The following is a 57,671-nucleotide window of genomic DNA, read 5'->3' on the forward strand; positions in this document are numbered from 1 at the left end:
TGCTTCTATTCGCCTTTTGGCTAAGGTGATCTGAGATTTATATCTATTAGGATTTTCTTTAGCTTCAAGAGTTTTTATTGTTTCTCTTAGTTTGTTAAGAGTTGAGTTAATTTGACGTTTTGCTTCAACCAAGTCAGATACCATAAGATCCATCTGAATACATCCCCTTTTTTTAGCTAATGATTGGTAATTATTATTTACTGACATTCTGAATAATATAGAATATCGAAATTTGAGAAACTGTCAAAGTTATACCTCATCTTTTAGATATCTTAACTTCAAGTCTTAAACAATAGGTGCATTTCTTCAAGAAGGAGAAGTGCATTTTTTTGTTGAATCATTAATTGTTAGGAAATTGGAAAAAGGGAGTAAATGAATGAAAATGAAGATAAAACATTAAGGGTTTTGAAAGTTCTTTCCTTGATCGTAATTGCCATTAGTGCTGCTTTTATAGCATTATGATTGAGCCAGATTCTGCAAATTCTTTCCGTAATAAGTGATAATTTAAATGGGATTTCAACTAGTCTATTTGATTTATCGAACAAAGAATGAGGGTTTGAACCTAATTTACTGTGGAACTATACGAGTTGAACTCTGCTCAATTACCTAAAAACCTACATATAATATCTATATTGCACAAGCGGGTACATTTCTCTAAGTAAGAGAAGTGTTATTTTTTTATAGATTGAATGAAAAACGTGCAGGGTAGAAGGGATTTAATGTCTAAGAATGAGAATCTAAAATAGAAATGCAGGAATAAATTTGTATTATGTAAGGGGAATCAGCAGATGTTTGATGAATTTAATTTTGATTTAATTTATCGTGAACAAAATGCTATAACTCCTTTAGTGGTTATGATGTGTGGAGTGGCTGGGTCTGGGAAAACTACCTTTTCACAAAGGTTAGAAAAGAAAGGTTTTGTACGTCTTTCGATTGATGAAGAAATTTGGGCCACCATTGGTCGTTGGGGGATTGACTACCCGATGAATAAGTTTGAGGAATACAGAAAAGTTGCAGAAAAAATTACGTATGCGTTTAATAAAGTTAATCCACGATAAACAACAGGTGGTAATTGATTTCAGTTTTTGGGATCGTTTAAGAAGAAACGAATATAAGAAACTTATTAAAGATTCAGGTGGTAAGTGGAAGCTGATCTATCTAAAAGTGGATTCAAATGATTTGCGAGAAAGACTTAAGTTACGTAACAACCGTTTTGATGCGAATTCCTTCCCGATTTCAGAGGAACTATTAACTTCTTACCTTAATGGTTTCGAAATTCCAAAAGGTGAAGGGGAAATTGTAGTAGAAAATTAAATCTATTTTAGAAACAATTCATTTAAAAGGGAGTGTTAGTATTTTTTCAACTCATGTTAACGTTTATAAAACCAAAAGTGGAAAAACCGTAACAGTAAGGGAAGCCGGGGTACAGGATTCAGAAGTGATGTTAATAACTGCACCAAAAGCTTTAGTAGATGCTCCCTATATGTTAAGTACCGTGGAGGATATAAAAAAGCTAAGTCTTGAAGATATGAAAGGGAATTACAATATTACTCCCAAAAACCTAATTATATAAAACTCGTGGCTGAATATGAAAATAAGCTCGTGGGTGCAATTGATTTTAGAAATGGAGATAAAGAAAAAATAGCACATCAAGGCTCTTTTGCGATGACCGTGTTACCTGAATATCGAAATCATGGTGTTGGAAGAGCACTGGTAGAATCACTGATTACCTGGGCTAGAAACAACGATACCATTGAAAAGATATGTCTTGAAGTCATGGAAGACAACCATGGAGCAATTAGATTATATAAATCTTTGAATTTTGTAGAAGAAGGAAGAAAAGCGAGAGGTGTTAAGATGGAAAATCGATATCAAGATTTAATATTGATGGCTTTGTTTGTTTAATAAAAATCAGTGAAAAAGTTTATGAGGATGTGAAATTGCAATTTCCTATCACATTTATCTTAGTCATGCTTACTGGTACCGTTTTAAAGTTCTTTATTCCTAAGCACTGGGCTATATGGCAAGGTATCTAAAAGAGGTTTAACCGAGAAAAAGATATCCATATATGTAGGCGTTTCTTCAATGGTTGCAGTTTTTCTTACTTCAATATATCTTTCGAATATCTATGATAAGCAAGCGTGATTATTTCTTGAAGATACATCTATAAGGTCTGTCATATTAAGTTGAATTGACATTTTGCAGGGGGCAAACTTGGAAAAATTCATAATAAAAAACATAATTAATCTTTTACACTATGATACAAGCAGTTTAATTATACAAAGTAAAAAAGAAGGTTTTCGTTTTGTAGAAAGATTAGTAAATGATTATAAAAATGGTACGAATACTTTCGACGATTTAGGTGAAACCCTATTTGGTGCTTTTACTGAAAAAGGTGAACTAATTGCCATTTGTGGACTAAACAAAGATCCTTTTTCAGACAAACAAAACATTTGTAGGTTGAGAAGGTTTTATGTTAGTAAAGCATACAGGGAGAAAGGTGTTGGCAGCTTATTATTAAATAATATTATTATTGAAGCCAAAATGTATTTTAGTGTTATGGTACTTCATACAGATACCGAACAAGCTGATCATTTTTATACTTCTTTTGGATTTTCTAAGAGTAATTGTTACCCAAATTCAACTCATTTTTTAAAGTTATAAAAGTAACTTTTCTTTGTAACTGTAATAATGCATTTCTATAAAAAAAGCTTTGCTGGGAGGTAGGCAAAGTTTTTAAAAACAGCTCCACAAGAGTGTGGAAATCCAGGTGAATTAGTTTATCATTTTAGGAGCACTGGGGGTATCCCAAAGATACTCTAATCAAAGTAAGTCTGCTTTACCAGTCACTATAGAATGCCTTACACATCATGCAGTATATGTAATGCAAGATGCTAACCAGCTAATTACTTTTTATGGGTTCACATACATTTATGTGATTCTTCCGTCACATTTGTAAGACCTTAATTATTAATATCAACTTCAAAAGTCGTTATTCCTGAGGTGGAAAATGAACGAAACTAAGAAAATCTGGAAGCCACTTTCTGTTATCGAAATCCAAGAGATATTTAACCAGATTCCTGTGCAATGGTGGATTGCTGGTGGATGGGCATTGGATTTATATATGGATAGAATTACCCGAGAACATGAAGACATCGATATTATCATCCTTAGATCCGAACACCTACCATTACAAGAGTATTTGTCCGCTGACTGGGAAGGATACAAAGCATTCAAAGGAAATTTAATACCTTGGCACATGAAAGAAAAGCTAGATTCTCAATTTGATAATATATGGTTTAAGAAAAAGGGAGAAACTACGTGGGCCTTCCAGATTATGATCATAGATTCAGAAGATGATTATTGGATTTACAAACGAAATGGTACAATAAGAATGAAACTAACTGATATCGGATTAAAAAATTCTGCAGGTATTTCTTGCTTAAGACCAGAAATTCAGCTTTTATATAAGGGTGGCAGTTCGTTGATTAGGGAAAAAGACATTCTGGATTTAGAGAACGTCTTGCCTATGTTAGATGATACAAGTCGAGAATGGTTAAGAGATTCATTAACCATCCAGTACCCTAACGGACATCCATGGATTGAACAAATAAATGTCTATTCCAATTAAACATATATAACTAGTCAAATAGAAAAATGAAGTAAGGGTGGTTTATCGCCTCCCTTACTTTCTTTTTCTTGTAGAAGAAAATTCAAGTGAAAAGGTGAAACTCCAATGAGCAAAATAGTTATTCTAGCAGAAAAACCATCGCAAGCTAAAGCTTATTCAGATGCCTTTTCGATAAAGAAAAAGATAAAACGTTTATTGAATTAAACCCATGCAGCATCTTTCCAAGTGGCGCGATACTTACATGGGGAATCGGTCACTTAGTCGAGCTGAAGCAACCTAAAGAATATAAGTCTGAATGGGGAACGTGGCGATTATCTTCTTTACCGATCTTGCCTGAACGTTATGAATTTAAGGTGGCGTCTGGAAAGTATGAACAGTTTAATGCGGTAAAACGGTTATTTAAAGAAGCAGACATAATCATTAACGGTTGCGACGTGGATCGTGAAGGTTCAAACATCTTTTATTCGATTTATCATATGACAGGTGTGAGAGGCAAAACCATTAAAAGACTATGGATAAATTCTTTAGAAGTCGATGAGGTTCGTAAAGGATTTTCTAATCTTCATGATAACGAGAAAGATCTATTGTTGTATGCCGAAGCCAAAACACGTCAGATCTCTGATTGGCTCGTTGGAATGAACGGAAGTCGCCTTTATACGTTACTTTTACAGCAAAAGGGCCTTTCGGATAGCTTGAGCATTGGTAGAGTGCAGTCGCCAACAACATACTTGATTTACCAAAGGCACCTCGAGATTGAGAATTTCGTGGCTAAACCGTTTTATGAGATTGAAGGAAACTTTATAGCTGCAAACGGAGTATACAAAGGAAAAGCAAAAATAAAAAGTGAAAAACTAGAAGAGGTTCAACAGCTGTTAACTCAGCACAACATAACAGGAAACGATATCGGCATCATTAAATCTGTTTCAAAAAAGAAATGCGTATCAAATCACCTAAGTTGCACGCTCTCTCTACTCTGCAAGCAACAGCAAATAAACGATGGAAATACAGTCCGAAGAAGGTTTTGGATACGGTTCAGAAATTGTACGATAAGAAAATCCTATCGTATCCAAGAACAGATACACAATACATAACAGAGAATGAGTTTGCCTATCTATCTGCTAATCTTGAATCCTATCAAGAACTAATAGAGAACCGCTTTACTGCAGCTTCTAAAAGACCTAGTAAAAGATATGTAGACGGATCAAAGGTTCAAGAACACTATGCGATTATTCCTACCAAAAAGGTTCCAACGCGTGCGAAAATTCAAGGGTTATCGATAGAAGAAAGAAATATATACTTTGAAGTGTTGAACACGACGCTTGCTATGTTTCATCATGATTATGTGTACGAAGAAACAAAAGTTACAACGAATGTGAACGGTTTAGACTTCGAGTCCGTAGGAAAAACAGAGATGAGCAAAGGTTGGAGAGAACTGTTTAACTATAGTTCAAAAGACAGCTCAGCCAAGAAAGATGAAAACGCAACACAAACTCTTCCTAAACTTGAAAAAGGCGAGGAAGTGAAGAGTATTGTCAAAATGAAAGAAGGGATGACAACTCCTCCGAAACCTTATACAGAAGGTCAACTCATCTCGATGATGAAAACGTGTGGTAAGTCGGTCGAGAATGAAGAAGAAAGTGAAATATTGAAAGAAGTGGAAGGCTTAGGTACGGAAGCGACACGAAGTGGAATCATTGAAACCATTAAAAAGCATCAATACATTGAAGTAAAAAAGAACATTGTTCATATAACCGAAAAAGGGAAGATTTTATGTCAGTCAATAGAAGGGAACCTGCTATCGAGTCCTTCCATGACGGCCAAATGGGAAACCTATCTTAAGAAAATCGGAAGCGGAAATGGTACACCTCAGGCCTTTTTGGGAAGTATCGCAAAATTTCTAAATAAATTGATCGAAGAAGTACCTGGACAATTGAATGCAGATTCTATTCAGCAGAGTATTGATGTAGTTAAGAAAGTGAATCAGAAACCGATCGTTGTATGCCCTCGTTGCAAAAAAGGAAGCATCATTCCCAATCGATCATACTATAGCTGTTCAGAATATGCGAATGGTTGCAAACAGACCTTTCCAGGGAAATTACTAAGTAAAAATATTACTGAGAAACAAGTGAAGGATCTGTGTACGAAAGGCAAAACAAGTGTCATTAAGGGATTTAAACCAAAAGCCAAAGAAAAGAGAAAGTTCGATGCAATGCTCATATTAAAAGATGATTTAACGATAGGATTTGAGTTTCTTAAAAAGCAATTTGTGAAGAAATGAAAAAAGTAGTTCTAGGTAAAATTAAAGTTGGTATGAAGCGGACGATGGATTGTAATCGGCCTTACATTTTTTCTTACTTGGGGGATTGCAGGTGTTGAACTTTTGGTTGCCTTCAATAAATGCTTTAGACTTCGCCAAAAATAATGCATGTTAATCCTGATCAGAAGGCTCGTCATAGACGAGTCTTTAACGTTTTTATAACAAGCAAATTTTTTATTTGGAAAACAGTTGACATTTTAGCTACTCGGTCATACAATGTAGAGGTAATGAGTAATACTTAATAGCATAATTGCACTTAAGTAAAATTTTTTATTTCAGTACTAAGTCATACTTATTATAAGTCAGATAAAATAAAGGAGGCTTTTGACATCGAAAATTTAACAGAGATGCTGAAGGGTTCACTTGAAGGCTGCGTGTTGGAAATCATCAGCCGTCATGAAACCTACGGCTATGAGATTACACGCCGCTTAAACGATCTAGGGTTTACAGAAGTTGTGGAGGGTACGGTATACACCATCCTCGTGAGATTGGAAAAGAAGAAATTAGTAGACATTGTTAAGAAGCCGTCAGATATGGGACCACCTCGAAAATTTTATTCTCTTAATGAAGCTGGCAAACAGGAACTTGAATCATTTTGGAAAAAATGGGATTTTGTATCATCCAAGATTAACGTCTTGAAATCACAATAGTCTCATATGATATTTCATCCAAAATTTTAATTGAAGTGATTATTAAGGAGGAAAATAACATGTTGGAATGGATTAAAAAAATGATAGGTGATAAAAAAGAGTACAAAATGATGATGTCACGAGTTGAAGCCCTTCCGGAGGATTATCAATTAGTATTTAAAAAGATTCAAAACTATATGTGGAACTTTTCAGCGGGCAACGGTATGGATATGCTGCACATGCAGTATGAGTTAATTGATTTGTTTGAAGCTGGTGCGGCTGAAGGGAGACAAGTGCTAGAAATCACTGGCGAAGACGTGGCGTCCTTTGCTGACGAACTCGTGGCTAATGCTAAAACCTATTTTGCTAAATATCGTGAAGATTTGAACCAGAGCATTATGAAGGAATTAGGAAAAAATAAGATAAAAGGCTGAATAGCTTGAAAAGAGAACTATTCAGTTAAATTTTTTGCACGGTACTAAGTAATACTTATTATCAGTAAGACTTAATAGTGGAATTGAATATTTAAGCTTTATTAAGAATTTTATAGGAGGAAAAACATGAATCAAACAGCGATTTCATTAAATGGATTAAAGAAGTCTTTCAAAGATAAGGAAGTTTTAAAGGGAGTAAATCTTGAGGTACAGCGGGGAGAGATATTCGCGTTGTTAGGATCAAATGGAGCGGGCAAAACGACGACTGTTAACATTCTCTCGACTTTAATAAAAGCGGATGATGGGAAAGCCTTTATTTGTGGGTTTGATGTCAATCGTCAACCAGATCAAGTACGTCAGAGTATCAGTTTGACCGGGCAGTTTGCAGCTTTAGACGGAATGCTCACCGGGCGGGAAAATCTGACGTTGATTGCCAAGTTAAGGGGTGTCTCTAATCCGGCACAAGTCGCTGATCAATTACTTGCAAGATTCAGCCTGACAGAAGCAGCGAACAAACGCGCAGATCAATATTCTGGTGGAATGAAACGAAGGCTTGATATTGCGATGAGCCTAATCGGGACACCAGAAGTGATTTTTCTCGACGAACCAACAACAGGGCTAGATCCTGAAGCGCGTATTGAGGTTTGGGATACCATCAAGGAGCTTGCTATTGGTGGCACGACTATTTTGCTAACCACTCAATACTTGGAAGAAGCAGAACAACTCGCGGACCGTATTGCCATTCTGCATGGCGGAAAAATCATCAAGACAGGTACACTTACCGAGCTTAAAGAAATGTTCCCGCCAGCGAAAGTGGAGTACGTTGAGAAGCAGCCATCACTGGAAGAAATTTTCCTCGCGATCATCGGTAAAAGGGAGGCTATTTAAATGAAAAGCATCACAGGAATTTTACTAGGACGTTTAATGCGTAACATCATGCGAAGCCCTGATACGATTATCACGGTGGCGATTACGCCAATTATGATGATGCTATTGTTTGTCTATGTATTTGGCGGTGCGATAGAGGCAGGTACAGATAACTATGTAAATTATTTATTACCCGGCATATTGCTTATGGCCATTGCATCCGGTGTCGCTTATACGTCTGTTCGACTGTTTACGGATGTAAAAAGTGGGTTAATGGCGCGTTTTATAACAATGCCAATCAAGCGGTCGTCGGTATTGTGGGCTCACGTATTAACCTCTCTTGCTTCCAATGCCCTTACGATTTTAATCGTTATCCTGGTAGCGCTGTTGATGGGTTTCCGTTCTAACGCTGATATTCTGGATTGGCTTTCTGTAGCCGGCATACTTGGGATGTTTACTTTGGCACTAACGTGGCTCGCGGTCATCCCTGGGTTAACTGCGGGGTCTATGGAAGGAGCAACAGCATACTCGTATCCACTTGTATTCTTACCATTTATCAGTTCAGCCTTTGTTCCTACAGAAACGATGCCAAAAATGGTCCGTGTTTTTGCTGAAAACCAACCTGTGACTTCCATTGTAAATGCGATTCGTGCTTTATTGTATAACGGGTCTGTTGGAAACGATATCTGGATTGCGCTTGCCTGGTGCATAGGAATCATGGTGATTGCTTATTTCTTCGCTAGTAAACAATTTAAACGCCAGTTAGGTTAAAACTTAGAATTAAGAAGCTACGGAGAATTTTAAAAAAGACAAAGTCAAAATGGACTTTGTTTTTTTATATCCTTTTTTTTCGTGTTTCAACTTCTGTGCTAATCAGAAACTTCTTTGGATACTAAAGAAATCATTTGAAGGGAATGGATGGGGAGTAATCAATCCTTTTAAATCTTTCATTGATCCGGGTCATGGTGGTACTGACCCAGGAGGAGTCGCTAATAATCTAACAGAGAAAACCTTACTCTTCAAATAGGGATTCGAATTCGAGATATTTTAATAGCTGAAAAACAACAATTTTTCAATTCTAATTAGCAGGACTTCTGATGTAACGAAGTCAATAATGGAACGAACAGATGCTGCAAACGCATGGGGTGCTGATTTTCTACTGTCTGTTCATATTAATGCCGGCGGGGGAACAGAGTACGAAGATTATATCTATCCGGTTCCAGCGCACCTATTTTGTACATGCAGAAGTTTTGAAAGTCGTGAATTTCAGTGACAGAGGGCAGAAGAGTGCAAACTTTCATGTGCTGCGTAAATCGAATATACCTGCTCTATTAACTGAGAATGGGTTTATCGATAATATAAATGACGCAAATAAATTAAAAACATCTGCACCGTCATGGAAGAGTGCTTTAATATTGGGAAAAAATTATAGGTTTTTCGACTTATTTGTAGAAAAGAAAATAGATATAATTTCTTTTTGATCCGAAATATAGTTCTATCTCCTCATTAAATTAACCCAACCTAAATCCCCTTCCTATTTGAAAATGTTTTTGAGATGATAATTCCTGAAGTTAAAACATTTTTTACCAAGTACATGGGTTAAAGGTTTCATGGAATTCTGAGCATCTAACATTGTATTTACTTTGAAATGGAAAATGGGAAGGGAAACAATATGAAAAGCACAGGTGTTGTTAGAAAAGTGGATGAGCTGGGAAGAATCGTCATTCCCATTGAATTGCGTCGTATGATGGATATGGATATAAAAGATGGGATAGAGATTTTTGTTGAGAACGATAAAATCATCTTAAAGAAGTACATACCAAATAACTCATGCATCATTACAGGGGAAGTGACTGACCAGAATGCAAGGTACGCTGGTGGGAAATTCGTACTCAGTCCGAACGGAGCAAAAGCTCTCCTAGAAGAACTTGAATTAAAGTTCTAGACACATGATTCGTCACTATTAATGTTTTGAAATTGTGAAGAAAATAGTATGGAGGATACCCTTATCAGATCGAAACCATAAGTAATATTAAAATAATAGGGAGATTAAAATTAATTCTATTAACATAAATTTAAGTTCCTTCAATTCATTGCAACTAGAAATAATGTAACTCAAGATTATTAACCAGGACTCCAAAAAACTTTAAGATATGAGTTGAGTACACAACTACAAAAAGCATGCGGCAAAATGCTGCATGCTTTTTTAGTGGAAGTCGTGCGGAAGATCCTTATTTTTTAAATAACTGTACCCAAGCTCCTTGGTAATGAGCAACCCCAATAGAGTCATAATTAGAGCTTAAGATGTTTTGGCGATGACCAGGACTGTTCATCCAGTCTGTCATAACAGCTTGTGGAGAAGTTTGTCCTTTTGCAATGTTCTCACCAGCAGCTGTGTAATCGATTCCAAAGCTGCGCATCATGTCAAACGGAGAACCGTAAGTGGGTGAGTTGTGATCGAAATAGTTGTTTACGATCATGTCTTTTGCTTTTGCCATAGCAACATTGCTTAGTTCAGCATCAAGTGTTAATGGGGCAAGGCCAGCTTTTTGACGCTCTGTATTCACAAGTTGTGAAACTTGAGTTGCGTAAGAACCTACAGATGTATTAGGTGTTGAAGTTGTAGATGGTGCAGGTTCAGATGCTGTATTTGCTGGCAGATCTAGAACTTGACCAGGATAAACCCAGTTGATTTGTTTGATCTGAGGATTTACCTGTTGAATTGCCCATAAACTAACATTTGACGCCGAAGCGATCTTATATAGAGTGTCTCCTCTTTTTACCGTATAGATCTTTGAAGAAGACGGAATGTATAACGTTTGACCAGGATAAATCGAATAACTAGTAAGTCGGTTCATCCCTAGTATATGAGAAAGGCTTACATTTTTCTTTTGTGAGATCTTCCACAGTGTGTCATTTTGCTGAACCGTATAAGGTGTTGAAGCATACGCAGCCGTACCCATCATAAGAAAGGCTGCTAGTGATAAAGATAGTATTTTTAAACGCATAATATCCCCCAAATATCCAGTTCCCCCAACGACTTTCACTATTTAAATGTTCACATAATTTAGACCGGTAAACAACTGGGAATGGCAGAAAAATTTTGTAAATAAATGTATCTTGAAGGAATTTCATGTCGTTAAGAAGAAGTAGTCATGAACAAACAATCAGAAAGGGTGGATGTTATGAGTCTGCACCAAGCAGCGATGGATGGGAAGTTAACTGAAATTGAGGACTTATTAAAAAATGAAAACGTACAAATAGATGAATTGAATGATGGGTGGTCACCGCTGCATTTAGCTGCACATTTTGGACATATCAATATCGTAAGACTGCTTCTTGAACAAGGGGCGGATGTTCATGTAAAGTCAGGGAACAACATGGCAAACACACCTCTTCATGCTGCCGCGGCAAATATGAAGAATCGTCAAGAAATGATCGGTCTATTATTATCGCATGGAGCGGATATTAACGAACAGCAGAGCGGCGGTTGGACGGTCCTTCATCAAGCGGCACAGCACAACGACCCTGAAATGATTTCTTATTTTATAGAAAAGGGAGCGGATCCCTTCCTCGCAAAAGGGGATGGAAAGACCGCACTAGAATTAGCGGAAGATGAAGAGTCGCTCGAGGCTGCTTCTTTATTACGAAACTACTCTTTGAATAAAATCTAAAATACAGGACGAGTCCTGTATTTTTCTTTTTCTCATAATTTGTTATTATAGGAAAGGTAGTTTTTTAAGAAGCAGAAGTAGGTGAAATATATGGACTTTCAAGTATTGTTATATTATAAATACGTTTCTATTGAAGATCCTGAAGCGTTTAAAGAAGAACATCTTGCTCTTTGTAAAGAAATCGGATTAAAGGGCAGAATTCTTGTTGCCCATGAAGGAATTAATGGTACGGTTTCAGGAACAGTGGAGCAGACAGAAGCTTATATGCATGCTATGAAAAACGATCCCCGCTTTTATGATACGGTTTTTAAAATAGAGCAATCAAACGAACATGCTTTTAAGAAGATGAAGGTTCGAGTGAGGCCAGAGCTTGTCCATCTAAGTCTTGAAGATGATGTAAACCCGAATGAACTTACAGGAAAGCATCTTTCTCCAAAAGAATGGCTTGAAGCGATGCAGCAAGAAGATGTTGTCATACTAGATGCGCGAAATACGTATGAGTATGATCTTGGACACTTCAAAAATGCGATCAGACCAGACGTTGAAACATTTAGAGAGCTGCCTCAATGGGTACGTGAAAACTTTAGCCAGTTTAAAGATAAGAAGGTTTTGACCTATTGCACAGGTGGAATTCGTTGTGAAAAGTTCTCAGGGTTTCTTGTAAAAGAAGGATTTAAAGACGTATCACAGCTAGAAGGCGGAATTATCTCCTACGGGTATGATGAAGAAGCAAAAGGCAAGCTTTGGGACGGGAAATGTTATGTCTTTGATGAACGGATCTCTGTGCCGGTTAACAGAAGTGGTGAAGAAACCGTCGTCGGAAAGTGTTATCATTGCGGAAATCCCGAAGAACGCTATGTGAAATGCGGAAATCCAGATTGCAACGCGCATCTATTGATGTGTGAAGAATGTGAGCATGAGCATAAACGCTCGTGCAGCACAGCATGTAAGGAACACCCTTGGAATCGTTATGTAAAAGAATGTGAAGCAGAAAGTGAAAGTTCTCCTTTATAAGGAGAGCTTTTTTTGTGCGAGAGAAGTGTGATATGCCAAATTGTATGCATCACGTGAATAAAAGCAGAAAATGTTTCTGTCAGAAGCGCAAAGAAAAAGAATAAATTCACGGTAAATCTAAAATAATTTCACGGATAAATACAATATTTTATCCATTAATTCCTATTTTTGAATCGTATAAAGTAAAATACAAAAAGGGGAGTGAACATGAAAAAAGGTTACATATTGTTGAGTTTGTGTGTTTTGTTATTTGGAAGTTTCGCGTTTTACGATTCCAGTTTGGTAAGATCATTCGATATCGCCTTTAGAGAATTTATTTTAAGTTTACGAACGGAATGGTTAAATAAAGTTGTGCTATCCTTCACTCATGTTGGGGATGCAAAAGTGCTAGGAGGACTATGCCTATTAGGAGTCATAACACTCTTTCTTGTAAAACAAGTGAGAAATGGTGTTTTGCTACTCGGGAGTATCGTTGTATCTTATGGATTGAACCTCTTAGTTAAGAGCATGTTTGAGCGGGAACGTCCGATGGATTTTCGCTTAATGGAGGAAGACGGATACAGTTTTCCGAGTGGGAACGCCATGGTAGGGACAACATTTTATTTGTTCGCCGCAGTTCTTATCTATCAACGATACCAAAAGCGTTGGATCCTTTGGGCTGGAGTGATCCTTCCATTCTTGTTAGGGGTAAGTCGAGTCTATGTAGGCGTACACTATCCATCTGATATATTGGCAGGAATGGCATTTGGTGTCTTACTTGTACTCTTCTTCAGCAAACTTACAATAAAATCGGTCCAGAACAGAGAAAGCGTTAACAGAAACAACACAAATACCGCTTTATAACTTACCAATCTTTGTCCTCTTTTGGTATAATAAAATGTAATGTTTACCGAAAGGGTGCAAAGAGATGCTGCCAATTGTGTTTCCTGAAAACAAACTTGAGTACATTCCGGCTTTTATAACGCTTGCGATTTTTACGATTTTTGCATGGAGAACGGTAGTCTTTTTTAAGAAACATTCTGCAAAAGAGTTAAAAAGAGCACAATTAATAGAAGAAGATTTGTTAAGCAAAGAGCTGAAAAACAAGGACTTATGAAGAGTTCTTGTTTTTTTTGAAAAAAAATTTATATTTCTATGAATAGGTTTTCAGAATTTACCCATACTACCTTTAACGGAAAACAAAAAAGTTTTTCGTACATATTATCTCCCAAAGGAGGAAATCGCATGGCACGTAACAACAGCAACCAAATCGTGGTTCCTGGAGCACAAGGAGCTCTTGACGCAATGAAGCAAGAGATCGCTGCTGAGTTCGGAGTACATCTTGGACCAGACACAACTTCTCGTGCAAACGGATCTGTAGGTGGCGAAATCACTAAGCGTCTTGTAGCACAAGCGCTAGGCGGACTTCGTTAATCAGTAACCTCCTTGTAAGAAAAAACCCGGAATTCGTTCCGGGTTTTATTTTTTTGTTCAATTATAGATAAATACATCATGAATAATCATGTATAATGAAAGCGATAACAAACAAGTTACTCGTCCAGGGGAGTGGATTAGAATGACAGAACAGAAAAAATTAGACAGCAAAGAAACAGAAAAAGGAATTCACACTGATTTTATTAATCAAATGACCTACGGGGAATATCTGAACCTTGATAAGATTCTATCGGGTCAGAACAGACTTTCCGGTCATCATGATGAAATGTTGTTTATTATTATCCACCAAGTATCTGAATTATGGATGAAACTCATTCTGCACGAAACAAGGTCAGCGATTTCTTCGATTGAAAGTGGCAATCTTCATTCTGCTTTCAAGATGCTCGCACGTGTTTCAAAGATTCAATCTCAGATCATTGAATCGTGGGATGTGCTTTCAACGTTAACGCCAGCAGAATACATGGAGTTTCGTGATAAGCTTGGACAAGCATCAGGCTTTCAATCGTATCAGTATCGCATGATTGAATTTGCGCTCGGCTATAAGACTCCGCATATCTTGGAGATCTATAAAAAAGATGCAGACCTTCACGAACAACTTACATCCGCTCTTCATACGCCAAGTTTGTACGATGTATCAATCCAGGCGTTAGCGAAAGCGGGTCTTCACATCGATGAAGAAGTGCTTAACCGTGATGTTACAAAGCGATACGAATACAACAGCTCGGTAGAAGCAGCGTGGCTTGAAGTCTATCGAAATGTGGAAAAGTATTGGGATCTGTATGAGTTGGCTGAAAAGCTTGTAGATATTGAAGACTGGCTGCAGCAATGGCGATTCCGTCATATGAAGACCGTTGAACGCATTATAGGATTTAAAGTAGGAACAGGTGGTTCATCAGGCGTGAACTATCTAAAAAAGTATTAGATCAACGTTTTTTCCCAGAGCTTTGGGATCTGCGTACAAGTATATAGATTTAAAAAGGATGGCTCTTGGTAGCTGTCCTTTTTGTTTACATAAAATAGGAAACCGGCTTCATACTAATGATAGGAAATTAGAAGGAGTCGAAAGTATGCCTGAATTGCCTGAGATGGAGACGTATCGTGATTTTTTGAGTCACAATATCTTACATAAGCCAATAACAAACGTTGAGATTAATAGAGAAAAATCAATCAATAAACCGGTTCAAGCCTTTATTAAGGCTGTTCAGGGAAAAAATATCACCTCCATAAAAAGAAGAGCGAAACACTTAATCTTCGAATTAAGCTCAGGAAATTACCTGCTGCTTCATCTCATGCTTGGTGGCTTGATGTTTCTTGGGAACGCAAACAACAGCCCTGATCGGACAAAACAAGTTATACTGTCGTTTGGAGAACTTCAGCTCAATTTTATCGGATTAAGACTGGGGTATCTTCATTTATTACGTAAAGAGGAATTGGATGAGAAACTTCAAGACATAGGTCCAGAACCTTTACAGATGACACATGATGAGTTTCAGAAACGTATACAACCGAAAAAAGGTGCCTTAAAACCTTTGCTAGTAGATCAAAAGTTCATTGCTGGAATTGGAAACTGTTATTCGGACGAGATCTGTTTTGAGGCAAGACTAAATCCGTTTCGAAAAGCGAGTGAACTGTCAGATACGGAAATTAATCTTCTATTTGAGTCCATCAAACCCGTTCTTACAAAAGCTATTCAATACGGAGGTTATATGGATTTTCCAATGTTTGAAGGAGATACAAAAACAGGAGAGTATAACAAGAACACACTCGTGTATGAGAGGGAAGGAGAAAGTTGTAATCGGTGTGGTGCTGAGATCAAGAGAGCAGAAAGTACAACGCACAAATCCTTTCATTGCCCAAATTGCCAAAAATAAAGAAATTATGGACAGCATTTCTCAGATGCTGTTTTTATTTTTGGGCTAGAACCAATTTTTAGTTAAATATAGGCGGATAAAGCAAAGATCATCGTTTTATATCATTAGTAAATGAAAACGTTAAAACAAAAAATCATGTTTAATCCTATTTACGGCTTATTTTTTTTCGCTCTACCCATAGTGTTTTGGATCGAGTCATACACATTTCCCATCAAAAAATGCTTTTGAATGAGTGTGTTCCAAATATTTCACTTCATACATAACCTGATTGAAGAAAAGTAATCAATGAGGTGATTAGTTTGAAACATGATGATGAGTCAACAAGTTGTATATATAATCTGCCCAATTGCTATAAACCGTTTATCAGTCCCAATCCAATTACGTCTTTTAATCCCGTTCAAGTTTCTCCTACCATTCACAAAAGCTCATTTATTAGTCCTTTTACTAGCGTCATTGGTGATGTAGCCATAAGAAAAAATGTTTACGTAGCCCCACTTGTTAGTATACGTGCTGATGAAGGTACACCTTTTTATATTGGATCTGATACAAATCTTCAGGATGGAGTTATATTGCATGGGTTATTAAATAAATTCGTAAGTGTAGATGAAGAGGAGTATTCCATCTACATTAGCAAGAGAGTTTCCATTGCACATGGAGCTCTTATTCATGGCCCTTGCTATATTGGCAAAAAGGTATTTGTTGGGTTTAAATCTATCGTATATGATGCCTTTGTAGAGAGTGGCGTATTTATTGCTAATAATGCAGTTGTTACAAATGGTGTTCATATTGCCAAGAATCGGTTCGTTCCCCTGGAGCTTATATTGATACACAGAAAAAAGCTGATGCACTTTCAAGAGTACCTCTAGACAATAAAGAATTCGCAAGAGAAGTACAGCGAGTCAATCAGGAGTTTCCAGCTTCATACAATATGCTATTTGGAGATATCCGTTGTTCTTGTGGAATCGCATACGAAAGCCGCAAATAATTGGCAGACTAAAATCAATTCCAATGTAAAGAGTTATTAAACACTTGTCTCATTCTGTCGAGAGTTTTAAAGGATCTACTATTTCATTACGAACAAATATTCGTTAAAATAGGTAATGAGGTGGTAACCATGTTTCGAAAAAATCCATCAAGCAAGTAATGGATGTTTTACGTGAACCTGATCTATCAAAACAAATTGTGCACTGGAAGACGATCGAACCACGAGAAGCGGTTTCTGTTCCACTTCCAGACTCTTTGCATACAAACATACGATCTGCTCTTCAAAAAAGAGGGATATCTTCACTATATATTCATCAGTTATCGGCGTTTGAAGCAGCCTTACGTAAAGAAAGCTTTGTAGCTGTAACACCAACGGCTTCAGGGAAAACACTTTGCTACAACTTGCCTGTGCTGCAAGAGGTAGCAAACAATCCTGAAGCTAGAGCTCTTTATCTTTTTCCTACAAAAGCTCTCGCTCAAGATCAAAAGTCTGAGATCAATGAACTGATTGATGAGATGGGACTCGATATTAAAAGTTATACGTATGATGGCGATACACCGGCAAATATCCGCCAAGTGGTGAGAAAAGCAGGGAACATCGTCATGACGAACCCTGATATGCTCCATGCCGCTGTTCTTCCGCATCATACGAAATGGGTCTCTTTATTTGAGAACTTAAAATATGTCGTTGTGGATGAGCTGCATACATACCGAGGTGTGTTTGGAAGCCATGTGGCGAATGTTATCCGCCGATTAAAACGCATCTGCAACTTTTACGGAAGCGATCCGATCTTTATTTGCACTTCAGCAACGATCGCGAATCCAAAAGAGTTAGCAGAACAGCTTACAGGCAACCCGATGACACTCATCAATAACAACGGTGCGCCAGCTGGCCGAAAGCATTTTTGTTTTATAATCCGCCAGTCGTAAACAAACCGCTTAACGTGAGGCGAAGTGCGACACTGGAAGCCAGAAATCTCGCCAAACTATTTTTAGAAAATCACATACAAACGATTGTATTCGCGCGAAGCCGTGTAAGAGTTGAGATTCTGCTCACTTATTTACAAGAGCTCGTGAAAAAGGAGTTCGGCACGAAGTCGATTCAAGGATACAGAGGCGGTTATCTGCCAAAACAGCGGCGTGCTATTGAAAAAGGACTTCGAAACGGAGAGATCATGGGGGTCGTTTCGACAAACGCACTAGAACTTGGTGTCGATATTGGGCAGCTTCATGCGTGTATTTTGACGGGCTATCCAGGATCGATTGCGAGTGCATGGCAACAGGCTGGACGAGCAGGACGCCGTCAGGATGAAAGTGTGGTCATAATGGTAGCATCGTCATCACCACTTGACCAGTATGTCATACAAAACCCGGATTATTTCTTTGAACGATCGCCAGAATCGGCTCGTATGAATCCTGATAACTTAATTATTTTAGTAGATCACCTGAAATGTGCAGCTTATGAACTGCCATTTAAAGAAAACGATAAATTCGGCAATCAAGAGATTCAGGATGTTTTAGAATTTTTAGTCGATGAACAAGTGCTTCATAAGCGTGGACAACATTTTTATTGGATGAATGATTCGTTCCCGGCTCATAATATCTCACTTCGATCAGCATCTCAGGAAAACGTCGTCATCATAGATCAGACAAATGTCGCAGATGTAAAAGTGATTGGTGAAATGGACCGCTTTAGTTCCATGACCCTTCTTCATGAAGAAGCCATTTATCTGCATCAAGGGACACAATATCAAGTCGAAAAACTCGATTATGAAGAAAAGAAAGCATTCGTTCGTGAAGTGGACGTGGACTATTTTACAGATGCGAATCTTGCTGTTTCATTAAACGTGTTGGAAGTGGACAAAGAAACAAGAAACGAACAAAACGCAAAAGCCTACGGTGATGTTATGGTCGTTGCAAAAGCTACGATCTTTAAGAAGATCAAATTCGAAACTCACGATAACATTGGATCAGGTCCTATTCATCTGCCTGAAGAAGAGCTTCACACATCCGCAACATGGCTAACGTTTCAAAATGAAGAATTGAGCGAAGAGAAGCTGGAAGCAGGTTTACTTGGAATTGCACATGTGCTGCGTCACGTTGCACCACTCTTTGTTATGTGTGATGCAAATGACTTGCACGTAGTTCCACAAGTAAAAGCGGTTCATAATCAGCTGCCAACGATCTTTATCTATGATCGTTACCCAGGCGGAATCGGTCTAAGTGAAAAAGTATATGGCTCGTGGGATACGGTACTCGATCAAGCACTTTCCATGATTAAGCGTTGTCCTTGTGAAAACGGCTGTCCGTCTTGTACAGGAACTTTAGAAGAAGGAAATAACAGCAAAGAACTTGCCGTAAAACTGATTTCTCAAATAAAAGGAGCAGCATATCATGTCGATTCAAAATAAACTGAACCGACTAAAAAAGCATATGGTGAACCCTGTTTCGACACCACCTGTTCAAACAAAGGCAACAACTGAGACTCCAAAAGATCCTGCAATTGATCATGCGGAATATTGGGAGAAGTTTGGCGCGTCACCTTACTTTTTCGAAGACGATTATTGCATCATTCGAAAAGTGCAATATCCACTGAATCAAGTTTGGGGTCGCTATCGGTTTTCTGATGTGAAGAATGCAGTAGCACACTGGCAGGATGTAAATGCCCAACATCCCCTCAACGCCAAAGGTCTCGACGTCTCTGAACTGTTGTTTTTCGATACGGAGACAACCGGTTTAAGTGGTGGCGCTGGAAATACGATCTTTATGCTCGGAATGAGCCAAATAAAAGACGATCACGTTTTAGTTCATCAGTTTTTCTTGCCAGGACCAGGGTCTGAAGTGGCACTTTATCATTACTTTTTAAATCATGTTAAAGAATTGCGGAACCTTGTAACATATAACGGAAAATCATTTGATTGGCCACAAGTAAAAACACGTCATACGTTAATTCGCGATTATGTTCCATCGTTACCGGAGTTTGGCCACTTTGACCTGTTACATGGTGCAAGAAGGCTATGGAAAGAGACCCTGCCCGCAGTGAAGCTTTCGGTTGTTGAAAAAGAGATATTAGGCGTAAACAGGATACACGATACTCCTGGATTTTTAGCTCCGATGCTTTATTTTCAATATTGCAATGAAGGAGATCCTTCGCTGCTTGAGGGTGTTTTTCAGCATAATGAGTGGGATGTATTATCGTTAATTACGCTCTTTACACACATGTCCGGCATTGTGACCGGAAATAGTTTCCGGACAGAGAAAGAAACGTTTGAGACGGCTAGATGGTTTGAATCGTTAAATGAAGTAGAAAACGCTACATCCCTTTATGATGAACTGCTTCAAACCGGAACTTCACTTCGATCTCAATCAAAAAAATCGCTTGCTGCTCTATATAAAAAGCAGAACAAAATAGAGATCGCGGTTCTTTATTGGCATGATCTGCTTCAGGAAAACGAGTTGGATGAAGAGCCTGCAGTTGAGCTTTCTAAATATTATGAGCATGTACAAAAAGATTATGAAAAAGCGCTCCATTTTGCAGTTCGTGCTTATAATGTTTGGAAGGGCAAAAAAAGGTTAACAAAGAGGAAAGAAGAGCAGGAAAAACTGGCTTTTGCAAAAAGAATCGAACGATTAGAACAACGTATCATCCAATATTCGTAAAAATTCGTCAAATTTATGAATTAATTCAAAATATCTCTTCTCAATTGCCTTGGTTTTTTGTAGAATAAGAGAGGACATGAAAATGTTTTTGAGAAAATAAATTTCCCCTCTTTTATTCCCCGGGTAAGCGCAAAATACGCCATGAAACCTCATATTTCTACGTGGTTTTCGTCAATATTCTGTGTGGTTCGATTGTTTTCGCGAAATAGCCTGAAATGTGAAGAGGGAAATGATATATTTTAAGCTATGGAGAGATGGTACGTGAAGCAGTGGATTGTCGTTCTATTTTTTGTTGTAGTCGGTTTGACGCTCATGATTGGCAATGAAATCAGTCACTCAACACAAAACTTTTAATGGAAAGCCCGGCTATGGATGAAGCCGGGTATTTTCGTTAACAGGGGGTTGTATTAAAATGCTACAAACGTTACTGATCAGCGGATACAAAGCCCATGAGCTAGGCATCTTTAGTGATAAGCATGAAGGGGTATACTACATAAAGAAAGCACTTCAGCAGAGAATTGTTACTTTACTTGATGAAGGATTAGAATGGGTCATCATCAGCGGCCAGCCTGGTGTGGAAATGTGGGCTGCTGAAGTGGTGTTTGAACTGCAGCTGGAGCACGCTGATCTGAAGCTTGCTGTTTTAACACCATTTTTAGAGCAAGAAGCCCGCTGGAAAGAAAATGTACAAGAAAAATATCATGAAATTTTAGCTCAGGCTGATTTTGTGGATTCTGTAAGCCGAAAGCCTTATGAGTCGCCTGGGCAGCTGCGTGTAAAGAATCAGTTTCTTGTGCAGAAAAGCGATGCTATTCTTCTTCTGTACGACGAAGAAAAGGATGGTTCGCCGAAGTATTATCTGGATGCGGCGAAACAAAAGCAGGAAATGGACAATTCGTACGAAATATTTTATATTACTCCTTATGACTTGGATGTTCTTGTACAAGAAGAACAATATAATCGCAATGAATAAGTAAGAGTAAAGTAGAAAGAAATTGACATTTAGGTCAGGTAGTGAAAAAATAAATCTTAGAATCTTTGTGTGAGGTGATTCACATGAGTGAACAACGTTTTCATTTAACGGCGAAAGAAATTTTGGAAAAAGACTTTAAACAAGGCTTTCGTGGCTATGATCAAGACGAAGTAGACAAATTCTTAGATCTTATCATTAAGGATTACGAAAACTTTCAAAAAGAGTACGATGCGGTTGTCCAAGAAAACAATCGATTGCGTCGAGAAGCTCAAAATTCTTCTGATCATCAGCAGACACGCAGAATGCCTGCAGTAACTTCAAGCACGACGAACTCCGATATTCTTCAGCGTTTGTCCAACTTGGAAAAACATGTTTTTGGAAGCAAATTATACGATTGATTCCAGTTATTATCCATTTGTTTTTATTAATTCAGCATGCTATAATGAATCTTGCTTTTAAAAACTAAATCAATAACGTTCGGGTAATCGCTGGACCTATTTTTTAGGTTTAGAGGAAAGTCCATGCTCGCACGGATCTGAGATGACCGTAATGATCGTGCCTGGCCAAAAAATAAGCCAGGGTATCTTGGTTTGCTCTTTTGAGCTTACTGGGTTAACGGCTGGGAACGCACCTAAGTCCATTGGATATGGTGTTAATACCTTGAAAGTGCCACAGTGACGTAGTCCCGATGGAAACAGAGGGAGTGGAACGAGGTAAACCCCACGAGCGAGAAACCCAAATTATGGTAGGGAGTTTCCCACTTCGGAATTGAACGAATGGGAGAACAAGAAGCTAAGGCTTTTTGTAGATAGATGATTACCACCGGTGTACGAGGCTGCCAGCCGCTTGTAGTACTAAGGAACAGAACATGGCTTACAGAACGTTATTGGTACCTAAATTAAAGCTGAATGAGGGCCCTGTTTACCGGGGCTTTTTCTATTTACATAAAAAAGAGTCTAGAATTAAGGGTATACTGTTAACAATACTAAATGCAAGAAAAGTAAGGAGTTTTATAAGATGGCACAATTACGACTGCTCGCAACAGCTGCTATGGGATTAGAGGCCCTAGTAGCGAATGAAGTACGTGCACTAGGTTTCGAAAACGTAAAAGTAGAAAACGGAAAAGTGTATTTTGATGGTGATGAGAAAACACTTGTAAAAGCTAATTTATGGCTTAGAACTGCGGACCGTGTAAAGTTAGTGGTTGGCGAATTTAAAGCAGAAACGTTTGATGAACTATTTGAAAAAACAAAGGCGCTTCCATGGGCGGACTTTATTCCAGAGGATGGCGAATTCCTGTAATCGGCCGTTCGGTAAAATCTAAGCTTTTCTCGGTTTCTGACTGTCAGGCGATCGTGAAAAAAGCGGTAGTCGACAATTTGAAAACCGCATATAATCGAAAAACATGGTTCCCTGAAGATGGTGCACTGTATCGTATTGAAGTAGCGATTCATAAAGACATCGCAACATTAACGCTTGATACGAGTGGGACAGGTCTTCATAAGCGTGGTTACCGTGAATTGCATAGCGGAGCGCCGATTAAAGAAACGATGGCAGCGGCACTTATCATGCTGACGAATTGGACTCCAGATAAACCATTTGCCGACCCGTTCTGTGGATCAGGAACACTTCCGATTGAAGCAGCGATGATCGGACAAAATATCGCTCCAGGCTTAAACCGAGAATTTGCTTCTGAAAAATGGAACTGGATCGATAAAAAAGTATGGTACGAAGCAGTAAGTGAAGCGCAAGATGTAGCAAAGTATGACCTTCCCTTGATATTCAAGGCTCTGATATCGACCATAAGATGATCGAACTGTCTAAGAACAATGCGAACGAAGCTGGATTTGAAGACTTTATCACGTTTAAACAGATGCAAGTGCGTGATTTCACAACAAGAAAAGATTACGGCTACCTTGTTACGAACCCGCCATACGGAGAACGTCTAGGGGAAAGAGAAGAAGTTGCACAGATGTACCGCGATCTAGGAAATGCTATGAAACCTTATGATACGTGGAGTGTGTACGTCATCACTTCAAACGAAAAGTTCGAAGAGTATTACGGCAGATCAGCAACAAAGAAACGTAAATTGTATAACGGAGATCTGAAGACCGATTATTATCAGTTCTTTGGGAAGAGACCTCCGAGACAGCAATCCTAATGATTGTGGGTTGATGCCCAAAATTTTTGGATTCAGCTTAAAAACTCTTGGATTCCATTACTAAAACTTTAAAAATGAAAGGCTGGCTCATTCAGAGCGAGCCTTTTCTTTTATAATGCCAGCGTGAACTTCAAATAATTTCACGTACCGTACGTTTTTTGTAAAAATTACATAAAAATACATGAATTTAAGGTGATTCGATTTTATCGTAATTTGCATAACTACCAGAAACTAAACGCTGACTCAAGTCACTCTTTGTAAGTATCATTAAGGCCAGTGAGTATGAGACTACATATGCTTATCGTAGTTTAAAGACATCACGAACATGTACATACTATGCCTAACAATTAAACAAAGGCAGGTTTTTAGTATGTACTCACAATTCAGCCATTTAGATAGCATCAAAAAGGCGTATCATAACATTCATCCACACTTGGAAGATCACCATAAAGAAGAAATTCAAAATGTACTTCATCAATCCATCGGACACGCAAACAATATTGATCCATCATTTGCCCCGTATGCTGAAATGTTTAAGGAAGAATTTTAAGTAAGGTTCTTATCATTTCTGGGCCAATTCGTTACTTTTCTTCATTGACAGGTTGATTGGAGTATAAGGTGCGGGACTCCTGCGGGTGAAGCGGGACAGGTGAGACACAGCAGGGTGTAAAGAACCAAAGTGGCTCACCGCACGCCCCTCGGAAAGCGAGCAACCTGTAACGGAAATCAACACTTCCAAGAGCAACTAAGATTTAACTAAAAAAATAAAATCGACCAGCAGGACTTTTTTATTGCGTCACGAATTCTTATAACGGTATGTTTTTAATGAAACCGTGAAGGGATGGAAAATTAAATGACGCAAACTAAATTAACTGTTGAAAAAGAATTTTTAGATTATGTAAAAAAATGGTGCATGTAAACGAAGCGATTGGCCTTATGTATTGGGATTTGCGCACGGGCGCTCCTAAAAAAGGTGTTGAACAACGCTCTGAAGTGATCGGAACATTATCTTCCGATGTATTTGCAATGTCGACTTCTGAGGAAATGAAAAATTACATCGAAGAACTTTCAAAGCCAGAAGTCCAGGGCTCGTTGTCTGACGTAACGAAAAAGACGTTAGAGGAAGTGAAAAAAGATTATGAGCGCAATGCGAAGATTCCTCCAGCTGAATTTAAAGAATATGTGATTTTACAATCAAAAGCTGAGACAGTTTGGGAAGAAGCGAAGAACGCATCAGACTTCTCCTTATTCCAGCCTTACTTAGAAAAGCTTGTTGAATTCAACAAGAAGTTTATTGAGTATTGGGGCTATGAAGGCAACAAATACAACACACTTTTAGATATGTACGAGCCAGGCGTTACGGTTGAGATCTTAGATGAGACATTTTCTAAGCTGCGTGACCGTATTGTACCTTTGCTTCAAAAAGTTACAGAAGCAGGTCAGCCAGATACGAAATTCTTGTTCGAACACTTCCCAAAAGATAAGCAAAAAGAATTCAGCCTGCATGTCCTAAAAGACATGGGTTATGACTTCGATTCTGGTCGTTTGGATGAAACGGTTCACCCGTTTGCGATCGGTTTGAACCCTGGAGATGTTCGTGTAACAACAAAGTATATGGAGAATGACTTCCGTACAGCTGTTTTCGGAACGATTCATGAAGGCGGACACGCACTTTATGAGCAAAATATATCAGATGAGCTCGTAGGAACACCACTTGCAACAGGTACATCGATGGGAATTCATGAGTCTCAATCTCTGTTCTGGGAAAACTTTGTTGGCCGTCACTTTGGTTTCTGGAAGAACCATTACTCGATGTTAAAGAGCGTTTCTGGTGCACAGTTTAACGGAGTAGAACTTGAAGATTTCTACCGTTCTATTAACGTGGTTGAGCCATCACTCATTCGTATTGAAGCAGATGAAATGACATATCCACTACACGTTATCGTTCGTTATGAAATTGAAAAAGGTCTGTTTAACGATGAGATTGAAGTGAAAGACCTACCGCGTATTTGGAACGAAAAAATGCAAGAATATATTGGTGTAACACCGAAAAACGATGCTGAGGGTGTGCTTCAGGACGTTCACTGGTCAGGTGGAAGCTTTGGTTACTTCCCATCTTACGCTTTAGGATACATTTACGCTGCACAGCTTAAAAATGCGATGCTAAATGACATTCCTGACTTCGATGCACTTGTTGAGTCTGGTAACCTTCTTCCGATCAAAGAATGGTTAACAAAGAATGTCCATCAGTACGGTAAGATGAAGAAGCCGATTGAAATCTTGAAAGATGTAACAGGTGAAGGGTTAAATCCAGATCATCTGATCGCATATTTTGAGAAGAAATACAGCGATATTTACCGCTTAAACGGATAATCTTCCATAAGCCGGCGGCTCTCGGAACGAACTCGAGAATGCCGGCTTTTTCATGAAAATGTTTCATTTGTACGAATTTTGTCTAAAACTATATAAAAAGATATTAGGAGGAAGAAAAGATGGGAGCTGCAACGACGCAAGATATACAGAACCTATTAAAATTAAGAAAACGTATTGCTGTAGTCGGTCTATCCGATCAGCCGTTTCGTACTTCCTATATGGTCTCAGAATACATGCAGAATGCAGGCTATGAGATTATTCCTGTGAATCCTAATGTCACTGAGGTTTTAGGGCAAAAAGCATATGCTACCCTTGAGGATGTTGAAGGACATATTGATATCGTCAACGTGTTCAGACGCAATGAATTCCTGCCGGAAGTTGCCCGATCAGCCGCAAAAATTAAAGCAGGTTTTTTCTGGGCGCAGCTTGGTTTATACAGTGCAGAAGCAGAAGAGATTTTGCAAAGTGCAACGATTCCTTATATTATGGATAAGTGCATTAAAGTGGAACATGCTATGATACGGTAGTAATGAACCACCCGCAATCATACGGGTGGTTTTCCCATGCTTAACGACATTGTCACTTTTTTATAAGCAAATATTCTTTTTAGGCTAAAGGTTTTCGGTCGATATACCGAGAAATAAGAGGAGAATATACAGACAGTAGTAGTATAGAAACAAACGTTCTGCTATTATAGTAGTACTGCAGCAACGTGAAAGGAGCAACACATTTTGGCAAGTAATAAGTCATTTATGGAATATAACGATGATGCCATACAGGTGCTCGAAGGTTTAGAAGCCGTTCGAAAGCGACCTGGTATGTATATTGGAAGTACGGATGCCAGAGGTCTACATCACCTCGTTTATGAAATTGTAGATAACGCCGTTGATGAAGCTTTAGGCGGATTCGGTGATTACATACATGTGAAAATTCACAAAGATAATAGTGTGTCAGTATCAGATGATGGCCGTGGAATGCCAACTGGTATGCATAAGCTCGGAAAACCAACACCAGAGATCATCTTTACAGTCCTTCACGCTGGAGGTAAGTTCGGACAAGGTGGATACAAGACATCTGGAGGACTTCACGGTGTTGGTGCTTCAGTTGTTAACGCCCTATCAGAATGGCTTGAAGTAACGATTCACCGTGATGGAAAGACGTATCGTCAGCGTTTTGAGAATGGCGGTAAGCCCGCTACAACGCTAGAAGTGATTGGAAACACACGCAAGTCTGGAACGACCGTCCATTTTAAACCAGATCGTACGATGTTTTCCACGATCAACTACAACTATGAAACATTAAGCGAACGTCTTAGAGAAGCTGCGTTTCTGTTAAAAGGGATTAAGATTGTTCTTGAAGATGCCCGTAACGGTGAAAAAGATGAGTTTCAGTTTGATACAGGTCTAGAAGCATTCGTTAAATATTTGAACGAAGATAAAGATACCCTTCACTCTGTTGTCAGTTTTGAAGGGACACAGAATGAAATAGAAGTTGATTTTGCATTTCAATACAACGATGGCTACGCAGAAAACGTATTGTCATTCGTAAACAACGTTCGTACAAAAGACGGCGGAACGCATGAATCTGGTGCGAAGACAGCGATTACGAGAAGCATAAACGAATATGCCCGTAAAACGAACATGTTGAAAGAGAAAGATAAGAACTTGGATGGATCTGATATACGGGAAGGGTTAACGGCGGTTGTTTCTGTACGTATCCCTGAAGAATTTCTTCAGTTTGAAGGACAAACGAAGAGTAAACTTGGTACGAGTGAAGCGCGATCTAGCGTTGATGCGGTTGTAGCTGGGAAGCTCGCATATTTTCTTGAGGAAAATCCTGCAATAAGTGAAATGCTCATCCGTAAAAGTATTAAAGCCGCACAAGCTCGTGAAGCAGCTCGTAAGGCTCGTGAAGATGCGCGTAACGGCAAAAAGAACAAGCGTAAAGATTCGATGCTGAGCGGTAAGTTAACACCAGCTACATCTAAGAATCCTGAGCGTAACGAACTGTACTTAGTTGAGGGTGACTCTGCGGGCGGTTCGGCCAAACAAGGACGAGACCGTAAATTCCAAGCGATTCTGCCGCTTCGTGGTAAAGTTATCAACACGGAAAAAGCCAAGCTTGCAGATATCTTTAAAAATGAAGAGATCAACACGATCATTCATGCAATCGGTGCTGGAGTTGGCTCTGATTTTACATTGAAAGATGTGAACTACGATAAAATTGTCATTATGACCGATGCGGATACAGATGGTGCGCACATTCAGGTCCTTCTTTTAACGTTCTTCTATCGTTACATGAAGCCGCTTATTGAAGAAGGAAAAGTGTTTATCGCGCTTCCTCCTCTATACAAAGTGAGCAAAGGAACTGGAAAGAAAGAAGTCATCGAGTATGCTTGGGATGAAGACGAGCTAAGAGAAGCACAGAAAAAGATCGGAAAAGGCTACATCATTCAACGTTACAAAGGTCTTGGCGAAATGAACGCCGACCAGCTATGGGAAACAACAATGGATCCTGACACACGTACGCTTATCCGTGTACGTATAGATGATGCTGCCCGTGCCGAAAAACGTGTATCTGTCTTAATGGGAGATAAAGTTGAACCACGTCGTAAGTGGATTGAAGAACACGTGGCATTCGGTATAAACGAAGAAACAAACATACTAGATAACGAGAACTTGTCAGCATTCTGAGGAGGTTTAAAGATTGTCACTGCTTGAGAAATTTAGAGAGCTGCCGTTAGAAGACGTAATCGGCGACCGCTTCGGAAGATACAGTAAATACATCATTCAGGAGCGTGCATTACCTGATGCAAGAGACGGCCTGAAACCGGTTCAGCGCCGTATTTTATACGCAATGTTCGCAGAAGGAAACACAAACGAGAAACCATACCGTAAATCGGCCAAGACGGTCGGTAACGTAATCGGTAATTATCACCCGCACGGTGATTCTTCCGTTTACGAAGCGATGGTCCGTATGAGTCAGGACTGGAAAGTAAGAAATGTACTGATCCAGATGCACGGAAACAACGGCAGCATCGACGGAGACCCAGCAGCAGCCATGCGTTATACAGAAGCAAGGCTTTCTGCGATTGCGTCTGAACTATTGCGTGATATTGATAAAGAAACCGTAGAATTTGCACCAAACTTTGATGATACAACGGAAGAACCGATAGTGTTGCCAAGCCGTTACCCGAACCTGCTTGTAAATGGTTCAACGGGTATCTCTGCTGGTTATGCGACAGATATTCCGCCACATCATCTAGGTGAAGTAATCGATGCGGTTACGATGCAGATCGATAACCCAGATGTTTCACTTGATGAATTAATGACGGTAATGAAAGGTCCTGATTTCCCAACAGGTGGAATCGTTCAAGGGCTTGACGGAATCAAAAAGGCGTTTGAAACAGGTAAAGGCCGCTTTGTCATCCGTGCAAAGACTGAGATTGAAAGCTTAAAAGGCGGTCGTCAGCAGATCGTTATCACAGAAGTACCTTTTGAAGTGAACAAGGCGAACCTCGTTAAACGTATGGACGAGTTACGTTTAGATAAAAAGGTAGACGGTATTGCTGAGATCCGTGATGAGACGGACCGTACTGGTTTACGAATTGTAATCGAGCTTCGAAAAGACGGGAACGCTGAAGGAATTTTAAACTTCTTCTTCAAAAATACCGATCTTCAAGTCTCGTATAACTACAACATGGTTGCGATTCATAACAAAACACCAAAGCTGATGGGTTTAAAAGCCATTCTTCATTCTTATATTCAGCATCAAAAAGAAGTAGTTACACGCCGTACTACTTACGATCTGAGAAAAGCAGAAGAACGTTCACACATCGTTGAAGGTTTGATCAAAGCGATCTCCATTCTAGACGAAGTGATTGAAACAATCCGTGCTTCTAAAGATAAGCGAAATGCTAAAGACAACATTATCGAAAAGTTTCAGTTTACAGAACCACAAGCTGAAGCCATCGTTACGTTGCAGCTTTATCGTTTAACGAATACGGATATCACGACGCTTCAATCTGAAGCAGAAGAACTGGCTAAAAAAATTACGTATCTGCGTTCACTCTTAGATAGTGAGAAGAAACTATTCAACGTGATCAAAAAAGAGTTGTCTGAGGTACAGAAGAAATATGCTGACCCTCGCCGCACGGTAATCGAAGCGGAAATTGAAGAGATTAAGATCGACATGGAAGTGATGATCCCGTCTGAAGACGTGATGGTGACCGTTACAGAAGATGGCTATGTAAAACGTTCAAGCGTTCGTTCTTTCAGCGCATCAAACGGTGAACCGCCAGGCATGAAGGATACGGATTCACTCCTTATGGCGTCACAGCTCAATACAACAGAAACACTTCTCATGTTCACGAACAAAGGAAACTATATTTATCTGCCAGTGTACGAAATGCCTGAGATCCGCTGGAAGGACATGGGGCAGCATTTAGCGAGTCTTGTTGGACTGGATAAAGATGAGAAGCTGATTAAAGCGTACCCGATCAAAGAATTTGCAGAGGATCAATACCTCATCTTCTTTACGAAACAAGGTATGGCGAAGAAAACAGAACTCAAGTCTTACAAAGCATCACGCTACAACCGTCCTCTTATGGCAGTTAAGCTAAAAGCGGAAGATGAGGTAGTAGACGTTTCGTTAACGAACGGAAAACAAGATGTCTTTATTACAACTCACTTTGGATTGGGATTATGGTTTGCGGAAGAGGAGATCTCCATCGTTGGCCAAAGAGCGTCTGGTGTAAAAGGAATTAACTTAAAAGCTGGTGACCATGTGGTAAGCGGATTTGCGCTTCCAGAAGATCCAGAGAAAGCGCAAGTGATTATCGCCACCCAGCGCGGTGCATTGAAAAAGATGAAGGTTTCTGAGTTTGATAAAACATCACGCGCTAAGCGAGGCCTTGTGATGGTCAGAGAACTAAAATCAAACCCACACCGCATCGTCGGTATGAAGCTAGTATCAGAAGATGAAACACAGTTTGTGCTAGAGACGAAATCAGGAAAAGAAGAAACCATTTCAGCTTTAAACTATAAACCAGCTGATCGATACAACAACGGTTCGTTTGTTGTGGATAGTGCTGAGACAGGTCCAATCACACGAATCAAGTTATTGGTTTCAACTGAACAAACAAAAGAGTAGCGTATGCTGCTCTTTTTCTTCTTTTTAATTGCTCTTGAAAGGTGTTGATTTCCGTTCCAGGTGCTCGCTTTCCGCGGGGCAGGCGGTGAGCCACATTTGTACGTTTCACTCTTAAATGTCTCACCTGCCCGCCTGTCCCGCAGGAGTCTCCCACTTTGCACTACAATCAACTCGCAAATGATGAGAATATAAAAAAACAAAAAGCAACAAACTTTAGATTAGGTATTATGGAAAAACAACTAGAGAAATGAGAGATACATAACATGAAAAGCAATACACATCTACTTGGGGGAGTGGCAGCAGGTGCGATTTATAAGATCGTAACGGATCTGCCGCCTGAGACACTTCAGCATGAACTGACCTTTTTTGGAGCAGCTGTTCTGGGGAGTTTGCTGCCAGATCTTTGTCATCCAGGTTCGTATTTAGGCAAGAAGACTAGCTTTCTATCAAAAACAATTTCAAAAACGTTTGGCCATCGGACCATTACGCACAGCTGGATTATGATTTTACTCCTGATGATGCTGCCACAGTGGATCGATTGGCGTTATGAAGATAGTTTAAGCATGGGTCTACTCGTAGGGGTCATCTCTCATATCATACTGGATGCCGCTACTTCAAGAGGAATTCAGCTTCTCTACCCGCTGCCTATTCGATTTCGTTTTCCACTGTATACAAAAACAGGGTCGAAAACAGAAACAAATATCGCATCAATTATTAGTTTACTAGCAGCTGTTCTCATGGTTCATCTTTATATCGTTTCGCTATTTTAAGACATGAACTTAAAAAAGGGTTTAATTTCCTCCCTCAATGGTAATACAACAATTGTATACACAAAAATGAGGAGTGGTTAAATAATGGCTAGAATTGCAACGGTATTAGCAAACATGTTTGAAGATGTAGAATACACGGAACCAGCAAAAGCGTTTCGAGAAGCTGGCCATGAGGTAACCGTAATTGGTTCAGAAAAAGGAGCAACACTCGAAGGCAAGCAAAAAGAAGCGCAAGTGACAACGAATGCTGCCATATCAGAAGTTCAACCGGATGACTTTGACGCTCTATTCATTCCTGGTGGGTTTTCACCGGATATTCTAAGAGGTGACGATAAGTTCGTTCAGTTCACGAAACATTTTGCTGATGAAGGCAAGCCGGTGTTCGCGATCTGTCATGGACCACAGTTGTTGATCTCTGCAGAAGTGTTAAACGGAAGACACATCACAGGTTACAAATCGATTCACGTTGATCTAAAAAACGCAGGGGCAACAGTAAAAGATGAAGAAGTGGTGGTTTGCGGCGGAAATCTTGTGACTAGCCGTCAACCTGAAGATATTCCAGCGTTTATTCGAGAATCATTAAAAGTGATCGAACAATAAATAGTAGAACATGGAAATCGCCTAGGGTTATTCCCTAGGCGGTTTTTTCTATGAAATGAAACTTATGGTAAATGAGTTCGTACAATGTTGTATGAAATTATAGAATGGATGGACTGACATGGAAACAAGAGATTATTTGTTGAGTGAACTAAAAGAAATTGAGAAATGGGAAAAAGATCAAAAAGGATTATGGTTTTGGGAGCGTATCACACGCTTGCCATTTAAGCTGATTGATAGAGTAACACCAAAATTTATTCAAAACAAAATTGGTACACTTCTCGATGAAATTGGCAGCTATATTCAAAATGGCGGACAATATCTATCAAACGAGAAATCTGTTTTTCAGTTTTTGAAAAGAAAACAGGGCGTACGATTAACGAGTTATCAGATCTTCAAGACGTTCCTGTAGAAGAAATGAAGAAAGTTTCATTAGAACTGGCAGACAAGAGAAAAAGTGCAGCAACACTTCAAGGAGCAAGTACAGGCATAGGTGGAATCATTACACTTGCCATAGATATTCCTGCTATACTAGCAATCTCTTTAAAAACACTTCAAGAGATAGCGATTATACATGGATACGATCCCAATGATAAACAGGAAAGAGTGTACATTTTAAAATGTCTGCAATTCTCAACCTCAGATTATGTTGGCAAAGAGGCAATCTTAAATGAACTTTCTGCAATAAGTGAAAAAGACGATCAAAAGTCGCGAGAAGTCATTTCTCAAATTCAAGGCTGAGAGAAGTTACATTAACGTTTACTGAATCATTCGGATGGAAAAAGCTGTTTCAAATGGTGCCAGTGGCTGGAATCATATTCGGTGCGTTTGCAAACCGCTCGATGATTAGTGATCTTGCTGAAACGGGGACGATGCTTTATCAGAAAAGAAGGATTGTTGAGAGGTTGGGGAGTGTTTCAAATTCTACTAATGAATTATAGTAACATTTTATTAAACTTATTAAAATCGTCTGACTCACGTTAGACGATTTTTTATTTTTGCAACTGTGTCTAATAAGTTCACATAAGTGACGAGTTTACTTTCATAAATATTTAAAGTGACCATTTTGAATATATCTATTCTTGGGCTATTTAACTTCGACCAAAGACCATGAAGGGGATGAATGTAATGGAGACGATTCATAATACAATGAGCGTATTGAATTCATTAAATAAACCCTCTAAAAACGAATTAAGAGACGTACTCTTAAACTTAAAAATCGATCTTGAAGATGTAAATCATATTTTAAAATCGTCAGAAGGAAAACCATACTATAGAAAGCTCCTTTATCAAAACGAAGAAGTGGAAGTATTGGTGATGAACTGGTCTCAATTAGAATGTGCGCCTCATGATCATGGTATTTCGCAAGGGTGGATCAAAGTTCTGAATGGGTCTTCTCTGAACACCGTCTATGAAGTGAAAGAAAACGGTCTGCCTTCAGAATTATTTACGAAGATCCATAACAAAGGAAAATTATTTTACGCACCTAAAAAAGGTGTTCATAAAATGAAAGCAGAAGAGGGCAGCGATTTAGTAACACTTCACCTCTATTCACCACCGATAAGTGGAATGATGGTCTATGATCTTGAAAAATGTTCAGTATGTGTTGTATCAGATGATTGCGGGGCATGGTGGCCAGATGAACAACGTCAAAAGTTGAAAGAAATACAATTAACTAATGATGTATTGGCTTAAATTGAATTAAGCACCTGTTACCTAAAAACAGGTGCTTTTTCTTGGCCATAAAGATCAAACAGAATAATACTTTTTATAACAGTGAGTTAGTGCCAATAACGGCCAAATGTAATCGTAACTATGGTAATAAATATAAAATGCTCCGGTAAGCCGGCTCCAGTTGGATAGCTAGATTGTTCACGATGTTTCATCAACCACTTAACTGCCTTCTCCATTTCAGAAGTGGGCTCTTTATGGATAGCCGTTAGTGCATTAAGAGCCCATGCGGTTTGGGATGGTGTACTTGCGTTTAATTTTACATATTTTCGTTGATGATCACTGGCACAGGATTCTCCCCAGCCGCCATCCTCATATTGCACATTTAATAACCAATCTTTAGCTTTTTGTATTCTCTTGTTCTGTGGATTTACGCCACAAGCGATTAGTCCTGTAATGGCGGCCCAAGTTCCATAAACATAACAGACGCCCCAGCGACCATACCAGGAGCCATCTTGTTCTTGGTTTGCTAAAAGCCAATTTACCCCTTTTTTACAGAGGTATGATCTTGATTCAGTCCATGAAACTTCCCCAAAAACTCTAACGTTCTCCCTGTTATGTCAGAAGTTGAAGGATCGATTAATGCATCTTTTGCATGTTTGATCGGTAGATTGCCGATCAAATAACGGTTTGTATTTTTCTCAAATGCGGCCCATCCGCCATCATCGTTCTGCATAGATATAAGCCATGCGAGTCCACGTTCATAAATCATTTGATAATGAGAATAGGAATGAGATAAATGTGCCATTATGCGAAGCGCAGCTTGTGTATCATCAATATCAGGATGTTGTGTGTTGCCTAAAGAGAACCCCCAGCCCCCAGGTGCAGCCTCCGAATTATGAACAGACCAATCTCCATACTTTGTTTGCTGCTGAGATAAAAGAAATTGTGATCCCTTCATAACACCTGGATCAGTAATGGGTACACCCGCTTCAAGCAGCGTATATAGAATGAGTGACGTGTCCCAAGTTGTGGAAGGAGAGTTCTGCAAGTGAAGCGTTCCTTCAGCTTCACAAAACATGTTCATCAAGCCTGTGAGTGCGTTTTGAATAATTGTTGAGTAGCGTTCATAACCAGAGGACAGCAGGCCATAAATCATAAAAATGGTCGTTAAACTATAGCTTAGTAGAGTTCCGTCAGGTTCAATATGGTTTTGAATATAAGACAAAATGTTCTCTTTCTTCGTTTGAAGGTAAGAATCTCTAATATTCAACAATGAAAATAAGTTCACCCAATCCTGCATATGAGCACCTTCGTCTCCATCTCCTGTGAGGTCCGATAAGTCAGGTGTATATTTGGAAGTAAGCTTTTTCTTCCCTTCAACCATCAACAAAACAGGTGCAAAATGAGCTCTAGCATAGCTGCTAATATCAAATCGATTTATGGGAGAGGTAAGAGGAAGAGAAAAAAGGATGGCTGGATCAATTGGAACATCGGGCCATTCGTATAACCCGTTCATCGCGAGAAAGACTTTTGTAAGAAGATCGGCCTTCTTCAAACCGCCATTTTGCTTAATAAAATGCTTAGCTGGCATGAGTTTGTCATCATTTGCGCTAAACTGCTGCGAATAAAGAAGTGCCGTATAGGCTTGTATCGTTGCAGACAAGTTGGCTGGTTCCTCATCTGGGTAGACACGCCATAAACCGTCTCTAGATTGTTGTGAGAGGATGCGTTGTGTGATCCTTTTAAGCAATTTTTCATTTCGATATTCAATCGTCCTTAACAGGATGAGTATATAAGCATCCGTAATCACTGAGTTTTCAAAGCAAAAACGCCAAGTTCCATCTGGTTTTTGAAGAGAAAGCAAATCATTACAGCGTCTATAGATTTCATTTTCAAGTTTTTTGAAGTCCATACCCATCACCGCACTTTTCCACATAGTGATTACAGTTTATGTGCATAAAAGGTTATCCTATGAACAGGGAAGTTGAATCACTGTTATTTTTAATAAAATCACGTTAAAATCTCTTTAACAATAAAGTTTTGTCATAGGAGGAATGGATTTTGAGCAATAAAGAACTTGCAACATTTGCTGGCGGTTGTTTCTGGTGCATGGTTAAACCATTTGATGAACTACCTGGGATTCATGGTATTGTATCTGGGTATACGGGTGGACAACTTGAAACCCCAACTTACGAACAAATTAAAACGGGTGAAACCGGGCACCGTGAAGCCGTCCAAATTACGTATGATCCGGAGCTTTTTACCTATCAAAAATTATTAGATCTGTATTGGCCGCAAATTGATCCGACTGATGATGAAGGTCAGTTTATTGATCGAGGAAGCCAGTACCGTACGGCGATCTTTTATCATACAGAGGAACAAAAAGAACTAGCAGAGAAATCTCGGAAGGCTTTAGAAGAAAGCGGCCAGTTCAATAAGCCGATCGTAACGGAGATTCTGCCAGCAAGTGAATTTTATGAAGCAGAAGAGTATCATCAGAATTTTTACAAAAAGAATCCTAAAGCATACAAAGAAGAGCGTGAAACGTCTGGTAGAGACACGTTTATAAACGAGAACTGGAAGTAGATTACCGTAATAATATTATGTAAACTTATTTAAAAGAGGCTTTAGTCATAAGTCTCTTTTTTGTATGCTCCTAAAATTTTTAAAACTATGATACGTTAAAGTTAATAAGAATTCTTTAGAGGTGATGAGTATAAAAACGTATATAGCTTTGTTAAGAGGAATTAACGTCGGCGGTCATAAAAAGATCAAGATGGAGGAACTGAGGAAGCTTTTTGAGGGTTTGGGATATGAAAGTGTAACGACGTACATACAAAGTGGAAATGTTATCTTTCAATCTAATAAGTTTGCTGCTGATATTGTGGAGCAACTCGAAAAAGAGATCGAAGCAGGATTTGAGTTTTCTGTAACAGTTGTAGTAAGGACGTCAGAACAATTTCAGGAAATCATTCATAAATGTCCATATGATCCTGAAACTTTTACAGAAGGGAAAGCCTTCATGTTTCCTTTTTAACCTATACCCCTTCAGCAGAAAAGGTTTCTCAACTTGAGTATTTTGATAGTGGTATAGACGAATATAAGATCATAAATAACGAGATTTATTTATACTTAAGGCAAAGTATACGACATTCAAAATTAGCCATTCAGCTTTCCAAGTTAGGTGTGCCAGCTACTGTTCGAAATTGGAATACGGTTAAAAAGTTAGGTAGTTTAGCTGATGAGAAAGAGCGAATTTGAAAAGAACTAAAAAAGCACGTCCATTAGCGTGCTTTGTTCTGTATCATCTTCTCGCTAAACCAATTTAACGCTTTTTTTGCATCTTCGGGTGACATACCTTGAGATACGTTTTTTAACGCAGACCGCCAGACGGAAGAAAGAAGAAATTCTACTCCTTCTACTAAATTCTCTCCTAAAATTTCTTTGAACAGGATGGCTACTAGGTCTCGATTAGAGCTATAATCGGGCTCACTTAGTAGTGTGCACACATTTAGTTTTACTGCAGCATTAAAACCTACTATCATTGCAGATTTAAGTGACGTTAATGAGTCGTCATGAACATCTGCAGCACCTTCCATTCTGCTCGTTATTCTTCTTTCAATTTCTTCGCGTACAACTTTATACAGTTCGATCTTATTTCCAAAATGATGATATAGAGCTCCAGTTGTTACGCCTATGGATTTAGCAAGTTGTTGGACATTTACTCCTTCATAGCCGTGCATCCCAAACTCTCTTATCGCTTGGTTTAATATTTTTTCTCTTATTGAACCTGGAATTGGAATATTTGATTTCATGATTAGAGTATATCATGTTGACACATTAACGTAAATGATTTACGATTTACATAAATTGTTTATGTGCTAAAAAATGGAATAAGGAGCGTTGTCACATGAAGTTAGTTTTTCATTCTCAACCAGTAAAAGACATGAAGAAAGCCGTAATTTTTTACCGTGATGTGCTAGGGATGGAAGAAGCGTGGAGAGAAGGCGATCATACAGTAGCTTTTAAGACAAATGCAGATACTCAAATTTTGCTCGAAGATGATAATGGGGAACATGAATTTGGGCCAGGTAGCGTTTTTTTAGTTGATAGTGTTGATAATTACTTCAAAGAAAATAATCGAGCGCTTTCTTTTGTCAAGAAGCCATGTGATATCCCTCCAGGTCGATATGCTATTTTCAGTGACGATTCAGGAAATCCAATCAGAATAATTGATATGTCAAAAAGGTCTTGAAGCCTTGTAGATCCTACAAGGTTTTTTTCTGGTCTTATTCCACATCCAAAGGCGACTTAAGCTGATCATCATGTGTATCTATATAAAGTTTATTGCTGCTGGTCAATAAGGCATAAACAACTTTTTCCGCTGAGAGGTTGCGCTTTATGAGTTCGTTTTGCAGCCACTCATAAGAGATGTTGTTTTCTTTTAAGTTGTTCTGTAAGATCTCGCCATCCATAATCAACTCAATCGGCAGTTTTACTTCAGGTTTGTACATATTTAAGTCTTTACGCGTAACGTTAAGGTGCTGCTCTTTTTCTTTACAGATAGCAGTCCGTTATTTTCAACGAGAGCATAATCCACTTCGTCAACAGAAAAGATATCTTTTTGCCTAAGCTGTTGATTTAAATAATCGAGTGTGTAGCGCATTTTCTTCATGTTGTGTTCGAGTATCTTGCCATTTTCTATTACGACAGTTGGATCACCAGCTACAAATTTTCTAGCTCTTTTGCTTTTTAATGAAAGATAAGCAGAAAGGTAGATCAGGACTACAAAAATTACTAGTCCGAGGAAGATATAGCGAGCTTTGATTTCAAGCGCAAATGAGAGGTTTGCTGTAACAGAACCAAGTGTTACAACCGCGATGAAGTCAAAGATTGTCATTCTGGAAACAGTATGTTTGCCTAGTATCCGGGCTGCAACATATAAAGCGATAAAAGCAACAATAGTACGTATCACAACATCTATATAAGTGTTCAAAGACTTCACTTCCAATAACCAGCATTATTTATCATTTATTATTCTTTTTATCCAAATAAATTGAATTTAAGACTGCACTAGAAATAGGTCATAAGGATTTATGGTGATCTGGACTTATCTGTTAACGAATAAAAAAACGCACAGAATTTATACTGTGCGCTTCAAACTTCACGATTTGGTTTTCTTGTACTGATTCAACACATGAACCATTCCTTCTTCGATAAGTTCATTTGCTGGCTTATCCAGTTTTTTTGCTAAAGTTTTAATTTCTGAGTACAGTGAATGACTTAATGTGGTATTTACATTTTTACGGTCATGATTTTTCTTTCGTATTTCACTCGTATACATCTAGCTACCTCCACTTCAAAAGGAGTTGATTTTCATTTGGCTCATGCTTTCATTCATGGCATTCTTTTAGCTTTTGGACTGATCTTGCCATTAGGCGTACAAAATGTTTTCATTTTTAACCAAGGTGCTCAACAACCATCGTTCTGGAGAAGTCTTCCTGCTGTTGTAACTGCTGGTGTTTGTGACACCATATTAATAGTGTTAGCTGTAACAGGGATATCGGCTATTATTACTGCTTTTAGCACGCTTAAATTGTTATTAATGATTGTTGGTATTTTCTTTTTATTGTATATGGGGTGGTCGATTTGGTCTAGCAAAACGAACACGGAAACCTCTCAATCTAGCATGCAGCCTAAACAGCAAATCATTTTCGCCGCAACTGTATCCCTTTTAAATCCGCACGCTATTTTAGATACCATTGGTGTGATTGGTACGAGTTCACTGGCCTATTCAGGATCTGAAAGGCTAGTGTTCACACTAACTTGTGTCGCGGTGTCATGGCTCTGGTTTATAGGATTGGCATTAGCAGGAAGAACGATTGGGAGAATAGACTCTGGGGGAACCATCTTAAATCTTATTAATAAAGTATCAGCTATCATTATTTGGTGTATTGCAATATACCTAGCAACTATTATTTTTTAAATAATCTAGTTCTTTAAGCATCCTCTGAAACGTTGAGTGCAACTATCTACTTACAAATACTAGAAAACAATAATTGTTAAATCCTTCCTTTGACTCTAGGTTAATTCGCTGAATTTTGAAATAATTTAATTCAGTAGCGAACTAAAATCACTGGGAGGTACATATGAACAGAAAATTTGTGTTAAGTCTTAGTCTTGCAACAGCCTTAAGTATTGGGAGTATTGGTTCATTTGTTTTAGCTCATGATGAATTAGGATCGGATATTATTGAAAAGGGAACAGGCCCTGGTTATGAAGCCATTGAATCAACGATTGAAGGATCTCAAAGTTTTAACTGGAAAGAGGTAGCAGCTGTACAAATCAAAGAAAAAAACGGCAAACAGAATAACACAGCTGACGTTTATGTACATAAAGGTTTCGCGTACACTGGAACACATACGAAAAGTGGTGGTGAAGGCGGAGTTCGTGTTTGGGATGTTAAGGATCCATCAAATCCTAAAGAAGTAGCATTGTTTGCAGATGATATCCCTGGGACATGGCAAGAAAAAGTAATCGTGAAACGTGTTAGTACAAAACACTTTCAAGGGGACTTAGCCGTTGTATCTGTTCAGCAACTTAATCGTAAAGCAGAAGACTCTGTTGGAGGGTTTCTTTTATATGATGTAACGAATCCTTATCAGCCAAAAAAGCTTGGATTTTGGGAGCTTGATAAGCGTGTTACTGGAACACATGAACTGTATTTAACGGAGCAGGGTGGCAAACCATATGTTTTGACTGCAAATCCATACGCTGATTATTATACACATGGAGAGCAAAAGGACTTCCAAATTGTTGATGTGAGCAACCCAGCTTCACCACAAACGATTTATCAGTTTGATCCTCGTGAATTACCAGAAGTGCCAGAGAATTTTGACGGCTATAACTGGACAGATTCGAATGGAAAGCAGCGCGCTGTATTTAACCACAGTACGATGGCTGATGTAAACGGTAAAACAGCTTATCTGTCTTTCTGGGACTTAGGTACAATCGTATTAGATTTGGAGAATCCGGAGAACCCAACCTATTTGGGAAGAACAACATTTAGTGCAACACAGCAAGGATCTGCTCACTCTGCTGCTCTTGCTAAAGGCGGAAATGTGTTGATCGAAACGCGTGAAGTGTATAATCCTACAAAAGCAGGCTATGAACAATCTTATGGCTATACACGTATTTTTGATATTAAGGACAAGAGAAATCCTAAGCTATTAAGTGAGTTTAAAACAGAGCTTGTTGACGATGTTCAGTATGGTGTCACGTTTGCAAACACTGTTCACGATCCGAAAGTACATGGCAATACACTGTACCTTTCACATTATGGCGGAGGGTCCGTTCAGTGGATATTACAGATCCTAGCAATCCTGTAGAACTCGGTAAATATATCCCTGAGAAATCAAACATCTGGGGTGTTGATGTAGCAGGTAACTATGTCTACGCTTCCGATATGGGAACAGGGTTAAAAGTTCTTAAACTCACAAACGGGGAGCAATAAACGAACGATATGAATAATAACAAAAGTCCAATTCGGTGAAATTGGGCTTTTTGTATGCAAATTTTTAGTACAAAGTGTAAGCTGTTTACAGATAAAAAGAAGAGAGTGATCTGTCATATGAATCAACAAATGAGATTACGTGACTATGGGATAGTGATTGGACGTATGGAAACAGGGACCTTTAACTCAATAACGGATGTTGAGGGGGTGACGGTTGGACAAGTTACCCTTAGCGAAGGCAACATGCAAACAGGTGTAACAGCGATCCTACCTCATCAGGGAAATACGTTTAAAGAAAAACTGATTGCTTCTAGCCATGTTATTAATGGTTTTGGGAAAACGATGGGGACCATTCAGATAGAAGAACTGGGTGTACTTGAAACACCCATTCTCCTTACAAACACGTTAAGTATCGGGACAGCTGCAGACGCACTTATTCAATATATGCTGGAGAAAAACCCTGAGATTGGAAGAACCACGGGTACTGTAAACCCAATCGTAGGAGAATGTAATGATATGCTGCTGAATGATATTAGGGGACAATCCGTTAAAAAAGAACATGTCTTTCAAGCTTTGCAACATGCCTCAACAGAGTTTTTAGAAGGCAGTGTTGGAGCTGGTACAGGTATGCTTTGTTATTCTTTAAAAGGTGGAATCGGCACGTCATCGAGGCGAATTCCATTAGATCATGGAGATTATACAATCGGTGTACTTGTTTTATCCAACTTTGGTATTCTGAGTGATCTGATGATAAAGGGACGAGCTATTGGTCTGGAGTTAAAAGAAGCACTCCTTAAGTCGTGGGAAGAAAAAGATAAAGGTTCTGTGATGATCATTATTGCAACAGATCTTCCCGTTTCTGAACGACAGCTTAACCGAATTGTAAAAAGATCAGTAGCAGGTTTGTCTAGAACGGGATCAATCATAACCCATGGAAGCGGGGAAGTGGTGATTGGTTTTTCCACAGCTACTAAAATACCTCATGACAAACCCGCCCAATGTATAACGATTCCAACGATTCATGAAGAGGATATGGATATTGCATTTCGTGCAGTCAGGGAGGCAGTTGAAGAAGCTGTGTTAAATTCATTGGTCACCGCTACCCATGTTATAGGTAGAGATGGAAATGAACGACCTGCTTTTAAAGATCTATTGAAGGAATTTAATATTCCGTTATAGTGAAGGCGAATAAATTTATAGGCTTAATAAAAGCCCTATCAGAAATATGATCTGATAGGGCTTAAATCTTTTTATACAAACAAACTCAATAATAAGATAAATCCTAATCCAGCTACTGAAATAATGGTTTCTAGCAACGTCCAAGTTGCAAACGTTTCTTTCATACTTAAACCAAAGTATTCTTTGAACATCCAGAAACCAGCATCGTTTACGTGTGAGGCAATCAAACTGCCAGCACCTGTTGCAAGTACCACTAATGCAAGGTTCACGTCAGTTTGACCCAATAAAGGAATAACGAGCCCAGCAGTTGTTAAAGCAGCAACCGTTGCAGAACCTAAAGAGATACGAAGGATGGCTGCAATCATCCATGCAAGTAGAATGGGTGAGAATGTAGTGTCTTTAAATAAATCAGCTACATAGTTACCAACACCACCGTTGATCAGAACTTGTTTGAATGCACCACCGCCACCGATAATCAATAGCATCATACCAATGTGTGTAATCGCTGTTGTACATGAATCCATAACGGTTTTAATCGGGATATTTCTTGCAAGTCCCATTGTATAGATTGCTACTAATAATGATATCAACATGGAAGTAGAAGCATCACCTACAAAACGAACGATTTCAAATGTTTTGCTATCCGCGATTCCCATTGTGTTTTGAACCAAGGTAATAATGGTTGCGATAGACATTAAGATAACGGGAAGCATTGCTGTAAATACAGAGATACCAAATGAAGGTGTGTCTTCTAATTTAAATACTTTTTGTTCACCTAATGATGCAATGTTACCTGTTTTATTAAATGAATCCGGAACAATTTTTTTAGCGATCTTCGTAAATACTGGACCTGCTAGGATAACAGTTGGAATCGCAATAATGAAACCGTAAAGTAACACTTCACCAATGTTAGCACCAAATTCTCCAGCAATAACGGTTGGTCCTGGATGTGGAGGCAGGAATCCGTGTGTTACGGATAACGCTGCTACCATTGGAATACCAAGATATAGAATAGAAACGCGTAATTGTTTTGAAATCGCAAATACGATTGGAATCAATAATACTAAACCTACTTCAAAGAATAGAGCAATACCGATAATGAATGAAGCAACAACGATCGCCCATTGAATTTTCTTCTCTCCAAATTTCTCAATTAAAGTAATGGCAATTCGTTGTGCACCGCCGGCATCAGCAATTAATTTACCTAACATGGCACCAAGTCCAAAGATTAACGCTAGATGGCCAAGTGTTCCCCCTAATCCCGCTTCAATAGATTTAACAATTTCGCCAAGCGGCATTCCAAGTGCTAACGCGACACCAAATGAAACGATGATCAATGAAATAAACGTGTTTAATTTGAAATACATGATTAATAGTAATAACGCTAAAATTCCACAAGCTACAATAAATAATGGCATGATAAGATCCTCCTGATGTTATTTTTCTCTATTGCTTAAGCTTCTTTGATAAGCTGCAATACGTGTATAATCTTCTTCAAGTTTTCTAGATAAACGAATAAAGATCGGTAATAATTCTCTATACTCTTTTACAGCTTCTTCATTAGGTGTGTGTTTAAAAGTACTGCCAATCATTTCAGAAGCGGCTTCAAATGACTGTATTTTTCCTGTAGCATATAACCCTAGAATACAAGCTCCTAAACAGGAACTCTCATAAACTTCTGGTACAGCCACTTCTGTATCAAATATATCTGACATCATTTGACGCCATATCTCCGAACGTGCAAACCCGCCAGTTGCTTGAATACGGGTTACAGGCTCATCCATGCATTCTACTAATGCTAAGAACACCGTGTATAAATTGTAGATCACACCTTCTAAGGCAGCTCTTATCATATGTTCTTTTTTATGAGACAGCGTTAGTCCGAAAAATGAACCTCGTACATCTGAATTCCATAATGGAGCACGTTCCCCAGCAAGGTAAGGGTGGAATAACAATCCATCAGCGCCAGGACTCACGCGTTCAGCAATCTTGGTTAGAATTTCGTAAGGATCGATTCCTAATCGTTTTGCTGTTTCTAATTCCGATGCTGCAAATTCATCTCTAATCCACCGTAGGACAACGCCGCCATTGTTAACAGGCCCGCCGATTACCCAATGGTTTTCGGTTAGAGCATAGCAAAAGATTCTGCCTTTTTCGTCTGTCTGCGGCTGGTCAATGATAGTTCGAATGGCACCGCTTGTACCAATCGTGACAGCAATCTCGCCTTTGCCAATCGCATTGACACCAAGGTTAGATAACACACCATCACTTGCCCCTATGACAAATGGTGTTTGTGAATCGATACCAATCTGTTTCGCTAAATCTAAATGACAATTTTTGAAAACAGCAGTTGTAGGGACTAAATTAGAGAGTTGATCACGTGTGATACCTGTGATTTTTAATGCCTCTTCATCCCAATCCAACTTTTTTAAGTTCATCAAGCCCATCGCCGAAGCTAGAGAATGATCAACAACATATTCATTAAAGAACTTTTGAAAATGTACTCTTTAATCCCAATATATTTTTTAGCATGGGCAGCAATTTCAGGATAATCATTTACAATCCATGAGATTTTGCTTAATGGACTCATCGGATGAATCGGAGTACCTGTTCGTTTGTAGATTTCATGACCATTCAGTTCTTCTTTTATCTTTCTAGCCCACGCTTCACTGCGATTGTCAGCCCATGTGATGCAAGGTGTTAATGGCTGATCGTTATGATCCATCGCAATAACACTGTGCATGGCACTGCTAAATGAGATAAACAATATCTCTTCAGGTGAACATTTTGATTGTTTTACAACATTTGTAAGGGTTTGCAAAACAGTTTGAAAAATTTGTTCAGGATCTTGAACAGCTGTTGAAATATCAGGCGTATGAAGCGGATAACCGATATTCTCTTGTGCAACCACCTCACCATTTTCACTGAATAAAACAGCTTTCGTGCTCGTGGTACCGATGTCGACTCCTACCATATAGCTTTTTCTTTGCTGTGTACCGTCGATATCTAACATTTATTTACTCCTTTTCTTGCTCCCGTGCTCTTGATAGCATTTGTTGTGACATCCATAGATCATCTACTTTTCCTTGTACGTCATCAAAGTTTTGATGCAGAGATTGAATCATGATGTCTCTGTTTTTTGTGGAAATCGCATCAATATAAAGTTCATGGTTTTTCACGATACGGGATAGATCGTCGTACTTTTCATTAAAATGCATGCGCATCGATAATAGAATGAAACTTTCCATTACTGGTTTTGTGTTACTCCAGATCATCGTAATGTAGGAGTGATCGATGGCCCTAATGATGGTTTCATGAAATAAGACATCCTGAAAGGCGAACTCATCAGCGTCTTTGTACTTGATGGCAATTTGCATCATTTCTAAGATCTTGTTGAGCTCTCTCTCTAATTCGGTTGTGTCAATCTTGACTAGACGTTCAAACACGAATGTTTCAATAAGTAGTCGAACATCGTAGATCTCTTCAACTTCTTTTTCTGTTATTCCAGTGACGACTGCACCCATGCGTTCTAATCGAATAAGATTTTCGTTTGCAAGAACTTTTAATGCTTCACGAATAGGTGAGCGGCTTACATTATATTCAGCAGCTAATTTATTTTCAGATAATATGGTACCGCTTTCAATAAGTCCCGAAATGATTCTCATTCTTAGCTCGCATGTTACACGTTCACCGGTTGAGGCTTTAGATAACCATTTTGCAGGATAAAGAGAATCCTTTGATTCGTTCAATAAAATAACCTCCTTTGAGAAGAACGAGTATACTTGTATACAAGTATTATAGTACATGCTTTCTAAAATGCAAGCGCTTTATATTAATGAATGATTCAATGAAGGATGGTAAATTATGTGAGGCTATCGGTTACGATGTTCATTGTATAGGGGGTATATGAGGTTTTAGCGGTATAAATGGTGGATGTATCGGTGGGGTTAGATTTAGTGGTGAAGTTCAAGGATTTATAAGCAAGAGAGTAATAATTATAGGCTGTTTTTGTAAACTTTGTTGTTATTGGAAGTGGTTGATTTCCAGGATTGATAAAGCACAGATACACAAAGTATGTCACGCATAGGTCGATGTATAGATAATGGACCGATGGAATCCTTCTGGGGATCGCTCAAATCCGAAAAGTATTATTTACATAAGTATGAGACATTTGAAGACCCATCTCTAGCGATTGATGAGTATATCCATTTTTATAATTATGAATAATTATGAAAGATATCAAAAACGACTAAACGGCCTCAGCCCTCTAGAATATAGAGCTGAAGCCGCTTAATAAGTTTTTATTATTTCCACTGTCTACTTGACGGGGTGCAGTTCAAATGCTCTGAGCTGTTTTAACCTTACAATCCACTCGGAGAAAGAGCGATTGCTTTCAGTGCGTGATCAAGGTCATAGATAAGGTCATCCACTGTTTCAATACCGATTGAAAGGCGGATTAGTTCAGGAGTAACACCTGATTTTCTTTGTTCTTCTTCTGATAACTGCTGGTGCGTTGTGCTAGCAGGGTGGATGATCAGCGATTTCGAATCTCCAACGTTCGCCAGGTGGGAGAAGATGCTTACGTTCTCGATTAATTTTTTACCTTCCTCAACACCGCCTTTAACACCAAACGTAAGAATGGCACCTGCTCCTTTTGGTAAGTATTTTTGAGCTAATTCATAATAAGGACTGCTAGGTAGCCCCGCATAGTTAACCCAGTCAACGGATGGATGGTTTTCTAAAAACTTCGCTACTTTAAGCGTATTTTCAACGTGTCTTTCAATTCGAAGCGCTAACGTTTCTAGTCCTTGGATGAATAAGAACGAGTTGAAAGGTGCGATGGAAGATCCTAAGTCACGCAGCAGCTGCACGCGAGCTTTTAAAATATAAGCAAGTGGACCGAATGCTTCGGTGTACACGATTCCTTTATAGCTTGGATCGGGCTCAGTCAGGCCTGGGAACTTTCCGTTGCTCCAATCAAACTTTCCAGAATCAACGATCACACCACCGACTGATGTTCCGTGACCACCAATAAATTTCGTTGCAGAGTGAACAACTATATCGGCACCGTGCTCAATTGGACGGCACAGGTAAGGAGTGGCTAGTGTATTATCTACAATAAGCGGAACACCCGCTTCATGGGCGATATCAGCAATCGCTTGAATATCTGCCACATCAATTTTTGGATTACCGATCGTCTCGATGTATACTGCTTTTGTTTTTTCCGTAATGGCATCTTTAAACGATTGAAGATTATCGATCTCCGCAAATTGTGTTTGGATGCCGAGTTTTGGAAGTGTTACAGAGAAAAGATTATACGTACCACCATAAAGGGAAGTGGAAGCGACGATCTCATCGCCAGAACCTGCGATATTGAAAATGGCATTTGTGATTGCAGCCTGACCAGAAGCAAGGGCAAGGGCACCAACACCGCCTTCTAATTTAGCGATTGTCTGCTCAAACGCGTCTTGCGTCGGATTCATTAAACGCGTGTAGATGTTCCCGAATTCTTTTAACGCAAATAAGTTAGCAGCATGTTCCGTAGAGTTGAACTGATAAGAAGTAGTTTGGTAAATCGGTACTGCTCGCGCTCCAGTTGTCGGATCTACTTTTTGTCCTTCATGCAGTGAAATTGTCTCAAATCCAAATTGTCTTTCTTCGTTTTTTGCTTGTTCGCTCATTTTCAAATCTCTCCTCAACATTTTTTAATTTTTTGGGCATCCAATTTGAATTCAGATTCAACTTATCCAACAAAAAAGACCTCTTCCAAAAGAAGAGGTCCCGATGATTTCACACGATCGAAGTCTCATCTTTCAGAACGTTAATGTTCTGCTGAAATTAGCACCATGCGTGTACGCTGGTTGCCGGGCTTCATAGGGTCAGTCCCTCCGCCTCTCTGGATAAGAAGATTTGAATATTGAATTAAGATTTATAATACATAGCTCATAATCAATAGTCAACAGAATTTTTTAAAAATTTCGTATTTTTATTTTTGGGGTTGCTTTTTACAGCATAGATTACGCCAACAGCCCAAAAGGCTGCAAGAACAAAGTAGATTGAGAACATCGTATCGGAAGACAGTCCAACAGTAAGAAGGAGTGTTCGAATATTGGTGATGATGATTAATCCTCCCACTAGAACTCCTAAGATATGTGAGGGGATCAAGCGGACAAGCCAAGCTGCGATTGGAGCAGCGATCACTCCGCCGGCCATGAGCGCACCTACCCAAAGCCATTCGACTTGTTCCCACCCGAGTGAGATAAAGAAACCGATAGAAGCTGACACAGCTACAGCAAATTCACTTGTATCGACTGATCCAATCACTTTTCTTGTTTTCATATCTTGCTTTGCCATTAAGACAGGAGTCGTGACAGGACCCCATCCGCCGCCACCCGTTGCATCTAAAAATCCAGCTAACAAACCAAGCGGCAATAGTTGTTTTTTTGTAAAAGGCTTGCTAGTAGCTGCCCGTTTTTCACCAAGCTTAAAAAGAAAACGATACAGAATATAGACACCTAGCAAAATAAGAAAGATTGAAATATAGGGCTTTACTACATCTCCAGGAAGACTGCTTAAAAAACAAGCTCCAACAAAAGCACCAATGGAACCTGGTAGTATTAAACGAAGAACAACCTGACGATCAACATTTCCAAACTTAATGTGAGATATTCCTGAGGCAGCGGTCGTTACGACTTCTGCTAAGTGGACAGAAGCTGATGCAGCCGCTGGGGCTATACCCGCTACTAAGAGCAATGAAGTGGAAGTTACTCCATATGCCATTCCAAGTGAACCGTCGATCAATTGTGCAACAAGTCCGATAAGAGCTAGAACAATTAACTTTTTCATACTTTTCCTCCTCAAAATAAAAAGGCCCTTAACAAGTGATGTTAAGAGCCTTCGGTTTTCCGATCAGCGATGCGGATGAAATTTTAGTTATTACTATATGTTCCAAAAAGACAAAATGTCAACTGTTTGTTTAAATATTTTGTAAAAAAAGAAAAATTAAAAAATAGGTCTTGATATCCGCTTCAGATGTGATATGATTTTTAAAAATTAAACTCTTATCAAGAGTGGTGAAGGGATCTGGCCCGATGAAACCCGGCAACCTGCAATCGTAAGGTGCTAACTCCAGCAGAATGTTTTTACATTTTGGAAGATAAGGTAATACGTTTACCTCCACTATCTTTCCGAAATGGGAAGGTTTTTTTGTTTTTATAAGAGATATTTGACTTAAAAAGGGAGGCAGTGGAGTGGCGAACGAAAATAGTGCAAACGATTTTCTTCCTCAGCTTGAAAAAATGCTGAGCAGTATCAAATTTGGATCAATCACATTAATCGTACAAGATGGAAAAGTAATTCAGCTCGAAAAAACGAGAAGGTAAGAATTAAATAGCTCGCTGACTAGAAAACTAGAGGCGGTTTTAACGAATGGGCAGTGTCCTAAAAACGTTAAAGCCGCTTTTTTAATGGCAAGAAGGAGGTAACAAATTGCTAACGTACGAAACATGGGACAACAAAACCCGTGAATTTAACAGTGATAACCCTACAAAAGGTGCACTGCATGTTTTGAAGTGGGCTTATGAAACATATGAAGATGATTTGGTTTACGCGTGCAGCTTCGGAATTGAAGGAAGCGTCCTTGTTGATCTTGTTCATCAAATAAAGCCTGATGCTCAAATTGTTTTTCTTGATACGCATCTGCATTTTCAAGAAACGTATGAAGTTATTGAAGCAGCGAAGAAAAGATATCCATCTCTTCAGATCAAGTTAAAGACTCCCGCTTTATCTCTTGAAGAACAGGTGAGTAAGTACGGTGAAGAGCTTTGGAAATTGAATCCGAATCAATGCTGCAACATTAGAAAAGTGATCCCTTTAGAAGAAGAACTGAACGGAGTAACAGCCTGGCTTTCTGGCCTCCGCCGTGAACAATCACCTACCCGCCAAAACACACAATTTGTTAATCGGGATGGGCGATTTAAAAGCATTAAGATTTGCCCGCTTATTCACTGGACTTGGAAAGACATTTGGCGTTACGCACACAAAAATAATTTGCCGTACAACAAACTTCACGATAATGGCTATCCCAGTATAGGTTGTGAGCCATGTACACAGGCTGCACTAAACGCAGATGACCTTCGTTCTGGACGTTGGTCTGGTTTAGGAAACTAGAATGTGGCCTTCATCAAAATGAAAGCCAATAAAGAGAAATTTAGGAGGAGAGAAACGTAATGAGTACAATTCAGCCCCACGGAGGAAAATTAATCAGCCGTTATCAGCCAGAGACACCTTATCACCACATACAAAAAGAAATCACTCTCGATGCGACAGCACTTAGCGACCTTGAATTAATAGCTATAGGAGCATATAGCCCTTTAACAGGATTTTTAAATCAAGAAGACTATCAATCTGTTGTTCATGACATCAGGCTAAGTGATGGAACAGTTTGGAGTCTTCCGATCACGTTACCGGTGAATCGTGAAACAGCTGAAGGACTAAGGGCAGGTGAAGAAGTTCGGTTAACGTACGAAGGAGAAACTTACGGAATCCTGCAGGTTGGAGATATCTATACTCCTATTAAGCAAATAGAGGCAGAGAAAGTCTACAAAACTACTGATAACGATCACCCTGGTGTAAAGAAATTGCTAGAGCGTCCTTCTGTATACGTAGGCGGAGACATCACGCTCGTTAAACGTCCTCTGAAAAAGGAATTCAAAGCCTATCATCTCGATCCTAGTGAAACGAGAAAGACGTTTAGTGATTTGGGATGGAAAACAGTAGTAGGCTTTCAAACGAGAAATCCAGTTCACCGTGCACATGAATATATCCAAAAAACAGCGCTTGAAACGGTGGATGGCCTCTTCTTAAATCCGCTCGTCGGTGAAACGAAATCAGATGATATACCAGCTGATGTTCGTATGGAAAGCTATCATGTCCTTTTACAGAATTATTATCCAAGTGACCGTGTCTTCCTAGCTGTTTTTCCAGCCGCAATGCGCTATGCAGGTCCACGTGAAGCGATTTTTCACGCTCTCGTTAGAAAAAATTATGGCTGTACACATTTTATTGTAGGCCGTGATCATGCAGGCGTCGGAAATTATTACGGGACATATGAAGCACAAGAAATCTTTTCACAGTTTACAGCAGATGAGATCGGCATAACGACACTTTTCTTTGAACATAGCTTTTTCTGTAAAAAATGTGAAGCAATGGCCTCTTCAAAAACGTGTCCTCACACAAGTGAAGATCATGTGATTCTATCTGGAACAAAGGTACGAGAGCTGCTTCGTAATGGTGATTTGCCGCCTAGCACATTTAGCCGTAAAGAAGTAGTAGAAGTCTTAATAAATGGGCTAAGAAAACATGAAGAAAATCACCGAAAAGGAGATTCAAATGAGCAAACCTCACAATATAATTTGGCACGATAGCTCGATTACGAAAGCAGACAGGCAAAGGCAAAATAACCATTCTAGTTTTGTACTTTGGTTTACCGGTCTCTCAGGTTCAGGCAAGTCAACCATTGCGAATGCACTCGCAAAAGAACTGTACGAGCGAAACATTCGTAACTATGTACTGGATGGAGACAACATCCGAAATGGATTAAACCGTGACCTATCGTTTTCAGATGAAGATAGAACGGAAAACATTCGCAGAATCTCAGAAGTTTCTAAGCTGTTTGTTGATAATGGAACGGTTGTGCTGACAGCATTTATCTCTCCATTTTTACAAGATCGCGAGAAGGCAAAGGCAATTGTTTCAGAAGAAGAGTTTATTGAAATCTTTGTGGCATGTCCAATTGAAGAATGTGAGAAAAGAGACCCAAAGGGATTGTACAGCAAAGCACGAAATGGTGAAATTCCTGATTTTACTGGAATTGATTCACCTTACGAAGAACCGGTATCACCTGCTCTTACCATTCATACAAACGAACAAAGCATTACCGAGAGTGTGGAAATCATCTTAAACTATTTGATAAACAGGAAGTTGATTTAACTAACGATAAAGGAGATCGAAAACGATGGCATATGAAAAAGCGTGGGCAGATAATCCGAAGATCAATAAAACAGAACAAAAAAGCTCGTAAAAGATGGCTTAAAAATATTTGAAGATATTCCTCATTACGCAGAAAACGGCTTTTCTTCTATTCCGAAAGAAGAATGGGATAGTTTCAAGTGGGCTGGCCTTTATCTGCAGCGTCCTAAAAAAGACGGATATTTCATGATGAGGGTTAATGTTCCATCAGGCATTTTAAGCTATGAACAAGTAAAAGCTCTTGCTTACATTTGTAAAGATTACGGAAGAGACGTGTTCGATATAACCACTCGGCAAGCGATTCAATTTCACTGGCTTACGATTGATCAGATCCCGGATATCTTTAATCGGTTAGAAGCGGTTGGGTTATCAAGCGCTGGTGCATGCGGTGACATTACGCGAAATATCATGGGGAATCCAATTGCTGGCATTGATCCACATGAACTATTCGATACGACTGAGATCGTAAAAGAAGTATATGAGTTTTTTCAGCATAATGAAGATTTCTCTAACTTGCCGAGAAAATACAAAATGTCCATTAGTTCAAATGTGAACAATAGTGCTCATGCTGAAATTAACTGTGTGGCATTTACGCCAGCTTTTAAAGAAATGGAAGATAAAGAGATTCCAGGATTTCATATAAAGATCGGCGGTGGTTTATCATCTAGACCATTCTTAGCACAGCCGCTTGATGTGTTTATTGAACCGCATCAGGTAAAAGAGGTTTCAATCGCGATTACTACCATTTTCCGTGACTACGGTTATCGGGAAAAGCGTCATCTAGCACGCCTTAAATTCTTGATGGCGGATTGGGGACCAGAAAAATTTAAAGAAAAGCTTCTAGAATATACCGGACCGCTTCACTCTAAAGGAAAAGATGCTCTTAAAACATGGAACGGCGGATACTTTTATGGTGTTCATCCTCAAAAGCAAGAGGGATTAAGTTATATCGGTTTTAACGTACCTGTTGGCCGACTTCATGCTGATGAAGTTTTAGAGCTTGCTGAAATTGCGAAGAAATACGGAAACGGTGAAATTCGAACGGTAAATTCTCAAAACTTAATTATTCCTAACGTTAAGCACGAAAACGTCGAGTTGCTTTTACAAGAAGGCATTTTTAAACGCATCACTACACAGCCTTTATCTTTCATTGGTCATTCTGTTTCTTGTACCGGCATCGAGTATTGCAACTTGGCACTCGTTGAAACGAAAGAAAGGATGCGCAGGATCGCAGACAACCTCGATCAGCAAATCACCCTGGATGTTCCCGTTAGAATTCATATGGTAGGCTGCCCTAACTCATGCGGACAGCGTCAGATCGCAGATATTGGTCTTCAAGGCGTATTGTTAAAAACGAAAGAAAAAAGATGGTTCAAGCTTTTGAGATTTATGTAGGAGGCACACTTGATGATGGTGGAAAGTTTAACGAAAAGCTTAAAGGAAAGTTCCATGCGGATTCACTAGACGAAGTACTTTTCCGCTTCCTCACTACATTTAAGGATACAAAGCTTCCATCAGAAAGCTTTTTTGACTATATAAACCGACTTGGGCTTGAACAGCTTCAGAAAGAACTGGACCGAATTGCAGAAGAATTAGAAGAAAAAGTCTCATAAGAAGGGGTCTCTCCATGTATTTATATAGATTTGAAGTAATTTCAAAATCAACGGTTATACCCGTTGTCATAGCCGCTTCAACTGATGAACAGGCTTTTCAGTTAGTTGATATAGAACTTGAGAAGTATTTTTGAAACAGCCTGATGTTGACGAGATCTCTCTTTACGAAAAGAAAAGAATTCGTACAGGCAACGGGTTCGTGCTATATGAACGTGAAACGATATTAAATCCTTAAGGAGTGATGATGATGGGAAAAGTATATCTTGTCGGAGCTGGCCCTGGTGATCCAGGGTTGATAACCGTAAAAGGTCTGCGTTGTATTCAGGAAGCGGATGTCATTTTATATGATCGTTTAGTGAATAAAGAACTGCTCTCTTATGCAAAACCGGACTGCGACTTAATTTATTGCGGTAAACTGCCAAACTACCATTTCATGAAGCAAGAAACGATCAACAGTTTCTTAGTTAAACACGCTCAAAAAGGAAAAGTAGTAACTCGTCTAAAAGGCGGTGATCCCTTCGTGTTTGGAAGAGGTGGAGAAGAAGCAGAAACACTTGCAAAAAGTCGTATTCCGTTTGAGGTGATTCCTGGAATAACATCAGGGATTGCAGCACCAGCTTATGCAGGTATTCCTGTTACACATCGAAATATCGCTTCAAGCTTTGCGGTCGTTACCGGTCATCGTAAAAAAGGGGAAGAAGATGAACTGAAATGGGAGAGTCTAGCGAACGGTATTGATACGTTAGCGATTTATATGGGAGTGGGCAACCTAGGTTATATTTGTAAACAGTTGACGAGACACGGAAAAAGCAAAGAAACACCAGTTGCCCTTGTTCAATGGGGATCATTAGAGAGTCAACGAACCGTTACAGGTACACTCGATACGATTGAGGAAATCGTGGTTAGAGAACAAATTGAGAATCCGAGCATGATCATTGTCGGTGAAGTCGTTCGTCTTCGCAGTGAACTGAAATGGTTTGAACAGCTGAATGATGAACCGAATGAGCTAGCTGCCATAAGCGAGGCTCTGTAAATGAAGGCATTGCTATTTATCTGTCACGGTACAAGACTGGAAAAAGGACTTATAGAAGCGGAAGAATTTGTGAAACTCTGTATGGCACAAGTTGATGTGCCCATTAAAGAGATTTGTTTTTAGAGCTTGCTGAACCCTCTATCGCTCAAGGATTTGAAACATGTATACAAAAAGGAGCAACGAGTATCTCTGTTATTCCTGTGTTTTTATTAAGTGCTAACCATATAAAAGTTGATATTCCAAAAGAACTTCACCACTTGCAAAATAAATATCCAGGAGTTGAAGTGATTTACGGGCGTTCCTTCGGTGTACACGAAGCCATTTCGCATTTGTTGTGGGAGAAGATCACCAAAAGTGCAGTTAGTTTAAGAGAAAATCCCCATATTCTGCTTGTGGGCAGAGGCAGCACCGATCAAGATGTAAAGCGGGACCTAGAGACTATCGCGTCTAACGTTCAAAACCATTACGGGATTCCTAGTATTCAAGCTTGTTTTCTAACTGGTTCAGAACCGAGCTTTGAAGAGGCTCTATGGAATAGTCGCGAGTTATATGACCAAGTTATTGTTGTGCCTTATCTTCTATTTTCAGGGCTATTAATAAACGGGATGAAACTTACGATAAACCGCTATCAGCAACAATCTAAACAAAAAGTAACTCTTTGTGAGACGCTAGGCTACCACTCTATTCTTAAAGATGTTTTACTCACGCGTATCAATGAAACACTTGAAACAAAGAAATATGCATTTTCTTAAAAAGCGAGGAATGCTATGTATCCCATACATGTAAACTTGTCTGGTAAAACGGTCGTTGTAGCAGGCGGTGGTTTGGTAGCTTATCGGAAAATTAAGGATTTTTTGAATGAAGAAGCAAAAATTACTGTAATCAGTCCAACTGTTGTTAACGAGATTCAGGAATGGCATGCAGAAAAAAGCTGATTTGGATTGAAAGAGAAGTGAAACGTGAAGATTTGGAAGAAGTATTTCTAATCATTGCGGCGACCAATTTTAAAGAAGTTAACACTTGGATTGCAGCTCAGGCAAGTTCAAATCAGCTTGTGAATATAGCGGATCAACCACACCTTGGCAATTTTATTGTTCCTAGTGTTGTAAAAAGAGGTAAGCTCATTCTCTCAGTTTCTACCTCTGGAGCTAGTCCCAGTCTATCTAAATCTATAAAAAAAGAACTTCAGCAAAAATACAGTGAAGACTATGAAACTTATTTAGATTTTTTATTTGAATGCAGATCCATCATTAAGAAGGAATATACAGAAAAATATCGAAAAGACTTATTAACAAAGCTAACAGATCGGTCTTTTTTATATGACGTAGAAAAACAACGCTCGTATAAACAGGAATTATTAAAGAAGATAGATCGGAAGTTAGTAAATGAACCCATAAATGAATAGACCCTTATCAAGAGAGGTAGAGGGAGCGGCCCTATGAAACCTCAGCAACCAGCAGCTATAAGCTGAAAAGGTGCTAATTCCTGCGAGTTCATCTGTTGAACTTGTAAAGATAAGAAGACCCCGACGCTTTAAAAAAGTCTTCTTTTATAGAAGGCTTTTTATTTTTATATAGGAGGCTATCATGAGTTTAATCACAGATTTAGAACAAAACAAGATACTGATCGGTGATGGTGCGATGGGAACACTTCTGTATTCGTATGGATCTGACTTTTGTTATGAAGAGTTAAATCTTTCTCAAGAAGAGCAGATCTATAACATCCACCGGGCTTATTTAAATGCAGGCGCTGATATCATTCAAACGAATACGTATGCAGCGAACTATTCGAAACTTGAACGTTACGGACTTCAAGATCACGTAAAAGAGATCAATAAAGCCGCTGTTCAAATTGCTAGAAAAGCCGCTCAAAGTGAATATGTTGTAGGTACGATCGGTGGAATACGCGGCATTAAACCAAATAGCATTTCCCTTGATGAGATCAAACGCAGTTTTCGTGAGCAGCTGTATTGTTTGTTGATGGAGAATGTAGACGGCATTCAATTAGAAACGTATTATGACCTGCAAGAACTAGAAACGGTTTTAGAGATTGCTAGAAAAGAAACATCTCTTCCGATCATTGCTCAAGTG

General features: G+C 39.1%; 50 protein-coding genes, 1 other RNA gene, 17 pseudogenes and 3 riboswitches (2 of these 71 cut by a window edge). Of the genes and pseudogenes, 56 read left to right on the forward strand and 12 right to left on the reverse strand.

Annotated elements, in window-relative coordinates; translation table 11 throughout:
* Positions 1-153, reverse strand: the 5' portion of a protein-coding gene (locus tag ACEWFH_RS11050; RefSeq protein WP_473724111.1) for a hypothetical protein. The gene continues 60 nt to the left of window position 1, outside the view; 153 of the gene's 213 nt are visible here — the first part of the coding sequence; the start codon lies at positions 151-153; its stop codon lies off the left edge, out of view.
* A gap of 635 nt (positions 154-788) precedes the next feature.
* Between ACEWFH_RS11050 and ACEWFH_RS11055 the strand changes: the two genes are divergently transcribed.
* The 13 genes and pseudogenes from ACEWFH_RS11055 to ACEWFH_RS11115 all read left to right on the forward strand — a co-directional run bounded on the left by ACEWFH_RS11055 (position 789) and on the right by ACEWFH_RS11115 (position 9,823).
* A complete protein-coding gene (locus tag ACEWFH_RS11055) occupies positions 789-1,058 on the forward strand; it encodes a P-loop nucleotide/nucleoside kinase family protein (protein WP_473724112.1) in 270 nt (89 codons plus the stop codon).
* Positions 1,030-1,314 carry a P-loop nucleotide/nucleoside kinase family protein gene (locus ACEWFH_RS11060; protein WP_473724113.1) on the forward strand — a complete coding sequence of 95 codons (285 nt, stop codon included), beginning with the start codon at positions 1,030-1,032 and terminating at the stop codon, positions 1,312-1,314. The genes ACEWFH_RS11055 and ACEWFH_RS11060 overlap by 29 nt, the downstream gene beginning before the upstream one ends.
* A 16-nt stretch (positions 1,315-1,330) precedes the next feature.
* Positions 1,331-1,905, forward strand: a pseudogene (locus ACEWFH_RS11065) (GNAT family N-acetyltransferase).
* 309 nt (positions 1,906-2,214) lie between these two features.
* Positions 2,215-2,664, forward strand: coding sequence for a GNAT family N-acetyltransferase (locus ACEWFH_RS11070; RefSeq protein WP_473724114.1), 450 nt, complete (start codon positions 2,215-2,217; stop codon positions 2,662-2,664).
* Positions 2,665-3,010: 346 nt separating this feature from the next.
* Positions 3,011-3,631 (forward strand): nucleotidyltransferase domain-containing protein, encoded by a 621-nt coding sequence (locus ACEWFH_RS11075; RefSeq protein WP_473724115.1) that lies wholly within the window; start codon positions 3,011-3,013, stop codon positions 3,629-3,631.
* Between the two features lie 266 nt (positions 3,632-3,897).
* Positions 3,898-5,450, forward strand: a pseudogene (locus ACEWFH_RS11080) (DNA topoisomerase); the annotation flags it as partial.
* Entirely contained in the window at positions 5,442-5,909 is a 468-nt protein-coding gene (locus tag ACEWFH_RS11085) for a topoisomerase C-terminal repeat-containing protein (RefSeq protein WP_473727278.1), read from the forward strand. The pseudogene ACEWFH_RS11080 and the gene ACEWFH_RS11085, both read left to right, overlap by 9 nt.
* Positions 5,910-6,277: 368 nt before the next feature.
* On the forward strand, positions 6,278-6,598 hold the full coding sequence (locus ACEWFH_RS11090) for a PadR family transcriptional regulator (RefSeq protein WP_473727279.1): 321 nt from the start codon (positions 6,278-6,280) through the stop codon (positions 6,596-6,598).
* A gap of 59 nt (positions 6,599-6,657) precedes the next feature.
* On the forward strand, positions 6,658-7,011 hold the full coding sequence (locus ACEWFH_RS11095) for a DUF1048 domain-containing protein (protein WP_473724116.1): 354 nt from the start codon (positions 6,658-6,660) through the stop codon (positions 7,009-7,011).
* Between the two features lie 126 nt (positions 7,012-7,137).
* Positions 7,138-7,899: an ABC transporter ATP-binding protein gene (locus ACEWFH_RS11100; RefSeq protein WP_473724117.1), complete on the forward strand. Its 762-nt coding sequence runs from the start codon at positions 7,138-7,140 to the stop codon at positions 7,897-7,899.
* Positions 7,900-8,649: an ABC transporter permease gene (locus tag ACEWFH_RS11105; protein WP_473724118.1), complete on the forward strand. Its 750-nt coding sequence runs from the start codon at positions 7,900-7,902 to the stop codon at positions 8,647-8,649. It begins immediately after the preceding gene.
* A 343-nt stretch (positions 8,650-8,992) separates the two neighbouring features.
* A pseudogene (locus ACEWFH_RS11110) lies at positions 8,993-9,359 on the forward strand (N-acetylmuramoyl-L-alanine amidase).
* 191 nt (positions 9,360-9,550) lie between these two features.
* Positions 9,551-9,823 (forward strand): AbrB/MazE/SpoVT family DNA-binding domain-containing protein, encoded by a 273-nt coding sequence (locus tag ACEWFH_RS11115; protein WP_473724119.1) that lies wholly within the window; start codon positions 9,551-9,553, stop codon positions 9,821-9,823.
* 286 nt (positions 9,824-10,109) lie between these two features.
* Here ACEWFH_RS11115 and ACEWFH_RS11120 read toward each other — a convergent pair whose 3' ends face one another.
* Positions 10,110-10,886, reverse strand: a complete 777-nt coding sequence (locus ACEWFH_RS11120; protein ID WP_473724120.1) for a LysM peptidoglycan-binding domain-containing protein — start codon at positions 10,884-10,886, stop codon at positions 10,110-10,112.
* Between the two features lie 147 nt (positions 10,887-11,033).
* Here ACEWFH_RS11120 and ACEWFH_RS11125 point away from each other — a divergent pair, with 147 nt between their 5' ends.
* The 19 genes and pseudogenes from ACEWFH_RS11125 to parC all read left to right on the forward strand — a co-directional run bounded on the left by ACEWFH_RS11125 (position 11,034) and on the right by parC (position 31,173).
* Positions 11,034-11,552, forward strand: coding sequence for an ankyrin repeat domain-containing protein (locus tag ACEWFH_RS11125; protein ID WP_473724121.1), 519 nt, complete (start codon positions 11,034-11,036; stop codon positions 11,550-11,552).
* Between the two features lie 90 nt (positions 11,553-11,642).
* Entirely contained in the window at positions 11,643-12,566 is a 924-nt protein-coding gene (gene trhO, locus ACEWFH_RS11130; RefSeq protein WP_473724122.1) for an oxygen-dependent tRNA uridine(34) hydroxylase TrhO, read from the forward strand.
* Between the two features lie 207 nt (positions 12,567-12,773).
* Complete coding sequence (locus tag ACEWFH_RS11135; protein ID WP_473724123.1) at positions 12,774-13,409, forward strand: phosphatase PAP2 family protein; 636 nt, start codon at positions 12,774-12,776, stop codon at positions 13,407-13,409.
* Between the two features lie 64 nt (positions 13,410-13,473).
* Entirely contained in the window at positions 13,474-13,662 is a 189-nt protein-coding gene (locus ACEWFH_RS11140; protein ID WP_289495369.1) for a hypothetical protein, read from the forward strand.
* Between the two features lie 128 nt (positions 13,663-13,790).
* The gene (locus tag ACEWFH_RS11145) at positions 13,791-13,979 is read left to right on the forward strand and encodes an alpha/beta-type small acid-soluble spore protein (protein WP_066395381.1); all 189 of its coding nucleotides are present in this window, start codon (positions 13,791-13,793) and stop codon (positions 13,977-13,979) included.
* A gap of 142 nt (positions 13,980-14,121) precedes the next feature.
* Positions 14,122-14,969: pseudogene (gene kynA, locus ACEWFH_RS11150) on the forward strand (tryptophan 2,3-dioxygenase).
* Positions 14,970-15,067: 98 nt separating this feature from the next.
* Positions 15,068-15,871 (forward strand): DNA-formamidopyrimidine glycosylase, encoded by an 804-nt coding sequence (gene mutM / locus ACEWFH_RS11155; protein WP_473724124.1) that lies wholly within the window; start codon positions 15,068-15,070, stop codon positions 15,869-15,871.
* A gap of 329 nt (positions 15,872-16,200) precedes the next feature.
* A pseudogene (locus ACEWFH_RS11160) lies at positions 16,201-16,856 on the forward strand (LbetaH domain-containing protein).
* A gap of 158 nt (positions 16,857-17,014) precedes the next feature.
* A pseudogene (locus ACEWFH_RS11165) lies at positions 17,015-19,266 on the forward strand (DEAD/DEAH box helicase).
* Entirely contained in the window at positions 19,250-20,515 is a 1,266-nt protein-coding gene (locus ACEWFH_RS11170) for a ribonuclease H-like domain-containing protein (RefSeq protein WP_473724125.1), read from the forward strand. The pseudogene ACEWFH_RS11165 and the gene ACEWFH_RS11170 overlap by 17 nt, the downstream one beginning before the upstream one ends.
* A gap of 412 nt (positions 20,516-20,927) precedes the next feature.
* Positions 20,928-21,488 (forward strand): SLOG family protein, encoded by a 561-nt coding sequence (locus ACEWFH_RS11175; RefSeq protein ID WP_473724126.1) that lies wholly within the window; start codon positions 20,928-20,930, stop codon positions 21,486-21,488.
* An 83-nt stretch (positions 21,489-21,571) separates the two neighbouring features.
* On the forward strand, positions 21,572-21,886 hold the full coding sequence (gene gpsB / locus ACEWFH_RS11180) for a cell division regulator GpsB (RefSeq protein ID WP_066241670.1): 315 nt from the start codon (positions 21,572-21,574) through the stop codon (positions 21,884-21,886).
* A 75-nt stretch (positions 21,887-21,961) separates the two neighbouring features.
* An RNA gene (gene rnpB, locus ACEWFH_RS11185) (RNase P RNA component class B) lies at positions 21,962-22,369 on the forward strand.
* 136 nt (positions 22,370-22,505) lie between these two features.
* Positions 22,506-23,649 (forward strand): annotated as a pseudogene (locus tag ACEWFH_RS11190) (THUMP domain-containing class I SAM-dependent RNA methyltransferase).
* Between the two features lie 370 nt (positions 23,650-24,019).
* The gene (locus ACEWFH_RS11195) at positions 24,020-24,199 is read left to right on the forward strand and encodes a hypothetical protein (protein WP_473724127.1); all 180 of its coding nucleotides are present in this window, start codon (positions 24,020-24,022) and stop codon (positions 24,197-24,199) included.
* Positions 24,200-24,502: 303 nt separating this feature from the next.
* Positions 24,503-26,022: pseudogene (locus tag ACEWFH_RS11200) on the forward strand (carboxypeptidase M32).
* 119 nt (positions 26,023-26,141) lie between these two features.
* On the forward strand, positions 26,142-26,549 hold the full coding sequence (locus ACEWFH_RS11205) for a CoA-binding protein (protein ID WP_473724128.1): 408 nt from the start codon (positions 26,142-26,144) through the stop codon (positions 26,547-26,549).
* 225 nt (positions 26,550-26,774) lie between these two features.
* A complete protein-coding gene (parE, locus tag ACEWFH_RS11210) occupies positions 26,775-28,715 on the forward strand; it encodes a DNA topoisomerase IV subunit B (protein ID WP_473727280.1) in 1,941 nt (646 codons plus the stop codon).
* A gap of 13 nt (positions 28,716-28,728) precedes the next feature.
* On the forward strand, positions 28,729-31,173 hold the full coding sequence (gene parC / locus ACEWFH_RS11215) for a DNA topoisomerase IV subunit A (RefSeq protein WP_473724129.1): 2,445 nt from the start codon (positions 28,729-28,731) through the stop codon (positions 31,171-31,173).
* On the opposite strand, the gene ACEWFH_RS11220 is transcribed toward parC, so the two are convergent.
* On the reverse strand, positions 31,136-31,327 hold the full coding sequence (locus tag ACEWFH_RS11220) for a hypothetical protein (protein ID WP_473724130.1): 192 nt from the start codon (positions 31,325-31,327) through the stop codon (positions 31,136-31,138). The genes parC and ACEWFH_RS11220 overlap by 38 nt on opposite strands.
* A 109-nt stretch (positions 31,328-31,436) precedes the next feature.
* Between ACEWFH_RS11220 and ACEWFH_RS11225 the strand changes: the two genes are divergently transcribed.
* The 4 genes and pseudogenes from ACEWFH_RS11225 to ACEWFH_RS11240 all read left to right on the forward strand — a co-directional run bounded on the left by ACEWFH_RS11225 (position 31,437) and on the right by ACEWFH_RS11240 (position 34,235).
* Complete coding sequence (locus ACEWFH_RS11225) at positions 31,437-31,943, forward strand: metal-dependent hydrolase (RefSeq protein WP_473724131.1); 507 nt, start codon at positions 31,437-31,439, stop codon at positions 31,941-31,943.
* 84 nt (positions 31,944-32,027) lie between these two features.
* On the forward strand, positions 32,028-32,543 hold the full coding sequence (locus ACEWFH_RS11230) for a type 1 glutamine amidotransferase domain-containing protein (protein WP_473724132.1): 516 nt from the start codon (positions 32,028-32,030) through the stop codon (positions 32,541-32,543).
* 118 nt (positions 32,544-32,661) lie between these two features.
* Positions 32,662-33,481: pseudogene (locus tag ACEWFH_RS11235) on the forward strand (EcsC family protein).
* 187 nt (positions 33,482-33,668) lie between these two features.
* Positions 33,669-34,235: a cysteine dioxygenase gene (locus tag ACEWFH_RS11240; protein WP_473724133.1), complete on the forward strand. Its 567-nt coding sequence runs from the start codon at positions 33,669-33,671 to the stop codon at positions 34,233-34,235.
* Positions 34,236-34,321: 86 nt separating this feature from the next.
* Here the strand turns inward: ACEWFH_RS11240 and ACEWFH_RS11245 are convergent.
* Positions 34,322-36,150, reverse strand: a pseudogene (locus ACEWFH_RS11245) (prenyltransferase/squalene oxidase repeat-containing protein).
* Positions 36,151-36,275: 125 nt separating this feature from the next.
* On the opposite strand from ACEWFH_RS11245, the gene msrA reads away from it, so the two are divergent.
* Together msrA and ACEWFH_RS11255 are read left to right on the forward strand one after the other, a co-directional pair.
* Entirely contained in the window at positions 36,276-36,800 is a 525-nt protein-coding gene (msrA, locus tag ACEWFH_RS11250) for a peptide-methionine (S)-S-oxide reductase MsrA (RefSeq protein ID WP_473724134.1), read from the forward strand.
* Positions 36,801-36,924: 124 nt separating this feature from the next.
* Entirely contained in the window at positions 36,925-37,251 is a 327-nt protein-coding gene (locus ACEWFH_RS11255) for a DUF1697 domain-containing protein (RefSeq protein WP_473724135.1), read from the forward strand.
* Between the two features lie 247 nt (positions 37,252-37,498).
* Here the strand turns inward: ACEWFH_RS11255 and ACEWFH_RS11260 are convergent, their stop codons facing one another.
* A complete protein-coding gene (locus ACEWFH_RS11260) occupies positions 37,499-38,029 on the reverse strand; it encodes a TetR/AcrR family transcriptional regulator (RefSeq protein WP_473724136.1) in 531 nt (176 codons plus the stop codon).
* Positions 38,030-38,124: 95 nt separating this feature from the next.
* Here ACEWFH_RS11260 and ACEWFH_RS11265 point away from each other — a divergent pair, with 95 nt between their 5' ends.
* Positions 38,125-38,469 carry a VOC family protein gene (locus ACEWFH_RS11265; protein WP_473724137.1) on the forward strand — a complete coding sequence of 115 codons (345 nt, stop codon included), beginning with the start codon at positions 38,125-38,127 and terminating at the stop codon, positions 38,467-38,469.
* 34 nt (positions 38,470-38,503) lie between these two features.
* Here the strand turns inward: ACEWFH_RS11265 and ACEWFH_RS11270 are convergent.
* Together ACEWFH_RS11270 and ACEWFH_RS11275 are read right to left on the reverse strand one after the other, a co-directional pair.
* A pseudogene (locus tag ACEWFH_RS11270) lies at positions 38,504-39,210 on the reverse strand (DUF421 domain-containing protein).
* Between the two features lie 168 nt (positions 39,211-39,378).
* A complete protein-coding gene (locus ACEWFH_RS11275; protein WP_473724138.1) occupies positions 39,379-39,558 on the reverse strand; it encodes a hypothetical protein in 180 nt (59 codons plus the stop codon).
* 36 nt (positions 39,559-39,594) lie between these two features.
* Between ACEWFH_RS11275 and ACEWFH_RS11280 the strand changes: the two genes are divergently transcribed.
* The 4 genes from ACEWFH_RS11280 to ACEWFH_RS11295 all read left to right on the forward strand — a co-directional run bounded on the left by ACEWFH_RS11280 (position 39,595) and on the right by ACEWFH_RS11295 (position 42,906).
* A complete protein-coding gene (locus ACEWFH_RS11280; protein WP_473724139.1) occupies positions 39,595-40,200 on the forward strand; it encodes a LysE/ArgO family amino acid transporter in 606 nt (201 codons plus the stop codon).
* Between the two features lie 163 nt (positions 40,201-40,363).
* Positions 40,364-41,602: an LVIVD repeat-containing protein gene (locus ACEWFH_RS11285; RefSeq protein WP_473724140.1), complete on the forward strand. Its 1,239-nt coding sequence runs from the start codon at positions 40,364-40,366 to the stop codon at positions 41,600-41,602.
* Positions 41,572-41,727 (forward strand): hypothetical protein, encoded by a 156-nt coding sequence (locus tag ACEWFH_RS11290; RefSeq protein WP_473724141.1) that lies wholly within the window; start codon positions 41,572-41,574, stop codon positions 41,725-41,727. Before ACEWFH_RS11285 ends, ACEWFH_RS11290 begins: the two co-directional genes overlap by 31 nt.
* Positions 41,728-41,844: 117 nt before the next feature.
* Complete coding sequence (locus ACEWFH_RS11295) at positions 41,845-42,906, forward strand: DmpA family aminopeptidase (RefSeq protein ID WP_473724142.1); 1,062 nt, start codon at positions 41,845-41,847, stop codon at positions 42,904-42,906.
* A gap of 71 nt (positions 42,907-42,977) precedes the next feature.
* Here ACEWFH_RS11295 and ACEWFH_RS11300 read toward each other — a convergent pair whose 3' ends face one another.
* From ACEWFH_RS11300 to ACEWFH_RS11310, 3 genes and pseudogenes are all read right to left on the reverse strand, one after another.
* Positions 42,978-44,324, reverse strand: a complete 1,347-nt coding sequence (locus ACEWFH_RS11300) for a GntP family permease (RefSeq protein WP_289495401.1) — start codon at positions 44,322-44,324, stop codon at positions 42,978-42,980.
* An 18-nt stretch (positions 44,325-44,342) separates the two neighbouring features.
* Positions 44,343-45,880: pseudogene (gntK, locus tag ACEWFH_RS11305) on the reverse strand (gluconokinase).
* Positions 45,881-45,923: 43 nt separating this feature from the next.
* A complete protein-coding gene (locus ACEWFH_RS11310; protein ID WP_473724143.1) occupies positions 45,924-46,655 on the reverse strand; it encodes a GntR family transcriptional regulator in 732 nt (243 codons plus the stop codon).
* Between the two features lie 316 nt (positions 46,656-46,971).
* Here ACEWFH_RS11310 and ACEWFH_RS11315 point away from each other — a divergent pair.
* Positions 46,972-47,200: pseudogene (locus tag ACEWFH_RS11315) on the forward strand (IS3 family transposase); the annotation flags it as partial.
* Between the two features lie 67 nt (positions 47,201-47,267).
* Here the strand turns inward: ACEWFH_RS11315 and ACEWFH_RS11320 are convergent.
* Together ACEWFH_RS11320 and ACEWFH_RS11325 are read right to left on the reverse strand one after the other, a co-directional pair.
* A complete protein-coding gene (locus ACEWFH_RS11320; RefSeq protein ID WP_473724144.1) occupies positions 47,268-48,587 on the reverse strand; it encodes a homocysteine synthase in 1,320 nt (439 codons plus the stop codon).
* Positions 48,588-48,709: 122 nt separating this feature from the next.
* Positions 48,710-48,813: riboswitch (SAM riboswitch) on the reverse strand.
* A gap of 42 nt (positions 48,814-48,855) precedes the next feature.
* The gene (locus tag ACEWFH_RS11325; protein ID WP_473724145.1) at positions 48,856-49,752 is read right to left on the reverse strand and encodes a sulfite exporter TauE/SafE family protein; all 897 of its coding nucleotides are present in this window, start codon (positions 49,750-49,752) and stop codon (positions 48,856-48,858) included.
* Between the two features lie 212 nt (positions 49,753-49,964).
* Positions 49,965-50,069: riboswitch (SAM riboswitch) on the forward strand.
* A gap of 87 nt (positions 50,070-50,156) precedes the next feature.
* On the opposite strand from ACEWFH_RS11325, the pseudogene ACEWFH_RS11330 reads away from it, so the two are divergent.
* From ACEWFH_RS11330 to ACEWFH_RS11385, 12 genes and pseudogenes are all read left to right on the forward strand, one after another.
* A pseudogene (locus ACEWFH_RS11330) lies at positions 50,157-50,299 on the forward strand (YezD family protein).
* 95 nt (positions 50,300-50,394) lie between these two features.
* Positions 50,395-51,107, forward strand: a pseudogene (locus ACEWFH_RS11335) (phosphoadenylyl-sulfate reductase).
* A gap of 27 nt (positions 51,108-51,134) precedes the next feature.
* On the forward strand, positions 51,135-52,331 hold the full coding sequence (sat, locus tag ACEWFH_RS11340) for a sulfate adenylyltransferase (protein ID WP_473724146.1): 1,197 nt from the start codon (positions 51,135-51,137) through the stop codon (positions 52,329-52,331).
* A complete protein-coding gene (gene cysC, locus ACEWFH_RS11345; protein ID WP_473724147.1) occupies positions 52,297-52,896 on the forward strand; it encodes an adenylyl-sulfate kinase in 600 nt (199 codons plus the stop codon). The genes sat and cysC overlap by 35 nt, the downstream gene beginning before the upstream one ends.
* Before the next feature lie 25 nt (positions 52,897-52,921).
* Positions 52,922-54,548 (forward strand): annotated as a pseudogene (locus ACEWFH_RS11350) (nitrite/sulfite reductase).
* A 14-nt stretch (positions 54,549-54,562) separates the two neighbouring features.
* Positions 54,563-54,783, forward strand: a pseudogene (locus ACEWFH_RS11355) (DUF3906 family protein).
* A gap of 12 nt (positions 54,784-54,795) precedes the next feature.
* Positions 54,796-55,581 (forward strand): uroporphyrinogen-III C-methyltransferase, encoded by a 786-nt coding sequence (gene cobA / locus ACEWFH_RS11360; RefSeq protein ID WP_473724148.1) that lies wholly within the window; start codon positions 54,796-54,798, stop codon positions 55,579-55,581.
* Positions 55,582-55,704, forward strand: a complete 123-nt coding sequence (locus ACEWFH_RS11365; RefSeq protein ID WP_473724149.1) for a hypothetical protein — start codon at positions 55,582-55,584, stop codon at positions 55,702-55,704.
* The gene (locus ACEWFH_RS11370; protein WP_473724150.1) at positions 55,695-56,333 is read left to right on the forward strand and encodes a sirohydrochlorin chelatase; all 639 of its coding nucleotides are present in this window, start codon (positions 55,695-55,697) and stop codon (positions 56,331-56,333) included. The genes ACEWFH_RS11365 and ACEWFH_RS11370 overlap by 10 nt, the downstream gene beginning before the upstream one ends.
* Positions 56,334-56,348: 15 nt before the next feature.
* Positions 56,349-56,516: a precorrin-2 dehydrogenase/sirohydrochlorin ferrochelatase family protein gene (locus ACEWFH_RS11375; RefSeq protein ID WP_473724151.1), complete on the forward strand. Its 168-nt coding sequence runs from the start codon at positions 56,349-56,351 to the stop codon at positions 56,514-56,516.
* A gap of 17 nt (positions 56,517-56,533) precedes the next feature.
* Positions 56,534-56,986, forward strand: coding sequence for an NAD(P)-dependent oxidoreductase (locus tag ACEWFH_RS11380; RefSeq protein ID WP_473724152.1), 453 nt, complete (start codon positions 56,534-56,536; stop codon positions 56,984-56,986).
* 1 nt (position 56,987) lies between these two features.
* A riboswitch (SAM riboswitch) is annotated at positions 56,988-57,102 on the forward strand.
* A gap of 65 nt (positions 57,103-57,167) precedes the next feature.
* Positions 57,168-57,671, forward strand: partial view of a bifunctional homocysteine S-methyltransferase/methylenetetrahydrofolate reductase gene (locus ACEWFH_RS11385; protein WP_473724153.1) — the beginning only. It continues 1,347 nt past the right edge of the window; 504 of the gene's 1,851 nt are visible here — the first part of the coding sequence; it begins with the start codon at positions 57,168-57,170; the stop codon falls past the right edge of the window.

The sequence above is a fragment of the Fictibacillus sp. EA-CB0309 genome, assembly GCF_055814265.1.

What these genes read in the sequence shown, in the direction of transcription:
- ACEWFH_RS11055 (WP_473724112.1), top strand. Translation starts at nt 789, where the DNA reads ATGTTTGATGAATTTAATTTTGATTTAATTTATCGTGAACAAAATGCT.
- ACEWFH_RS11060 (WP_473724113.1), top strand. Translation starts at nt 1,030, where the DNA reads ATGCGTTTAATAAAGTTAATCCACGATAAACAACAGGTGGTAATTGAT.
- ACEWFH_RS11075 (WP_473724115.1), top strand. Translation starts at nt 3,011, where the DNA reads ATGAACGAAACTAAGAAAATCTGGAAGCCACTTTCTGTTATCGAAATC.
- ACEWFH_RS11085 (WP_473727278.1), top strand. Translation starts at nt 5,442, where the DNA reads ATGACGGCCAAATGGGAAACCTATCTTAAGAAAATCGGAAGCGGAAAT.
- ACEWFH_RS11095 (WP_473724116.1), top strand. Translation starts at nt 6,658, where the DNA reads ATGTTGGAATGGATTAAAAAAATGATAGGTGATAAAAAAGAGTACAAA.
- ACEWFH_RS11100 (WP_473724117.1), top strand. Translation starts at nt 7,138, where the DNA reads ATGAATCAAACAGCGATTTCATTAAATGGATTAAAGAAGTCTTTCAAA.
- ACEWFH_RS11105 (WP_473724118.1), top strand. Translation starts at nt 7,900, where the DNA reads ATGAAAAGCATCACAGGAATTTTACTAGGACGTTTAATGCGTAACATC.
- ACEWFH_RS11115 (WP_473724119.1), top strand. Translation starts at nt 9,551, where the DNA reads ATGAAAAGCACAGGTGTTGTTAGAAAAGTGGATGAGCTGGGAAGAATC.
- ACEWFH_RS11120 (WP_473724120.1), bottom strand. Translation starts at nt 10,886, where the DNA reads ATGCGTTTAAAAATACTATCTTTATCACTAGCAGCCTTTCTTATGATG.
- ACEWFH_RS11125 (WP_473724121.1), top strand. Translation starts at nt 11,034, where the DNA reads ATGAACAAACAATCAGAAAGGGTGGATGTTATGAGTCTGCACCAAGCA.
- trhO (WP_473724122.1), top strand. Translation starts at nt 11,643, where the DNA reads ATGGACTTTCAAGTATTGTTATATTATAAATACGTTTCTATTGAAGAT.
- ACEWFH_RS11135 (WP_473724123.1), top strand. Translation starts at nt 12,774, where the DNA reads ATGAAAAAAGGTTACATATTGTTGAGTTTGTGTGTTTTGTTATTTGGA.
- ACEWFH_RS11140 (WP_289495369.1), top strand. Translation starts at nt 13,474, where the DNA reads ATGCTGCCAATTGTGTTTCCTGAAAACAAACTTGAGTACATTCCGGCT.
- ACEWFH_RS11145 (WP_066395381.1), top strand. Translation starts at nt 13,791, where the DNA reads ATGGCACGTAACAACAGCAACCAAATCGTGGTTCCTGGAGCACAAGGA.
- mutM (WP_473724124.1), top strand. Translation starts at nt 15,068, where the DNA reads ATGCCTGAATTGCCTGAGATGGAGACGTATCGTGATTTTTTGAGTCAC.
- ACEWFH_RS11170 (WP_473724125.1), top strand. Translation starts at nt 19,250, where the DNA reads ATGTCGATTCAAAATAAACTGAACCGACTAAAAAAGCATATGGTGAAC.
- ACEWFH_RS11175 (WP_473724126.1), top strand. Translation starts at nt 20,928, where the DNA reads ATGCTACAAACGTTACTGATCAGCGGATACAAAGCCCATGAGCTAGGC.
- gpsB (WP_066241670.1), top strand. Translation starts at nt 21,572, where the DNA reads ATGAGTGAACAACGTTTTCATTTAACGGCGAAAGAAATTTTGGAAAAA.
- ACEWFH_RS11195 (WP_473724127.1), top strand. Translation starts at nt 24,020, where the DNA reads ATGTACTCACAATTCAGCCATTTAGATAGCATCAAAAAGGCGTATCAT.
- ACEWFH_RS11205 (WP_473724128.1), top strand. Translation starts at nt 26,142, where the DNA reads ATGGGAGCTGCAACGACGCAAGATATACAGAACCTATTAAAATTAAGA.
- parE (WP_473727280.1), top strand. Translation starts at nt 26,775, where the DNA reads ATGGAATATAACGATGATGCCATACAGGTGCTCGAAGGTTTAGAAGCC.
- ACEWFH_RS11225 (WP_473724131.1), top strand. Translation starts at nt 31,437, where the DNA reads ATGAAAAGCAATACACATCTACTTGGGGGAGTGGCAGCAGGTGCGATT.
- ACEWFH_RS11230 (WP_473724132.1), top strand. Translation starts at nt 32,028, where the DNA reads ATGGCTAGAATTGCAACGGTATTAGCAAACATGTTTGAAGATGTAGAA.
- ACEWFH_RS11240 (WP_473724133.1), top strand. Translation starts at nt 33,669, where the DNA reads ATGGAGACGATTCATAATACAATGAGCGTATTGAATTCATTAAATAAA.
- ACEWFH_RS11255 (WP_473724135.1), top strand. Translation starts at nt 36,925, where the DNA reads ATGAGTATAAAAACGTATATAGCTTTGTTAAGAGGAATTAACGTCGGC.
- ACEWFH_RS11260 (WP_473724136.1), bottom strand. Translation starts at nt 38,029, where the DNA reads ATGAAATCAAATATTCCAATTCCAGGTTCAATAAGAGAAAAAATATTA.
- ACEWFH_RS11265 (WP_473724137.1), top strand. Translation starts at nt 38,125, where the DNA reads ATGAAGTTAGTTTTTCATTCTCAACCAGTAAAAGACATGAAGAAAGCC.
- ACEWFH_RS11275 (WP_473724138.1), bottom strand. Translation starts at nt 39,558, where the DNA reads ATGTATACGAGTGAAATACGAAAGAAAAATCATGACCGTAAAAATGTA.
- ACEWFH_RS11285 (WP_473724140.1), top strand. Translation starts at nt 40,364, where the DNA reads ATGAACAGAAAATTTGTGTTAAGTCTTAGTCTTGCAACAGCCTTAAGT.
- ACEWFH_RS11295 (WP_473724142.1), top strand. Translation starts at nt 41,845, where the DNA reads ATGAATCAACAAATGAGATTACGTGACTATGGGATAGTGATTGGACGT.
- ACEWFH_RS11300 (WP_289495401.1), bottom strand. Translation starts at nt 44,324, where the DNA reads ATGCCATTATTTATTGTAGCTTGTGGAATTTTAGCGTTATTACTATTA.
- ACEWFH_RS11320 (WP_473724144.1), bottom strand. Translation starts at nt 48,587, where the DNA reads ATGAGCGAACAAGCAAAAAACGAAGAAAGACAATTTGGATTTGAGACA.
- ACEWFH_RS11325 (WP_473724145.1), bottom strand. Translation starts at nt 49,752, where the DNA reads ATGAAAAAGTTAATTGTTCTAGCTCTTATCGGACTTGTTGCACAATTG.
- sat (WP_473724146.1), top strand. Translation starts at nt 51,135, where the DNA reads ATGAGTACAATTCAGCCCCACGGAGGAAAATTAATCAGCCGTTATCAG.
- cysC (WP_473724147.1), top strand. Translation starts at nt 52,297, where the DNA reads ATGAGCAAACCTCACAATATAATTTGGCACGATAGCTCGATTACGAAA.
- cobA (WP_473724148.1), top strand. Translation starts at nt 54,796, where the DNA reads ATGGGAAAAGTATATCTTGTCGGAGCTGGCCCTGGTGATCCAGGGTTG.
- ACEWFH_RS11365 (WP_473724149.1), top strand. Translation starts at nt 55,582, where the DNA reads ATGAAGGCATTGCTATTTATCTGTCACGGTACAAGACTGGAAAAAGGA.
- ACEWFH_RS11375 (WP_473724151.1), top strand. Translation starts at nt 56,349, where the DNA reads ATGTATCCCATACATGTAAACTTGTCTGGTAAAACGGTCGTTGTAGCA.